This is a genomic window from Streptomyces sp. NBC_01446, assembly GCF_026340095.1.
Taxonomy (GTDB): Bacteria; Actinomycetota; Actinomycetes; order Streptomycetales; family Streptomycetaceae; genus Streptomyces; species Streptomyces aureus.
Genome location: NZ_JAPEPO010000001.1, coordinates 7,638,320 through 7,695,990, shown reverse-complemented (window position 1 = coordinate 7,695,990; position 57,671 = coordinate 7,638,320). Strand labels below are relative to the sequence as shown.

The 57,671-nt window shown below is 68.7% G+C and carries 49 protein-coding genes and 4 pseudogenes (2 of these 53 running past the window's edge); 21 read left to right on the top strand and 32 right to left on the bottom strand.

All coding sequences use genetic code 11. The features are described from left to right. Both OG456_RS34715 and OG456_RS34710 read right to left on the bottom strand, forming a co-directional pair. A protein-coding gene (locus OG456_RS34715) for an MBL fold metallo-hydrolase (RefSeq protein ID WP_266568018.1) crosses the window boundary here: on the bottom strand, positions 1-286 show its 5' portion. 602 nt of this gene lie to the left of the window's left edge; only the first 286 of its 888 coding nucleotides appear in the window; its start codon is at positions 284-286; its stop codon lies off the left edge, out of view. Further along, positions 283-786 (bottom strand): flavin reductase family protein, encoded by a 504-nt coding sequence (locus OG456_RS34710; RefSeq protein ID WP_266568017.1) that lies wholly within the window; start codon positions 784-786, stop codon positions 283-285. The genes OG456_RS34715 and OG456_RS34710 overlap by 4 nt, the downstream gene beginning before the upstream one ends. A 104-nt stretch (positions 787-890) precedes the next feature. On the opposite strand from OG456_RS34710, the gene OG456_RS34705 reads away from it, so the two are divergent. Beyond that, positions 891-1,484 carry a helix-turn-helix domain-containing protein gene (locus OG456_RS34705; RefSeq protein WP_266568016.1) on the top strand — a complete coding sequence of 198 codons (594 nt, stop codon included), beginning with the start codon at positions 891-893 and terminating at the stop codon, positions 1,482-1,484. 260 nt (positions 1,485-1,744) lie between these two features. On the opposite strand, the pseudogene OG456_RS34700 reads toward OG456_RS34705, so the two are convergent. Continuing rightward, a pseudogene (locus OG456_RS34700) lies at positions 1,745-1,882 on the bottom strand (pirin family protein); the annotation flags it as partial. Then, positions 1,846-1,965 carry a hypothetical protein gene (locus OG456_RS50870; protein ID WP_353963578.1) on the bottom strand — a complete coding sequence of 40 codons (120 nt, stop codon included), beginning with the start codon at positions 1,963-1,965 and terminating at the stop codon, positions 1,846-1,848. The gene OG456_RS50870 and the pseudogene OG456_RS34700, both read right to left, overlap by 37 nt. Between OG456_RS50870 and OG456_RS34695 the strand changes: the two genes are divergently transcribed. Continuing rightward, complete coding sequence (locus OG456_RS34695; protein WP_266568015.1) at positions 1,939-2,448, top strand: hypothetical protein; 510 nt, start codon at positions 1,939-1,941, stop codon at positions 2,446-2,448. The two genes, OG456_RS50870 and OG456_RS34695, sit on opposite strands and share 27 nt — an antisense overlap. A gap of 383 nt (positions 2,449-2,831) precedes the next feature. Here OG456_RS34695 and OG456_RS34690 read toward each other — a convergent pair whose 3' ends face one another. Both OG456_RS34690 and OG456_RS34685 read right to left on the bottom strand, forming a co-directional pair. Beyond that, positions 2,832-3,320 carry a hypothetical protein gene (locus tag OG456_RS34690; protein ID WP_266568014.1) on the bottom strand — a complete coding sequence of 163 codons (489 nt, stop codon included), beginning with the start codon at positions 3,318-3,320 and terminating at the stop codon, positions 2,832-2,834. A 44-nt stretch (positions 3,321-3,364) separates the two neighbouring features. Then, positions 3,365-3,733, bottom strand: coding sequence for a hypothetical protein (locus OG456_RS34685; RefSeq protein WP_266568012.1), 369 nt, complete (start codon positions 3,731-3,733; stop codon positions 3,365-3,367). A gap of 620 nt (positions 3,734-4,353) precedes the next feature. Between OG456_RS34685 and OG456_RS34680 the strand changes: the two genes are divergently transcribed. Together OG456_RS34680 and tnpB are read left to right on the top strand one after the other, a co-directional pair. Beyond that, a complete protein-coding gene (locus OG456_RS34680) occupies positions 4,354-4,929 on the top strand; it encodes an IS607 family transposase (RefSeq protein ID WP_266568010.1) in 576 nt (191 codons plus the stop codon). Further along, the gene (gene tnpB / locus OG456_RS34675; RefSeq protein ID WP_266568008.1) at positions 4,926-6,422 is read left to right on the top strand and encodes an IS607 family element RNA-guided endonuclease TnpB; all 1,497 of its coding nucleotides are present in this window, start codon (positions 4,926-4,928) and stop codon (positions 6,420-6,422) included. Before OG456_RS34680 ends, tnpB begins: the two co-directional genes overlap by 4 nt. Positions 6,423-6,590: 168 nt before the next feature. Here tnpB and OG456_RS34670 read toward each other — a convergent pair whose 3' ends face one another. The 4 genes from OG456_RS34670 to OG456_RS34655 form a co-directional block, all read right to left on the bottom strand. Next, positions 6,591-7,865 carry an IS701 family transposase gene (locus OG456_RS34670; protein ID WP_266568006.1) on the bottom strand — a complete coding sequence of 425 codons (1,275 nt, stop codon included), beginning with the start codon at positions 7,863-7,865 and terminating at the stop codon, positions 6,591-6,593. Between the two features lie 52 nt (positions 7,866-7,917). Continuing rightward, positions 7,918-8,523 (bottom strand): dihydrofolate reductase family protein, encoded by a 606-nt coding sequence (locus OG456_RS34665; RefSeq protein WP_266568004.1) that lies wholly within the window; start codon positions 8,521-8,523, stop codon positions 7,918-7,920. A gap of 108 nt (positions 8,524-8,631) precedes the next feature. After that, positions 8,632-8,958, bottom strand: a complete 327-nt coding sequence (locus OG456_RS34660; protein ID WP_266568002.1) for a hypothetical protein — start codon at positions 8,956-8,958, stop codon at positions 8,632-8,634. Positions 8,959-9,059: 101 nt separating this feature from the next. Beyond that, a complete protein-coding gene (locus OG456_RS34655) occupies positions 9,060-9,275 on the bottom strand; it encodes a hypothetical protein (RefSeq protein WP_266568000.1) in 216 nt (71 codons plus the stop codon). A gap of 462 nt (positions 9,276-9,737) precedes the next feature. Between OG456_RS34655 and OG456_RS34650 the strand changes: the two genes are divergently transcribed. Continuing rightward, positions 9,738-11,594, top strand: coding sequence for a transketolase (locus OG456_RS34650; RefSeq protein WP_266567998.1), 1,857 nt, complete (start codon positions 9,738-9,740; stop codon positions 11,592-11,594). A 630-nt stretch (positions 11,595-12,224) separates the two neighbouring features. Beyond that, positions 12,225-12,974 (top strand): maleylpyruvate isomerase family mycothiol-dependent enzyme, encoded by a 750-nt coding sequence (locus OG456_RS34645; RefSeq protein ID WP_266567996.1) that lies wholly within the window; start codon positions 12,225-12,227, stop codon positions 12,972-12,974. A gap of 6 nt (positions 12,975-12,980) precedes the next feature. Here the strand turns inward: OG456_RS34645 and OG456_RS34640 are convergent, their stop codons facing one another. Continuing rightward, the gene (locus tag OG456_RS34640) at positions 12,981-13,157 is read right to left on the bottom strand and encodes a hypothetical protein (RefSeq protein ID WP_266567994.1); all 177 of its coding nucleotides are present in this window, start codon (positions 13,155-13,157) and stop codon (positions 12,981-12,983) included. Between the two features lie 692 nt (positions 13,158-13,849). Between OG456_RS34640 and OG456_RS34635 the strand changes: the two genes are divergently transcribed. From OG456_RS34635 to OG456_RS34615, 5 genes are all read left to right on the top strand, one after another. Continuing rightward, positions 13,850-15,046, top strand: coding sequence for an IS110 family transposase (locus OG456_RS34635; RefSeq protein WP_266569527.1), 1,197 nt, complete (start codon positions 13,850-13,852; stop codon positions 15,044-15,046). 261 nt (positions 15,047-15,307) lie between these two features. Continuing rightward, positions 15,308-15,598 (top strand): transposase, encoded by a 291-nt coding sequence (locus tag OG456_RS34630; protein WP_266567992.1) that lies wholly within the window; start codon positions 15,308-15,310, stop codon positions 15,596-15,598. A 265-nt stretch (positions 15,599-15,863) separates the two neighbouring features. Beyond that, positions 15,864-17,252, top strand: a complete 1,389-nt coding sequence (locus tag OG456_RS34625; protein ID WP_266557422.1) for an IS1380 family transposase — start codon at positions 15,864-15,866, stop codon at positions 17,250-17,252. A 6-nt stretch (positions 17,253-17,258) separates the two neighbouring features. After that, positions 17,259-18,164 carry an IS3 family transposase gene (locus tag OG456_RS34620; RefSeq protein ID WP_323136417.1) on the top strand — a complete coding sequence of 302 codons (906 nt, stop codon included), beginning with the start codon at positions 17,259-17,261 and terminating at the stop codon, positions 18,162-18,164. Positions 18,165-18,686: 522 nt separating this feature from the next. Further along, positions 18,687-20,180 (top strand): transposase, encoded by a 1,494-nt coding sequence (locus tag OG456_RS34615; protein ID WP_266567990.1) that lies wholly within the window; start codon positions 18,687-18,689, stop codon positions 20,178-20,180. A gap of 34 nt (positions 20,181-20,214) precedes the next feature. Here the strand turns inward: OG456_RS34615 and OG456_RS34610 are convergent. Beyond that, positions 20,215-21,387 (bottom strand): annotated as a pseudogene (locus OG456_RS34610) (NF041680 family putative transposase); the annotation flags it as partial. Positions 21,388-22,388: 1,001 nt separating this feature from the next. Between OG456_RS34610 and OG456_RS34605 the strand changes: the two are divergent. Both OG456_RS34605 and OG456_RS34600 read left to right on the top strand, forming a co-directional pair. Beyond that, complete coding sequence (locus OG456_RS34605; protein WP_266567986.1) at positions 22,389-23,909, top strand: PQQ-binding-like beta-propeller repeat protein; 1,521 nt, start codon at positions 22,389-22,391, stop codon at positions 23,907-23,909. A gap of 385 nt (positions 23,910-24,294) precedes the next feature. Further along, entirely contained in the window at positions 24,295-25,695 is a 1,401-nt protein-coding gene (locus OG456_RS34600) for an IS1380 family transposase (RefSeq protein WP_266567984.1), read from the top strand. Positions 25,696-25,985: 290 nt separating this feature from the next. Here OG456_RS34600 and OG456_RS34595 read toward each other — a convergent pair. Beyond that, positions 25,986-26,078 (bottom strand): annotated as a pseudogene (locus OG456_RS34595) (VanZ family protein); the annotation flags it as partial. A gap of 334 nt (positions 26,079-26,412) precedes the next feature. On the opposite strand from OG456_RS34595, the gene OG456_RS34590 reads away from it, so the two are divergent. From OG456_RS34590 to OG456_RS34580, 3 genes are all read left to right on the top strand, one after another. Further along, positions 26,413-27,021, top strand: coding sequence for a hypothetical protein (locus OG456_RS34590; protein WP_266567982.1), 609 nt, complete (start codon positions 26,413-26,415; stop codon positions 27,019-27,021). A gap of 330 nt (positions 27,022-27,351) precedes the next feature. After that, a complete protein-coding gene (locus tag OG456_RS34585) occupies positions 27,352-28,377 on the top strand; it encodes an NADP-dependent oxidoreductase (protein ID WP_266567980.1) in 1,026 nt (341 codons plus the stop codon). 49 nt (positions 28,378-28,426) lie between these two features. Then, on the top strand, positions 28,427-28,807 hold the full coding sequence (locus tag OG456_RS34580; protein WP_266567978.1) for a MerR family transcriptional regulator: 381 nt from the start codon (positions 28,427-28,429) through the stop codon (positions 28,805-28,807). Positions 28,808-28,888: 81 nt separating this feature from the next. Here OG456_RS34580 and OG456_RS34575 read toward each other — a convergent pair whose 3' ends face one another. Next, positions 28,889-30,865, bottom strand: coding sequence for a zinc ribbon domain-containing protein (locus OG456_RS34575; RefSeq protein WP_266567976.1), 1,977 nt, complete (start codon positions 30,863-30,865; stop codon positions 28,889-28,891). Then, complete coding sequence (locus OG456_RS34570) at positions 30,862-31,479, bottom strand: IS607 family transposase (protein WP_266557006.1); 618 nt, start codon at positions 31,477-31,479, stop codon at positions 30,862-30,864. Before OG456_RS34570 ends, OG456_RS34575 begins: the two co-directional genes overlap by 4 nt. A 282-nt stretch (positions 31,480-31,761) precedes the next feature. Here OG456_RS34570 and OG456_RS34565 point away from each other — a divergent pair, with 282 nt between their 5' ends. After that, entirely contained in the window at positions 31,762-32,049 is a 288-nt protein-coding gene (locus OG456_RS34565) for a hypothetical protein (RefSeq protein WP_266567974.1), read from the top strand. Positions 32,050-32,223: 174 nt separating this feature from the next. Here OG456_RS34565 and OG456_RS34560 read toward each other — a convergent pair whose 3' ends face one another. From OG456_RS34560 to OG456_RS34495, 14 genes are all read right to left on the bottom strand, one after another. Beyond that, positions 32,224-32,520 carry a hypothetical protein gene (locus OG456_RS34560; protein ID WP_266567972.1) on the bottom strand — a complete coding sequence of 99 codons (297 nt, stop codon included), beginning with the start codon at positions 32,518-32,520 and terminating at the stop codon, positions 32,224-32,226. Between the two features lie 85 nt (positions 32,521-32,605). After that, the gene (locus OG456_RS34555) at positions 32,606-33,127 is read right to left on the bottom strand and encodes a flavin reductase family protein (RefSeq protein ID WP_266567970.1); all 522 of its coding nucleotides are present in this window, start codon (positions 33,125-33,127) and stop codon (positions 32,606-32,608) included. A gap of 32 nt (positions 33,128-33,159) precedes the next feature. Beyond that, complete coding sequence (locus OG456_RS34550; RefSeq protein ID WP_266567968.1) at positions 33,160-33,966, bottom strand: alpha/beta hydrolase; 807 nt, start codon at positions 33,964-33,966, stop codon at positions 33,160-33,162. Further along, complete coding sequence (locus OG456_RS34545) at positions 33,963-35,141, bottom strand: LLM class flavin-dependent oxidoreductase (RefSeq protein ID WP_266567966.1); 1,179 nt, start codon at positions 35,139-35,141, stop codon at positions 33,963-33,965. The genes OG456_RS34550 and OG456_RS34545 overlap by 4 nt, the downstream gene beginning before the upstream one ends. A gap of 3 nt (positions 35,142-35,144) precedes the next feature. Then, positions 35,145-36,404: an acyl-CoA dehydrogenase family protein gene (locus OG456_RS34540; RefSeq protein WP_266567964.1), complete on the bottom strand. Its 1,260-nt coding sequence runs from the start codon at positions 36,402-36,404 to the stop codon at positions 35,145-35,147. After that, positions 36,401-38,806 (bottom strand): molybdopterin-dependent oxidoreductase, encoded by a 2,406-nt coding sequence (locus tag OG456_RS34535; protein ID WP_266567962.1) that lies wholly within the window; start codon positions 38,804-38,806, stop codon positions 36,401-36,403. The genes OG456_RS34540 and OG456_RS34535 overlap by 4 nt, the downstream gene beginning before the upstream one ends. Beyond that, a complete protein-coding gene (locus OG456_RS34530) occupies positions 38,803-39,960 on the bottom strand; it encodes an LLM class flavin-dependent oxidoreductase (protein WP_266567960.1) in 1,158 nt (385 codons plus the stop codon). The genes OG456_RS34535 and OG456_RS34530 overlap by 4 nt, the downstream gene beginning before the upstream one ends. Before the next feature lie 43 nt (positions 39,961-40,003). Further along, positions 40,004-41,113, bottom strand: coding sequence for an ABC transporter ATP-binding protein (locus tag OG456_RS34525; protein WP_323136376.1), 1,110 nt, complete (start codon positions 41,111-41,113; stop codon positions 40,004-40,006). Beyond that, positions 41,110-42,153 carry an ABC transporter ATP-binding protein gene (locus OG456_RS34520; protein WP_266567958.1) on the bottom strand — a complete coding sequence of 348 codons (1,044 nt, stop codon included), beginning with the start codon at positions 42,151-42,153 and terminating at the stop codon, positions 41,110-41,112. Before OG456_RS34520 ends, OG456_RS34525 begins: the two co-directional genes overlap by 4 nt. Continuing rightward, entirely contained in the window at positions 42,137-43,072 is a 936-nt protein-coding gene (locus tag OG456_RS34515) for an ABC transporter permease (RefSeq protein WP_266567956.1), read from the bottom strand. The genes OG456_RS34520 and OG456_RS34515 overlap by 17 nt, the downstream gene beginning before the upstream one ends. Further along, positions 43,069-44,157, bottom strand: a complete 1,089-nt coding sequence (locus OG456_RS34510; protein ID WP_266567954.1) for an ABC transporter permease — start codon at positions 44,155-44,157, stop codon at positions 43,069-43,071. The genes OG456_RS34515 and OG456_RS34510 overlap by 4 nt, the downstream gene beginning before the upstream one ends. Further along, positions 44,154-45,725: an ABC transporter substrate-binding protein gene (locus OG456_RS34505; RefSeq protein ID WP_266567952.1), complete on the bottom strand. Its 1,572-nt coding sequence runs from the start codon at positions 45,723-45,725 to the stop codon at positions 44,154-44,156. The genes OG456_RS34510 and OG456_RS34505 overlap by 4 nt, the downstream gene beginning before the upstream one ends. 605 nt (positions 45,726-46,330) lie before the next feature. Then, positions 46,331-47,338 (bottom strand): DsbA family protein, encoded by a 1,008-nt coding sequence (locus OG456_RS34500; RefSeq protein WP_266567950.1) that lies wholly within the window; start codon positions 47,336-47,338, stop codon positions 46,331-46,333. Further along, positions 47,335-47,769: an Rrf2 family transcriptional regulator gene (locus OG456_RS34495; RefSeq protein WP_266569524.1), complete on the bottom strand. Its 435-nt coding sequence runs from the start codon at positions 47,767-47,769 to the stop codon at positions 47,335-47,337. Before OG456_RS34495 ends, OG456_RS34500 begins: the two co-directional genes overlap by 4 nt. 192 nt (positions 47,770-47,961) lie before the next feature. On the opposite strand from OG456_RS34495, the gene OG456_RS34490 reads away from it, so the two are divergent. Continuing rightward, on the top strand, positions 47,962-48,513 hold the full coding sequence (locus OG456_RS34490; RefSeq protein WP_266567948.1) for a cupin domain-containing protein: 552 nt from the start codon (positions 47,962-47,964) through the stop codon (positions 48,511-48,513). Positions 48,514-48,671: 158 nt separating this feature from the next. On the opposite strand, the gene OG456_RS34485 is transcribed toward OG456_RS34490, so the two are convergent. After that, a complete protein-coding gene (locus OG456_RS34485; RefSeq protein ID WP_266567946.1) occupies positions 48,672-48,947 on the bottom strand; it encodes a hypothetical protein in 276 nt (91 codons plus the stop codon). 229 nt (positions 48,948-49,176) lie between these two features. Between OG456_RS34485 and OG456_RS34480 the strand changes: the two are divergent. The 3 genes and pseudogenes from OG456_RS34480 to OG456_RS34470 all read left to right on the top strand — a co-directional run bounded on the left by OG456_RS34480 (position 49,177) and on the right by OG456_RS34470 (position 52,942). After that, a pseudogene (locus tag OG456_RS34480) lies at positions 49,177-50,070 on the top strand (IS982 family transposase). A 135-nt stretch (positions 50,071-50,205) separates the two neighbouring features. Further along, complete coding sequence (locus OG456_RS34475; protein WP_266567944.1) at positions 50,206-52,509, top strand: hypothetical protein; 2,304 nt, start codon at positions 50,206-50,208, stop codon at positions 52,507-52,509. A 286-nt stretch (positions 52,510-52,795) separates the two neighbouring features. After that, positions 52,796-52,942, top strand: coding sequence for a hypothetical protein (locus OG456_RS34470; protein ID WP_266567942.1), 147 nt, complete (start codon positions 52,796-52,798; stop codon positions 52,940-52,942). Between the two features lie 218 nt (positions 52,943-53,160). Here OG456_RS34470 and OG456_RS34465 read toward each other — a convergent pair whose 3' ends face one another. Both OG456_RS34465 and OG456_RS34460 read right to left on the bottom strand, forming a co-directional pair. After that, positions 53,161-55,386 (bottom strand): hypothetical protein, encoded by a 2,226-nt coding sequence (locus tag OG456_RS34465; protein WP_266567940.1) that lies wholly within the window; start codon positions 55,384-55,386, stop codon positions 53,161-53,163. Then, positions 55,383-57,671, bottom strand: the 3' portion of a protein-coding gene (locus OG456_RS34460; protein WP_266567938.1) for a glycoside hydrolase family 28 protein. The gene runs 195 nt beyond the window's last position; the window shows 2,289 of its 2,484 coding nt (coding positions 196-2,484); its start codon lies beyond the right edge, outside the window; its stop codon occupies positions 55,383-55,385. The genes OG456_RS34465 and OG456_RS34460 overlap by 4 nt, the downstream gene beginning before the upstream one ends.

Sequence of the window (57,671 nt, the reverse complement as noted above, 5' to 3'; positions counted from 1 at the left end):
CGTGCAGTGCGGCGCCCGCCTCGTGCACGGCGAAGTCCTTGGCGTCGCCGAGGAGAGAGGCGTTGCCGCCCCGATGGTCGTAGTGGTGGTGGGAGTTGACGACGAGCAGGGGCAGCGAAGTAAGTGCGCGCACCTCGCGTGCGATGTCGCCGATGCCCATCCCGGTGTCGTACAGCAGCGCCAGTTCATCGCCCACGATGAGGTAGCTGTTGACATGACCCGGCTCCGCGATGAGAAAGGCCCCGGGCGCAACCTCCCGTACCGAGAACCAGCCGCGTCCGCTCATGCGCCGACGCCGTGGTAGGTGCGGGCGTGATGGACAAGTGCGCTGTCCCCGCCCCGCCCGGGAACGATCTCCTCGATATCGGCTATCAACAGCAGATGATCCCCGGCCGTCACCTCTTGCCGCACCCGGCAGAGCACGGTGTACGTACTCTGCGCGAGCAGCAGCGGTATGCCGCCGTCGCCCGCGGTCCACTCAAGGTCCCCGAACCGGTCAGCGGTCGGATCGGCGAACCGCCGCGAGACGGATTCGCCGGCCGCGGCAAGGATGTTGAGGGCGAACCTGCCACCGCCCTGGAGCAGCGGCAGGGTCCGGCTCCCCTGCTTGACGCCTATCGCAAGCAGTTGCGGCGTGCGGCTGAGGCTCATCACAGCGGTGCTGGTGAACCCAGCAGGTGTGCCGTCGGCTCCGGCGGCGGTGACCACGCAGACGCCGCCCGCGAGGGCGGCCATCGCATCAAGGAACCCGGCCGTGGGGGGCCGGGCAGCAGTGGTCGCGGTCATTCGGGCTCCTCGCTAGAATGTTGGTCACATCAACATCGAGCGTAGGAGACACGTGTTTCGCATGGGTAAATCCTGCTCTGCAGCAATCACTTAGGATTCCCGCCATGGCAGACCGCCCCACCGAGACCCCCGTCGATCCGGACCAGCAGCTGGGCTCCGCGATCCGCCGGCTGCGCAAGAAGCGCGGCCTCACCCTTGTCCAGCTCGCGGGCAGCGCAGGACTTTCACACCCCTTCCTCAGCCAACTCGAGCGCGGACTGGCCCGCCCGAGCATGCCCTCGCTGCACCGGATCGCCCAGGCGCTCGGCACCACGCAGCAGGCCCTGATGGCACACTCGGCCACCACCGCTGCCGGCATCCATGTCGTACGGCAGGGAACCAGAATCCCTATCGACAACAGCGGCGGCTCGGCCAGGATGCTCGGGGCGCCCCAGTTCGCCCTCCACCCGGTCGAGTACACCGGCGGTCGCACCGACTTCGAGGACTACTACGACCACCCGGGTGACGAGTTCCTCTATGTGGTCCACGGTGCGATCGAGGTCGACCTGCTGGGCCCCGGCGGCCGCGAACTGCACCGCCTCTCTGCTGGCGACAGCCTTCTCTATCCAGGCGGAACCCCACACCGCTGGCGCGTCCTGGTGGAGGATCAGGACATCCCCGGGGTACGCCTCCTCGCCGTACAGAACGCACCTCGCTGACGTCCTGCGCCGGTAGTCCGTCGGTAGGGGGTCGGGCGTCGACCGGGTCTGTGCCGACAGGCACCTGAAGTGACGTCAGAAAAGTCAGCACTGGGTCAGCATCAGTCCGATGAGAGCTGCCCACGAGTGACGAACCCTGCGACGCGTGAACGCGGAGTCAAAGTCCCCGAGGAGCGTTTGCGATCGCCGTGAAGGAAAGCCGGGCAAGTCGGCTTCGCCGCCTGCCCGGCCCCGCGTAGTTCACGCCGCAAAGACGCAGTTCAACGCACTCGACCTCGCGGTTCCAGCGGCACGGGCGGCAACTCCGGCGCAGCCAGTGGCTCCCCGTCGAACCCCTTCACTTCCCCGAACCTCGACCCCCTCATCCAGTCCTCCCGGGCCTGGGTGATGTCGTCCTGCACCTCTCCGTTCCTGTCGTGCACCCTGCGTGCTGTGCCACCTTGCGCAGCGACGCGTGGGCATAACCCTCCTGCGCGATCACCGAAGCCGCCGCCTTCAGCAACTCGGCTTAACCCGGCTCTCGCCGCATAGTCACCGGCCGGACGGCCACGCCGCTCGACCACCGAATGCCGGCAACGGATTCACCGAGGCGCACGACTATGCTCCGCTCTCCCTGGCCGACGTCCCGACCCTGCGGGCGGCCGTGGGCTCGGTCCTCTACCTCGTCCTGATCGCCCTGATCGGCCTCGGCGTGGCGACGGCGGTACGGGACGCGGCGAGCGCCATCGGGATCGTGCTCGGGCTGCTCTACCTCTTCCCGGTCGTCACCCGGGTGGTCAACGACCCGGAGTGGCAGCGCCACCTCCAGCAGATCTCGCCCATGACCGCCGGGCTCGCGATCCAAGCCACCGTCCGTCTGCACGAGCTGCCCATCGGCCCATGGGCCGGCCTGGGAGTGCTCGCCACGTGGGCCGCGGCCGCGCTGCTGGTTGGCAGCCTGCTGCTGCACAGGCGCGACGCGTAGCCGAATCGAGCCGTCCGCGAGCACGGAGGCTTCGGGCCCCTCCCCGGCCCGGCGCCTCACCCGGTCACCGATCCAGCCGACCGGGAGCGACGCCGGGCGGGCGGGTCTTCAGGATGCCGCCCCGGACCCACCGTCCGCCGCCGATCGGGCGGCTTCCGCCTCGGGCACGGTGCGGGGGCCGGGCACCATGGACGCCGTGGCGGCTAGGGCGAGGTGTGAGTTCATGTCCAGCTCGAACCGTCCGTAGGGGTTCACGTGGGTCCAGAACCCCGCCTGGCGGCGGGCCTTCAGGCTATGAGTGCCACACGGCACGCCACGCTCACCGACACCCGAGCACGCTGGTCACCGTCCGACCCCTGGGAGGGGGCCGGACGGTGATCGCGTCAGAATCTCGTCACTTGCTCCGGTGGGGCAGGCTGCAGGCTGCCCCACCCCGCGCCTTCCGGCGCCTCGCCACGGCCAATCGTCATTGACCAGCGCACCGTGGACGGTGCTTGGACCGAGACCGTTCCCTTCTTCTCCACTCCGGTGACGCCAACCTGGTTGTAGGTGGTGGTGACTTCACCATCGACGCACTTCAGCGGGAAGCCGACCTTCACCGGATTCAGGGAGACCTTGATCTCCCCCTTGCCTTGGCATCGCACGGCAACGATGAGGTCTTTCCCCTTCTGGCCCCTTCGGTACTCGAGGGTCCGCCCTCCACGAGTCCCGCTTTGCCGGCCGGCGACAGTCTCGGTCCCGTCCAACTCGGGCGGGGTCTTCACCGACTCCCGTGTGGGCGTGGCGGGTTCGGACTTGCTGGGGGCAGCCGGTTTGGAGGCTTTACCGGAATCTGGATGGTCGGGCGAGCAGGCAACTACAAGCGGCAGCATGACTGCAGGCAGAAGGGCCAGCCTCGCGCGGAGCCGCCGGGACATTAGTGAGTCTCCCAGATGTACCAGCCGATTCGGGTGGGTGTGTACAGCGTCGCCGGGTGCTTAACGCCCTTGGTGCAGTTGGCATAGACCCACTGGCTGTAGCCATCGGTCTTCAGCCGATAGACCCCGTACTTGGCATTGGTGGTGTACTTGGAGGGAGTGTCAACCGTGATCTTGTTACCCATCTTCGCGGTGAGTTTCACGGAGAGCTGGACGCTGTACTCCTGTTCAATCTCGGCTACCGCGACGCCGGCCTTCGCCTTCAGCGTGCCGCTGACGGCGACGCCTACCTCACCCGTCACTTCGGAGGTGAACTCCGACTTGGCCGTACGCGAGGTGCCGTTGTAGTTGGACTGAGTGGGGCCCACGCCCTTGTGGTACTTCTTGTGCTTCGCCGTGGACTCCCAGATAGTGCGGCTCGCACGCCTCCCTCGGAGGAACCTGCGGGTCCTTCGGAGGGGCCTCCGTCGGCGGCGTCTCGACCTCACCGGCACCCCCTTCAACGAGGTCGCCCTCCTCGGTGGCCGCGGGAGGCGCCGTCTCCACTGCCTCGGTCGGGGCAGGAGTCGGGGCCTCCGCGAAGGCCGGGTTGGTCGTGCCCAGCACCGCTATCACCAGGGTCGGTCCAACCAGCAGTGACGCAGCTCGTGAAATGCGCATGCAGATCCCCCTTTAGTCGTGCGTGACGGGGGCTGTGTGCGGCAACCCCCCGATCACAGGCCCTGATCTTGCAGCGGAACGCACCAAGAGAACAACATCCTCATGAAGATCCTGAGGAGAACGTGAGCTTCCGGTTATCGACATGCGGGCTTCGCGCGACGCCAATATCTCTATTCATGGACACTTGGGACGCTCGTGATGCCGACTCAACGAAGTTCAATCCTGCACTTATCCCCTCGCGCACAACCTTCCGTGCGAACGCAGGGCCACCAACTGTTGCGTAATTCGTCAGTGAATCTCAGCCTTTCTCATGTGTTATCTTGATTGCGTGAAGCTTTCCGAGTGGGCGGCGCGCAATGGCGTGCACTACCAGACCGCGTGGACGTGGGCGAAAGAGGGCCGTATGCCGGTCCCGGTGCGCCAGACGCCGTCCGGCACGTGGCTGGTCGACGAGCCCGCTTTGGAGGTGCCTGGCCGCGTCGTGGCGTACTGCCGAGTGTCGTCGGCGGACCAAAGGACGGACCTTGACCGGCAGGTGGCCCGCGTGGTCCAGGGGGCCACTGGTCTTGGCCTGCCGGTTGCAGAGGTCGTGACCGAGGTCGGCTCGGGACTGAACGGTCGTCGGCGCAAACTGCACCGGGTTCTGTCAGACCCGCAGGCGGTGGTGATCGTGGTTGAGCATCGAGACCGGCTGGCCCGGTTCGGCGTCGAGCACCTCGAAGCCGTCTTGTCCGCGTCTGGGCGTCGCCTGGTTGTCCTCGACCCCACCGAGAGTGCTGATGACCTGGTGCGCGACGTCACCGAAGTGCTGACGTCGATGTGCGCGCGCCTGTACGGGCGGCGGGGGGCGAAGAACCGGGCCGCCCGCGCGGTGGCCGTGGCGACCGGTGAGGCCGCCGAGTGAAGAAGTTCCGGCCGCAGCCCGGGTTCGTGGTCAAGGCGTACCGGTTCGCCCTGGACCCGAACGCTGTCCAGGAGCGGGCACTGCACTCGCACTGCGGTGCGGCACGGGCCGCCTACAACTGGGCGGTTGCCTGGATCGAGGCGTCGTGGTGGCAGCGCAAGGCCGAATCCACCTACGGCATCCCGCAGGAGCAGTTGACCCAGTGGCGGCCGTGGTCGCTGCCCGCGCTGCGCAAGGCGTTCAACGCGGCCAAGCACACCGACCCGAGGTTCGCCGCCTGGTGGCAGGACAACTCCAAAGAGGCGTACAACACCGGCCTGGCGAACGCCGCCGCTGCGTTCGACAACTACGCCAGGTCCAGGCAGGGCCAACGCCGTGGCCGCGCGATGGGAATCCCGCGTTTCAAGTCGAAGCGGAAGGCGCGCCCCTCCTGCCGGTTCACCACCGGCACCACCCGTGCCGACGCCGACGGCCGGCACGTCACGCTGCCCCGGCTCGGCACACTGCGCACCCACGAGCCCACGGTGAAACTCCTCGCACGCATTCAGGCCGGGACGGCCCGGATCCTGTCGGCGACCGTCCGGCACGAGCGCGGGCGCTGGTTCGTGTCGTTGCAGACCGAGGTGAAGCGCGACCTGGTGCGCGTCGCCCGGCCCGGCGTGGCGATCGGCATCGACCTCGGTGTGAAGACCCTCGCGGCGATGGCCGACAGTGCCAAAGAGATCCGCGAAGTGGCCAATCCGAGGCACCTGGACACTGCGCTGAAGCAGTTGCGCCACGCCTCTCGCACGGTCTCCCGACGCCAGGGACCCGACCGGCGTATGGGGCACAAACCCTCGAAGCGGTGGGAGAAGGCCAACGCCGCCCGCAATCGGGTTCACCACCGGGTGGCGAACCTCCGCGCCGACGCCCTGCACAAGCTCACCACGAGCATTGCGGCCGAGTACGGCACCGTCGTCGTCGAAGACCTCAACGTCGCCGGCATGCTCCGCAACCGGCGCCTGGCCCGCCGGATCGCCGACGCCGGATTCGGCAAGATCCGCCACCAGCTCGACTACAAGACCCGCCAGCGCCACGCCACCCGCCTCGTGGTCGCCGACCGCTGGTACCCATCCTCCAAGACCTGTTCCGAGTGCGGCGCAGTGAAAGCCAAGCTGCCGCTGCACGTTCGAACCTACATATGCGACGCCTGCGGCCTGGTCATCGACCGGGACGAAAACGCCGCACTCAACCTCGCAGCCCTCGCGGCAGCCGCAGTAACTGGTACCGGAGTGGCCGGAGACCAGGACACCGCCCCGGCGGCGTCAAAGCCTCGTGGAGCCGACCGTAAGACCCGCGCCACCCGTCCCGGCCGCACGGCCAGGACGGGGCGGGCAGGTGGCGCAACCCTGCCGCACCAGTGGCAGACGGAAACGAGAGACCGTCCCCAAGCCGAAGCCTTCACGCTTTGGCGACGTGACGGACCTTCCGGGCCGCAATGCCCGGAATGCTGAGAGCTACTGACGCTCTGAGCAACGGTCGATAGTTCGACGGGAAACTTCTCTCGATAGCTGGAGTACTAGTAGGACTCCGTTAGGTCGCTCTGGTTCTTGGGTTCTGGCTGGTGGTGGGTGTTCTGGGTAGGGGGCGGTGGCAGGTGGTGCAGGTCCCGGTCCAGCAGTTCAGCAGGTCTTGGATGACGTCCAGGATCTGGTAGAGGGTGAGTCCGCTGTATCGGCTTTTGGGGCCAGGCGCTGTTCGGTGAGGAACGCGTGGGCGGCGGTGACCAGGGTGACGTGGTGGTGCCAGCCCATCCAGGAGCGTCCCTCGAAGTGGTCCAGGCCGAGGCCGTGTTTGAGTTCCCGGTAGTCATGCTCGATGCGCCAGCGGATCTTGGCGAGGCGGACCAGTTCGGCCAGCGGGGTATCGGCGGGCAGGTTGGACAGCCAGTAGCCGGTGGGTGCTTCGGCTCCAGCGGGCCATTCGACCAGCAGCGTCACCTCGGGCAGGACACCGTCCCAGCTGTCTGGGTCTGCGGCGGCGGCCTGGGCGAGGCGGCGAGATTTGGTCCCGGCTAGCCACACTCGCAGGGACAGGAAATGCGAGTGCATCGGTCCACGGGAGCCTGCCCGCCAGGTCACCTCGGTGAAGGCCTGCCGACCGTGGCCGGCCGCGAGCGCGGCCACCGAGGACGGCTTGTCGCGGTAGCGGGGTTGGGGCTTGCGGCCGTTGCCCGACCAGGGCGGGGCAGTGGGCACCGCATCATGCGGATGGACGGTCACATCCGAGCGGACCGCCACCACGTAGCCGATGCTCCGACGCTCCAGCCCGTCGCGGAAGTCGGCGTTCTGCCCGTACCCGGCGTCGGCCACCAGCACCGGCGGAACGAGGCCCCATCCGGCCAGCTCATCGAGGGTGTCCAACGCCAGGCGCCACTTCTCCCGGTGCCCGATCTCCTCAGGGACCCCCGTCTTGCGCCGACGGACGGCATCGTCCGCCCACTCCTGGGGCACGAACAACCGCCACTGCAACGGACAGGACGCGGTGTCGGAGACCGCATGCACACTCACCGCGACTTGGCAGTTGGCCTGCTTGCCCAAAGCCCCGCAGTACTGAGGCGCGACGGCCACCGACATCTTCCCGTCCTTGGGGAACGACACGTCATCGACCGCCCAGGCGTCCGGGCCGATCTGCGGCACCATCCGCTCCGCAATGCGCCGCCGCACCAGCACCGGATCCCAGGTCGACTGGTTCACAAACTGCTGCAGGTTCTGCTCGTTGCCGTCCGGCAGCCGCTCCGCCATAGCCTGGATCGACTTGCGGCGCCCGTCCAGCATCAGACCTCGCAGATAACAGTCGCCCTTGGCCCGCTGGTCCTTGCGCGGCACCGACGCGAACACGTCAGCCACGAATAACGCCAACTTGGCCCGAGCACGGTTCACTTCATGTGCGTCCACCCCTCCAACATGCTCCCGAACACGACCGAGAGGAAGACGTAACGGAGTCCTACTAGTAGCTGTCGTAGCTGGGCTTACCGTTCGGCCGGTAGACGCCGAGGACGGTGCCGCCCTTCGTCGTCGAGACGCTGACCGGCTCCAGCGCAGTGGGGATCGCTCCGTCGGCGAACAGCCGCCTGCCGGTGCCGATGATCACCGGGTGGGTGGTCAGCCGGTACTCGTCGACGAGGCCGTGGTGCATGAGGGTCTGGGCGAGGTTGCCGCTGCCAACGACGTTGATGTTGCCGCCGTGGGATGCCTTCAGCGTGCGCAGAGCATCGACGATGTCGCCCTCCAGCAGCGTGGAGTTCTGCCACTCGACGGACGTCAGGGTCCGAGACGCCACGTACTTGTGCGTGCTGTTCATCCGATCGGTGAACGGATTGTCAGGATCGGCGGTTTGCCAGTACGACGCGAAGATCTCGTAGGTCTTGCGGCCGAGCAGCATCGCGTCGGAGTGCTGGTACCAACCGGCGATGGCCGTGCCAACTTCATCGTCGGTCACCATTTTCTGCCAGCCGCCGTGCTTGAAGGCGCTCTCCGCGTCTTCGTCCGGACCGCCCGGGGCCTGCATGACGCCGTCGAGGGTCAGGAACGTGCAGACGATGATCTTGCGCATGGTGTGCTCCCTTAGTCGACGGGTAGACCACGCAACCGCCAGACACTCATCGAGGGAAGTTCCGTGGCACAGCACTCCGGTGTCTCATCGCGATGGCGGATTCGGCGTCTATCCGACATCGACCGTGAGATTCCGCCACGAAATTTGAGACCCTGCACAGATCAGGCTCAGGTCTCTGCCATGTCCACGAAAAGGGAGTTGGCGCCAGGCCCGCTCGATGAGCTGGGCCCGCATGTGAGCCTCCACGTTCGTGGAGTCCACGAACACTGTTCTGCCCACGGCCAGTTGCTGCTCCAACAGCGCGTGGTGCACGGTCAGCGCGCAGAGCAGGCAGGTGAGGGCATCGACCACGAACAGCCGTCGCAGGCCCCAGCGCCCCAGTCCGGCCGCCAGAAGGCCAGCGCCCATCCCGGCCACCGCCAGTGCCGCGTTCAACAGGAAAATGCTCGGGGGCCACTCCCCCGGCCCAGCCCGAGCCCCCAGCGGCCCCATTCCCCCCTGAGGCTGCGTCGCGTCGCGTCGCGTCCACGACCGGGTCAGCCCTCCGGGTGCTCCCCGAACCACGACGTCATCCGCTGCAACGGCTGACTCACGGCGAAGAAATTCCCCTTCGCACCCAGGTAGTCCCGCCCGTAGTGGTCCGCCTGCCGATCCGCCTTATCAACGGATCCGATCGGCACCGCATACAAGGCCGGGTCCTTCGCCTTCATCGCCGACGGGGCCTTCCCAGCGGCAGCCAACTTCGCCGTCATCAAGTCCTGACACTCCAGAGCCGTCTCACACCCAGGTGCGCCAGCCGCGACATAGTCCTCAAGCGCGTCCCGCGGCGCCACCGCTGGCTTCTTCGGAGCCGTACGCGACGGCGTGGCCGTTCCCCCGCCAGTACTGTCCCCATCGGCTCCGCAGGCCGCCGCGCTACCCGCGAGCAGCACAACAGCCGCCGCCAGCCCACAAACCCGCATCATCCTCATACGGCGCATGGTCACACCCCATCCCAGCGAGGAGAACAGAGAGCTCATAGTCGGCGATCATTCGAGCAGGCACGGGGCCTGACAACACCGGCGACACGGCCCAGACGCCACCCGTCGGACGCATTGGGCGGTTGGGCGCATGCCCGCCGCCGAACGGGGCAACCCGGCCCCCGGGAGCGCTCCGCACGCCCCTCCTAGGGAAGTGAACCCTCAGCCCGCCACCCCCACCAGGAAGGCCCCACGATGAGCAGCACGCTCGGCCCGGAAAGCGACCTGCCCCAGATCTTCGAACTCGCCCAGCAGCTGCGCGTGGACTCCGTACGCGCCAGCACCTCGGCCGGCTCCGGACACCCCACCTCCAGCCTGTCCGCCGCCGACCTCATGGCCGTGCTGATGACCCGCCACCTGCGCTATGACTGGGACACCCCCGACAACCGGGCAGCCGACCACCTGATCTTCTCCAAGGGCCACGCCTCGCCCCTGCTCTATGCGATGTTCAAGGCCGCCGGAGTCGTCACCGACGACGAGCTGATGACGACGTACCGCCGCTTCGGCCAGCGCCTGCAGGGCCATCCCACCCCCATCCTGCCCTGGGTCGATGTGGCCACCGGCTCGCTGGGCCAGGGCATCGCCTACGCCGTCGGTATCGCACTGGCAGGCCGTGACCTGGACAAGCTCGACTACCGGGTGTGGGTCCTGTGCGGCGACAGCGAGATGACGGAAGGCTCCGTCTGGGAAGCCCTGGACAAGGCCGGCCGCCACCAGCTCGGCAACTTCACGGCCATCATCGACGTCAACCGCCTCGGACAGAGCGGTCCCACCGAACTCGAATGGGACACCGACGCCTACGCCCGCCGCGTCGAAGCATTCGGCTGCCGCGCCCTGGTCATCGACGGCCACGACCTCGACGCCGTCGACAAGGCCCTGACCACCGCCGGTGACGGCACCGCGCCCACCGTCATCGTGGCCCGCACCGTCAAGGGCCAGGGTGTGAAAGAGGTCGCCGACAAGGACGGCTGGCACGGCAAGCCCCTGCCTAAGGACATGGCCGAACGCGCCGTCGCCGAACTCGGCGGCCTGCGCGACCTGCGCGTGCGCGGCCCCCAGCCGCCCGCGCCCCAGCCCGCGCCCGCACCGGCCGCCGTCAGCGTCGATCTGCCCCGCTTCACCGTCGGCGACAGCGTCGCCACCCGCGTCGCCTTCGGCAAGACCCTCGCCGCCCTCGGCGCCCGGCCCGACGTGGTCGCCCTGGACGCCGAGGTCGGCAACTCCACCCACGCCGAGGACTTCAAGAAGGCCCACCCCGAGCGGTACTTCCAGACCTACATCGCCGAACAGCAGATGGTCGCCAGCGCTGTCGGCATGGCCGTACGCGGCTACCGCCCCTACGCCACCACCTTCGCCGCCTTCCTCACCCGCGCCCACGACTTCATCCGTATGGCCGCCGTCTCCGAGATCACCATGGCGCTGTGCGGAACCCACACCGGCGTCGAGATCGGCGCCGACGGCCCCTCACAGATGGGCGTCGAAGACATCGCCATGATGCGCGCTGTCCTGGGCTCCACCGTCCTGTACCCGAGCGACGCCACGAGTACCGCCGCCCTCACCGCGACCATGGCCGACCTGCCAGGAATCTCCTACCTGCGCACCACCCGCGGCGCCTACCCCGTCCTCTACAGCCATGCCGAAGCCTTCCCCGTCGGAGGCTCCAAGACCCTGCGCCACAGCGACCACGACCAGGTCACCCTCATCGGCGCCGGCATCACCCTCCACGAATGCCTCGCCGCCGCCGACGAACTCGCCACCGAAGGGATCACCGCCCGCGTCATCGACCTCTACTCCATCAAGCCCGTCGACACCGACACCCTCACCCTCGCCGCACAAGACACCGGCCTGCTCGTCATCGCCGAGGACCACCACCCCGAAGGCGGCATCGGCGAAGCCGTCCTGTCCGCCCTCAACACCGCCAACGCCCACGCGACCGTCACCCACCTCGCCATCAACGAACTGCCCGGCTCCGGCGAAACCGACGAACTCCTCGACGCCGGCGGCATCTCCCGCAGCCACATCGCCCGCGCCGCTCGCACCCTGCTCCAGTAAAAGAAGTTTCGACATGCCGTGATCCGGCCCTCAGGTCCGCCTCCCCGGCTTCCCGTCTGTCGTCAAACGATCGTTTGACGACAGGCGGCCGACGCGTCCAATGACCCGCGCAATCCGGGAGGTCCCGGCGGCCAGGATCCAATCAGACCGATAGTGACTGCTGACAAGGTTTGACGACAGATAGGGTCCGATCCTCCGTACGGAAGGGGCCCCTCGGTGGCGAACCTGGTCTACAAGCGGGTCTCGACGGACCAGCAGTCGACGGCCCGGCAGAACCTCGTCCCGGACGAGGCCGGAATCGAGAATGATGGCGCTCGTTGAAATCGGTCACCCCGTACTCGGGGGTGGGACAGGCCTGCTCGCTTCGATTCCCCACCTACAGGGCGCTGACCTGCACGCCACAGCCGGAGGGGCTGCCCGATAGCCGGCTAGGTCCAGGGCCAGCGCCTTCGGCTATGGCGGCATGCTGCTGGGGCCCACCGTGATCGGTTTCCTGGTGGAGCGGACGTCGCTGCGGGTCGCGCTCATCACTATCGCGCGGCTCGCCGCCGTCTTTGCGACGCTCGCGTATACGACCAGGACCTCGGCAGCGCGTGACGCCACCAGGGCCAGCAGGACAGAATCCGCTGCATGCGCACGATCGAATACATCGACAACCTGCAGCGCGAGGGCGAACTGCTCGCGGACGCCGCCAAGCAGGCAGGCGAGCACGCCCCCGTCCCGACATGCCCTGGCTGGACGACGGGCGACCTGGTCCGGCACACGAGCACCTTCCACCGCTGGGCGGCCCGCATCGTCGCCGAGCAGCTGCTGCCCGGGCCCGTACCGGAGGACCCGATGCCTCAGGCGCCGACCGGCGCGGCGCTGCTGCCCTGGTTCTGGGACGGGCACGGCTCCCTGGTGCAGACGCTGCGGACGGCCGACCCCGAGCTGGACTGCTGGGCATTCTTGCCCGGCGCACCGCCGCCGCTGACATTCTGGGCACGGCGGCAGGCTCACGAAACGGCGGTGCACCGGGTGGACGCCGAGTCGGCGCGGGGCGGCGAACTCTCGCCACTGGACGCGGCCTTCGCGGCCGACGGCATCGACGAGCTGCTGACCGGCTTTCACGCCCGCCCGAAGAGCCGTGTGCGTACCGAGCACCGGCGCACCCTGCGGGTGCGCCCGTCCGACGCGGACGCGGTGTGGACCGTACGGCTCTCCCCTGACGCGCCGCCGCGCACCGAACGGTCCGCGGCCGGCCCGGCCGACTGCGAGCTGGCCGGCCCGGCGCAGGATCTCTACCTCCTGTTGTGGAACCGGCTGCCGCTCGACGCTGTGACCATCACCGGCGACGCCGCCCTTGCGGGGCTGTGGCGCGAGACCTCGGGAGTCGGCTGACGCCGTTCACCCGGTGCGCGGCATCCGCCCCAGCGTGGCGGGCTGGAGCGGCAGCACCTCGCGGTGCAGGGCGCGGGGTTCGTAGCGTCCCCAGAACTCGGCTGGATCAACATCAAGGGCGGTGAGGAGCGGGTCGACTACCTGGAAGCAGATGGCTCCGTCGAGGCTCTTGGCGCCGCTCATGGGCGCGAGTGTGGCAGCACCGTGACGCGGTCGCGACGGGTTTCGGGGCCAACTGGTAGGCCCGCATGCAATAACGGGTACCGGGGCCCGGAGGACGAGTTGGCGGATCGCGGAGGTCCTGCCGCGTTTGCGGTGGGACGCCGATCTTCCGCAGGTGGACTTGCAGGCTGACCGGATTCATCGGCTGTCCGGGCTGGCGGCCCGGGAAGAGCCACTGTGAGCTTCTGCTGCTGGCATAGGGCAGGTGCTGGCAGGACTGGACGTATGCCCGCACGAGGTCAGCGACGGGCTGCGGAAGCGGGGACGGCGGGTCTCCCAGCCGGACGGTGACGGTGGTCCCGTCGTCGATGACGGCGTCGACAGGTCGGACAGGACTCGGACCTCGCTGAGTGCCGTCCCCAAGCCCCCGCCCAGTGCTCAGCCTTCGACTCTGACCGACTTTCGCAACGGTCCTTGGCTCAGCTTGTCCTACCTTCCAAGCGTGGGTCTGAGCTGGTCCTTCGTAAGATCGGCGGGCCCGGGGGTTTCGGGTATGGCTGTGAGCTTGTCGCCGTTGGATGGCTCAAAGAACTTGGCCGCCCGGAGCCCCGCGACGACTCGACCGCTAATTGGGATACGCGACTCGATCGCTGTGTAGGACAACGTCGGCGAGGTCGTCTGCGGGATCGGTGTGTGACGACGAGCTGGCGGAGGTGGCCGTGACCCAGATCTGGGCCGGAGTGGACATCGGCAAGGAACACCACCACTGCGTGGTGGTCGACGAGCGGGGCGAACGCCTCCTTTCACGCCGAGTCTTCAACGACGAACCGGCCCTGCTGGAGCTGATCGCAGACGTACTCGCGCTCTCCGAAGACGTCCTGTGGGCGGTGGACATCAACCACGGTGGCGCCGCTTTGCTCATCGGCCTCCTGATCAGCCACGAGCAGCCGATGGTCTACATCACCGGCCTGGCCGTGCATCAGGCGTCCTTGGCCTACCGTGGCCAGGGCAAGACGGACGAGAAGGACGCGTTCGTCATCGCCGATCAGGCGCGCATGCGCCAGGATCTCGGTCTCCTGCGGCCCGGCGACGAGATAGCCGTCGATCTGCGGACCTTGACCGCCCGCCGCCTTGACCTGGTCAACGACCGCACTCGTCAGACCAACCGGTTGCGAGCTCAACTGCTGGAGTTCTTCCCGGCGTTGGAGCGAACGTTGAACCTGAGCAAGAAGGGTCCGGTCATGCTGCTGACCGGCTATCAGGCGCCGGCCGGGATCCGTCGCAGCGGGGCCGCGCGGATTGGAACGTGGCTGAAGAACCGCAAGGTGAAGAACGCCAGCACCCTGGCCGAGACAGCTGTCGAGGCGGCCAGGTCCCAGCACACCGCACTGCCTGGAGAGACCCTCGCGGCCGCCATGGTCGCCCGCATCGCCAAGGGTGTACAGGCACTCGACGAGGAGATTGCCGAACTCGACGCGCTCATCGATGCCCGGTTCAACGAGCACCGACACGCGACGGTGATCCGGAGTCTGCCTGGCATGGGCACCCTCCTCGGCGCCGAGTTCATCGCCGCCACCGGTGGCGACCTGGAGGCGTTCGGCACGGCCGACCGCCTGGCGTCCTTTGCCGGCCTCTCACCCGTGCCTCGGGACTCCGGCCGCGTCAGCGGCAACATGCGCCGCCCGCGCCGTTACCACCGCGGCCTGCTCCGGGCCTTCTACCTCTCCGCGATGGCCAGCCTGAGAACCTGCTCCGCCTCCCAGGCTTACTACGGGCGCAAGCGGAGCGAGGGGAAGGGGCACAAACAGGCTTTGCTCGCTCTGGCCCGTCGACGAGCCAACGTTTTGTGGGCCATGCTCCGCGACGGAGCGTGTTACGAAGCCCTACCAACCGTCACGACATCGGCTTGACATCGTCATTGGGAAGTTCTTTATGGCCTGAGACACCTGGACGGGTGCGGCAAGGCCGATCGGCAAGGCCGATTCAGCCCCTGAGTAGGGTTGTGGCCATGGCCAAGGGAATGGGGCGGCGGCCCAAGGTGGATCTGGACAGTGACGTCGAGGACGCGACGATGCTCATCCTGGAATGGCTCGGCGAGCAGGGTTGAGGGGCCACGAAGTTTCCGGACAGGCACCCAATAGGGTTGTCCTGAACAAGGAAACGAGGAAGAAGTGGCGCCACCCAGTAAGTACTCGCCGGAGTTCCGCGAGGAAGCCGTCCAGATCGCGTTGAGGTCAAGCAAGACGATCTCCGAAGTCGCCCGGGAGCTTGAGCTGAACTCGGAGACGCTACGCGGCTGGGTGAAGAAGTACCAGAGGCAGCAGGAACCGGCCCCCGATGCGGAACTGACCGTGAACGAGCGGGCGCGTCTGAAGGAACTCGAACGACGCAACCGCGAGCTGGAGATGGAAGTTACCTTCCTGAAAAAAGCCGCAGCGTACTTCGCGAAGGATCCCCGGTAGCAAGCAAGTACGAGTTCATCGACGAGATGCGACTCGACACCGAGAAGTACGCATACAGCGTCGAGTTCATGTGCGGCCGACTCGGCGTCTCCAGATCCGGCTACTACGACTGGCGATCCCGCCCGGAATCCGCGACAGCTCAGCCCGGATCCACCGGCTTGATGTCTGTGGGCAGTTTTTCGGGGAATGAAGAAGTGCCTTGTGACCTGCGATGATGGGGTTTCTCTAGGACCACATCAGGCACGATCAGCAAGGCACTTCCGAGATGCAATCTTCCCATGCCGCAGCGGCGGTCTCATCCGCGTTCGATGACCCGAACCTGATCGCGTACGGCGGGCTGGAGCCGGTGGTGCGGTTGGCCGAGCGGTGCGGTCTGCCCGCACTGGTCGGGGAGTACATCCGTCTGCCGGCCTCGAAGGACGGCACCGGTGCCTTCCCCACGGCGAAAGTGATGTCGCTGGTGGGCGGCATGATCGCGGGCGCCGACAGCATCGATGACATGCACCGGCTACGGCACGGCGCGATGGGCCGCCTGTTCTCCGGTGTGCGGGCCCCGTCCACGCTGGGGTCGTTTCTGCGTTCCTTCACGCACGGGCATGTGAAGCAACTGCACGCTGTGGCCCGCCGGTTCCTTCCTGAACTGGCCCGTCACGCCCCGCTGCTGCCCGGCGCGGACCAGGTCGCCTACGTGGACATCGATGACACCATCCGCCGCACCTACGGCTACGCCAAGCAGGGCGCCGGTTACGGATACAGCAAGGTCAAGGGCCTGAACGCGCTGCTCGGCATCGTCTCCACACCCCTGGCCGCCCCGGTGATCGCCGCCACCAGGCTGCGCAAGGGACCCTCGAACTCCGCGCGCGGGGCGGCAGCGTTCGTCGCCGAGACCATCCGCACCGCCCGCGCCTGCGGCGCCAGTGGCCTCATGGTGATGCGGGCGGACTCCGCGTTCTACGGCGCCGACGTCGTGAACTCCTGCCGGGCGCTCGACGCGCGTTTCTCTATCACCGTGCGGATGAACGCCTCCGTCAAGGCCGTCATCGCCCGCATCGACGAGGGCACCTGGACGCCGATCAAGTACCCCAAGGCGGTCTGGGACGAGGAGGGCCAGTGCTGGATCTCCGACGCCGAGATAGCCGAGACCGGCTACACCGCCTTCACTTCCAAGCCGAAGAAGCAACAGGTCACCGCCCGTCTGATCGTGCGCCGAGTCAAGCGCCTGGACTCTGGCGCCGTTCCCGCCGGGCAGGGCACGCTCTTCGACACCTGGCGCTACCACGCCGCGTTCACCGACTCCCCGCTCTCCCTGAAGGACGCCGAAGCCGATCACCGTCGGCACGCTGTCGTCGAGCAGGTGATCGCGGATGTCAAGAACAGCGCCTTCGCTCACGCGCCGTCCGGCCATTTCCAGGCCAATGCCGCATGGCTCGCTCTGGCAGCCCTGGCGCACAACCTGACCCGCGCCGCCGGCGCCCTGGCCGGAACGTTCCATGCCAGAGCGACCACCGCCACCATCCGTGACCACCTGATCAACGTGCCCGCCCGCCTGGCCCGCTCGGCCCGCCGCCTCACCCTGCACCTGCCCGAACGCTGGCCCTGGAGCACGGACTTCATTCAGCTCTTCAGCATCGTGCACGCGCCACCAGCCCTCTGACACTCCCTGACCGACCCGCCCGAAAGGGCCCGAGACCTGCGGAAAAGTGGAAAGGCTGGGCAGACCAGCGGGCACCCCACGCCCGAATCCGCAACTCAGCCCCGACACACCCTGCACGACCCCGAACCGATCACACCACAATCAAGGCGGTGGATCCGGGCTCAGCGGCGCGGAGATCTGAAATTGCTCATCGAGAAAGCCTTCGACATGTCCGACAGCACCTACGGGCACCGGCGCATCCAGGCCCAGCTGCACCGCTGGGGCGTCGCCGCGGGCGTGGAGTGGGTCCGCCGCCTCATGCGCGAACAGGGCCTGGTGCCCTGCCTGCCACGGCCGAAGAGGTTCAACCTCACTCAGGCTGCGGCCGGCCAGGTGCCGGACCTCGTCGGCCGCGACTTCACCGCGGATGCGCCCGGCGAGAAGCTCGTCGGTGACATTACCTATATCGCGACCGGGGAAGGCTGGCTGTACCTCGCAACGGTCATCGACTGCTGTACGAAGGAAGTCATCGGTTATGCGATGGACGACCACTACCAAACCCCACTGATATCCAGGGCGATCCGTAACGCGGCACGGAACAGGAACCTCTCGGCCGGCGCGATATTTCACTCGGATCGCGGAAGTAACTACATGTCAGCCGAGTTCGGGAGGACGCTGGACCGCTTCGCGCTCCGTAGATCTTCCGGCCGCACCGGGATCTGTTTCGACAACGCCATGGCCGAATCATTCTTCGGCGCCCTGAAGAACGAGCGCGTATCAAGGGTGACTTATCTGACCCGCGAGGCCGCCAGGCAGGACGTCACTCGCTACATCGAATTCTGGTACAATCACAAACGCCTCCACTCGGCGGTGGGTTACCGCCCTCCGCGCGAAGTTCACGCCGAGTACGAGAAGTTGCGAATCGTCGCGTGAAATAAAGGGTCAGAAGCCTGTCCGGAAAACGCGAGGCCCCTCAGGTGTAGGTGCCATGATCCGGGTCGACGCGGAGCGCATGCGTGACGGTCAGCCGGCGTGGACATTCGCAGCCTCTGGTGGGCCCCTGTATGGCGGGATGAGGGCCGACGGGGCCTCGGCCGCCGAGTGCATGGGCAGGGCATTGCTTGGATTGCGAGAAGCCGGGCTGGTCGTTCCCTTCTGAAGCCGTGTTCAGCGTCTGAGTTGGTCGCGTTCGGTGATGCTCTCGGGCCGTCTGGTGGTCTTGCCGACGTCGTAGCGGGTGGCGGGGAACCGGTTCTTCGAGCCGAGCGGCCTGCCGGGGCCGGGCCGGTTGGGTTTTGGCGCACGGGCTGTGGACAGGGCAGAGGCTGTCGCACGGATCCTGCCCGGTGAAGGTCAAGAGCGATTCGTTGTTCGGTTCCGAGGAACAGGGAAGCGTCGGAATCTTGGCTGGTGGGGCGGAACTTCTTGCCGTGCGACCGTGAACGTGATCTTGAGATGCCGGGGGATGTGCGGGAGTGGCTGCCGCCCGAGCACCTGTGCTGGAAGGTGCTCGACGTCGTCGGGCTACTTGACTTATCGGCGTTCGAGAACAGTCACCGTGACGACGGGCGGGGCGGGGTGGCCTACCCTCCCGCGAGCCTGATCGCGTTGCTCCTGTACTGCTACAGCAAGGGAGTGCGTTCCTCCCGTCGTATCGAGCAGGCCTGCTGGGACGACGTGGGATGCCGAATCATCACCGCGAACCGGCGAGTGGACCACTCCACCGTCGCGCGGTTCGTGCGACGTCACCGTGCCGCCTTGAACTCGCTGTTCGTGCAGGTGTTGTCGCTGTGCGGCCGACGTGGCCTGGTCGACCTTTCAGCGGTGGCCGTGGACGGCTCACCGATGGAGGCGAACGCCTCACGCGACGCCAACCAGCGGCTCCAGCGCCTGGAGGTGACCATCTCCCAGTGCGAGAAAGACATCGACGCGCTGATGGAGGATGTAGTCGACCACGCGCTGAGCGTCGAGGCCGATGGCCCGGCAGCACGGGGCGATGGCGAGGACGCGTGCGACAACTGGCCTCGCCTGTCCCGGCTGTGCGACCGGCTCACCCGGGCCCACCTGGCCAGGGACAGACTGCATGAACGGGCTATGCCCTCACCCACCGAGATCCAGATCAAGGTCGAAGCCGCCGAGCGGATGGTGGCCCGCGCGGAGAAGCGCCTGGCCGCCGAGACCGACGCTCACCAGGAGAAGCTGAAGAAGTACGAGCTCCGCGTCCGAGAGGACCGGGCGGCAGGACGTCGTGGAGCCAACGGACGGCCGCCGGTCTCGATGGAGCACAAGACCGTCCTCGTTCGCCAGCGAAAGCGACTGGTGAAGATGCGGGCCTGGCTGGAGCGGGCCCGCACACCCCGACCGGCCCCCTCCCCGGACTCCCGTGCCTGCCTGAGCGATCCCGACTCTCGTCTGATTCCCGGCAAGCGCGGCGGCTACCTGCAGGGATACAACATCCAGATCGTGTGCGCCCGCCGTCAATTCCTGCTGGCCATCGAAGCGCACGACAATCCCTCGGACAGGACGGCCCTCCTTCCGGTGGTGAAGAAGACCCAGCACAATCACCAGGCCGCACGACTGCCCGGCGACATCCAACTCTGGCTCGCCGACAGCGGATACGCCTCCGCCGCGTCCTTCGAGGCCCTCTCCGACCTCCCGCTACTGGTCTCGGTCACCAGCGATGCAGACCAGGCAGGCTTTCCCGCGAAACGCCAGCAGGCCCCTGCCGGCCAGCAGGACATGGCCGCCCGCCTCGCCACCCCCACAGGCCGGGCCCAGTACCGTCAACGCAGTGCCCTGGTCGAGCCGGGATTCGCCCAGATCTTCCAACGCTTCGGACGACACCTCAACTACCGAGGCCGCCAGGCGGTGGACGCCGAGATCAAGCTCCTCGGCACGGTGCACAACCTCAACAAGCTCATCAATCACACGCCCAAGCAGCCCTCTTGACCTTCACCGGGCAGGATCCGTGCGACAGCCTCGGCAGGTTCGGGCGGAGGTTCCTGAACCCCCGGCGGACCCGGGCCGGGGTGAGCCGGCCGAGCTCGGCCGGCCTCTCCCACGGACGACGAAGGTCGGCAACCAGGGGCCGGGCGAGGCGGAGTTGGGTGTGGGCGGCGATGATCAGCCAGGTCCACCGGTCCGCCGCGGCGGGCGTGCGGAGCTTCGGGCGGGTCCAGCCCAGCGTCTGCTTGATCATCCGGAAGGTGTGCTCCAGATCGAATCTACGCAGGAACGCCTGCCAGCGCAGATCGACGTCCTCACCCGACAAGCCGATCGCCGACGACCACAGCCAGACCGGCAGTGGATCGTGACCACCGGGCAGGCGGTCGACCTCCAGACGAATTAACGTGCCTTCAATCACCGGGAGTTCGCCGGTGTGGTCGATCCATGCCGAGCGCGTGGTCAGTCTCGGGCGAATGCGGTCCCAGGCCATCACGCGGGCGGTGCCGTAGCGGTCGGTGACCTGCATGGTCTCCGCGTCCGGATCTCCCCAGGAATCCGGCTTGGCGAAGCGGAACTCCTTGCCGTGCTTCGGCGGGCGTCCTCCCTGTGGCGGAGAGATCCACGGGACCGGAACGGGCTTGCGCATCACACGGTCCGTGCGCATCCGCCCCAGGACCTCCACCGGCAGTCCGGCCAGGAGATGGGCCATCCGCGGAGCGTCGTATCCGGCATCGAAGACAACCAGGATGTCGTGGTCATCCGGCTTCCAGCGGCCCATCTCGATGAGGTCGGTGACCACTCGGCGAACTTGGTCGGCAGTGACCTCGGCGACATCGTCGGCCGGCCCCAGCCGCAGCGCTTCCAGGATCTGACACCACGAGGTCCGGCCCGACTCCAGCGCGGCGACGAACGAGTAGGGCCAGCCGGGCACGAACTGGTCCGAGGAGCGTCCGCTGCGGCCGTAGACGTGACAGAACAAGCGGTCCGCGCTGGTCGGCGCGTCCGGCCGCAGCCAGTGGGTGACATCCACGGCCAGGACCAGGCGCCCGTCGGCAACCTCGGGTTGCGGCAGCCCGGCCAGCACCTGCCGCAACCGTGGTACATCGACGTTCCCGCCGTTCAAGGCTTCGTACATCGCTCCGTGCCCGCGCCGGTGTTCGGCGGTCAGCGTGAGGTCGACCGGCGTCTTCACCGGCCCGTCCGCACACAACTGGCCGCGTCCAGCGACGAACTGCGCGTCATCATCGACCTCGTGTCGGGCTGTGGCCACCGGAACGGAGAGGCCTACGCCGCCAATATGCATCGCATGGTGGCGGACGACGTCTACCGCATCACGGAACAGATCGACGGCGTAACGCGTGAGCGGGCTCGTCTCAAGCAAGCGAACGTCGAGTACTACTCCGAGATCTTGAGGGACCTTGCGGATGCGGGCGTGCGGATCAAGCAGATGGGATACGCCCCCGACGCAGGGGCATTGCGTGATGAGGATTGGTCCGGGTTCGCCGGTGCTGGCCTGGGCGATCGTGGTGTCCGGGCGATCGGCCGTGGACAGGTGGACGGCCTTGCCGTCGTACACGAGCCGGATCCCGTCCTGCGGTGGGTAGCCCAGGCCGAGGCTCAGACCTTCCCCCGCCCCACCTTTCGAGGGGACAGCTCATACACACGGGACAAGTGGCTGAGGCGTTTTCCATCCAGGCTATTTACCTGTTGAGCCGATCCAATGATGAAGCGGCGTGTCCCATTGTGCTTGCCGGTCGCTTGATCACAAATGCGTCAGGCTCCCTTTGGATTCGGACTGAGAGGAGCATGTACATGACGCCCGAGTTCAGGGCGTCCCAGCTGGGACCGCTGTCCAGGCGAATGGGTCGACTGGTTGAACAACCAGCGCCAATTCACGTCGTCCATACAGCCGCCCCGGGGCCTGCGGCGCGCCCGGCGACGATCTTGGCTTCTAGCTTCGGGCATGGCGATCAGCGGCGTGTACAGGACCCCCTGGCAGCGATGACAGTGCATTGACCGCCAAGTTCGATAAGAGGTGTCCGGGGTCGGCACAAGCGCCAACGCGGTCACTGCCACCGTCACGGTGGGTGACACGCCGCCTTATGTAGCGGTATCCCCGGACGGTTCCCGCATCTACGTCACCAATAAGGAGAACGAGAGTTGACAGCATTGCCAAGAAGGTTGAGGAAGCTGTGGACTGTAGTCGCGGGCATGTCGCTCGCCGCGGTGGCGAATACCTCGGCTTATGCCGGAATGGCCGAGGCGACGGCCCCGGTGCCGCTCACCGACTGGACATCAGCGGGCCAGAACGCTCACAACACCCGAGACGCCGCCGCTGAGCACATCCTGAACAGCAAGAATGTGAGGAACTTGAAGCCGCGTTGGACTTACACCGCGGCGGGCAACATCTCGGCGACGCCGACCGTGGTCCGCGGGGTGGCGTACGTGCCGGACTGGGGCGGGAAGCTGTCGGCGGTAAGCACCACCACAGGAAAGGCACTGTGGTCGAACCCGATCAGCATGTACAGCCGCGTCGCCGGGGACATCTCGCGCACCAGCCCCGCGTACACGCGCGGCAAATTGGTGTTCGGGGAAGGCGTGCTGACCTCCCCCAGCGCCGACGGCGCAAACGTGATGGCCGCCAACTCCGCGACCGGCGCACCGCTGTGGCGCACCAAGGTCGACGACCACCCGAACGCGCTCATCACCAGTTCTCCGGTGATCGACGAGGAACGCGGCATCGCGTATGTGGGCGTGTCCTCCAACTCCGAGCTCACGGACGGGCAGTACACATTCCGCGGCAGCGTCGTCGCCCTGAGCGTGGCCACCGGAAAAGTGCTCTGGAAGACACACACGGTGCCACCCGGATACACCGGTGGTGCGGTGTGGTCCAGCACCGCGGTGGTGGACCACCAGACCGGGCTGCTGTACGTGACCACGGGCAACAACTACTCCGTGCCGGACGGTGTCTGCACAAGGCCGGACCAGACCGGCTGCACCACGCCGTCGCCGGCCAACCACGTGGACTCGATCCTGGGTCTGGACCTGAAGACCGGCAAGGTCGTCTGGTCTCGCCACACCTTGAGTGCCGATTCCTGGACGATCCCTCACCCGGAGGGACCGGACTACGACTTCGGCGCGGGACCGAACCTCTACACCGCCGTTGTCCACGGCAAGCGCACCCGACTGCTCGGGGCGGGGCAGAAGAGCGGCGTGTACTGGGCGCTGGAGCCTGCCACGGGCAAGGTCGTGTGGCAGACGCAGGTCGGTCCGGGCAGCATCATCGGCGGCATGCAGTGGGGCACCGCGACGGACGGCAAGCGCGTCTACGCGCAGATCACCAACCTCGACCGTAAGCCCACCACCATCACCTCGGTCACCGGCAAGAAGTCGACCATCACGAGCGGATTCTTCGCGGCGCTCGACGCGGCCACCGGGAAGATCCTCTGGCAGACCGCGGACCCCAAGGACACCTTCGACTACGGTTTCGTCTCCAGCGCCAACGGCGTGGTCTACGCCGGCTCTGTGTCCGGCGACATGTACGCCCTGGACGGCGCCACCGGCACCATCAAGTGGAGCTTCGACAGTGGCGGGTCGGTAGTCGGCGGCGCTGCCATCGTGAACGGTTCGGTCTACTGGGGCTCGGGCTACTACTCTCCCTTTGTCCCCAACAACAAGCTCTACGCCTTCTCCCTCAAAAGGGCGTGTACGGATAAGCGATGTAACTCCTGATCAAGAAGACACGTCTGAGCAGACTGAAGGGTCACGTTCGTCTCAGTTTCCTTCTCATTCAGCCCCGTTCGGGGGCGTTCAGAACAGGCCCAGAGCCGCCCACGAACAAGCGGTCAGCCTCCATGAACGCAAGTGAACGGCCTCGGACTCAGCCCAACTCCCCACCGCCACAGTTGGAAAGCGTGTTGGGGGGGCAACCCCTCACGAGCTCGAATATCCGCCGCACCCGCCCAGCAGGGCAAACGAGGGTCCCGACCGCTCAGCCCGGATCCACCGGCTTGATGTCTGTGGATGACTCTCGGGGAAACGAGAAAGTGCCTTGTGACCTGCGATGATGGGGTTTCTCTAGGACCACATCAGGCACGATCGACAAGGCACTTCCGAGATGCAATCTTCCCATGCCGCCGCGAAGGTCTCCGCACGGTTCGATGATCCGAATCTGGTCGGGTACGGCGGACTGGAGCCGGTGGTGCGCCTGGCCGAGCGGTGCGGACTGCCCGCGCTGGCCAGCGAACACGTCCGGTTGCCGGTCTCGAAGGACGGCACGGGTGCCTTCCCCGCGGCGAAGCTGATGTCGCTGGTGGGCGGCATGGTCGCGGGCGCGGACAGCATCGATGACATGGACCGGCTGCGGCACGGCGCGCTGGGCCGCCTGTTCGCCGGGGTGCGGGCGCCATCCACGCTGGGCTCGTTCCTGCGTTCCTTCACTCACGGGCACGTGAAGCAACTGCACGCGGTGGCACGGAGGTTCCTGCCCGAACTGGCCGCGCACACCGGGCTGCTGTCCGGCGCCGAATCGGTCGCCCATGTGGACATCGATGACACGATCCGCCGCACCTACGGCTACGCCAAGCAGGGGGCGGGTTACGGATACAGCAAGGTCAAGGGCCTCAACGCGCTGCTCGGGATCGTCTCCACACCCCTGTCCGCCCCCGTGATCGCCGCCACCCGTCTGCGCAAGGGCCCGACCAACTCCGCACGCGGGGCCGCCGCCTTCGTCGCCGAGACCATCCGCACGGCCCGCGCCAGCGGCGCTACCGGACTGCTCATCGTGCGGGCCGACTCCGCGTTCTACGGCGCCGACGTCATCGGCGCCTGCCGGGCCCTGGATGCCCGCTTCTCCGTCACGGTGCGGATGAACGCCTCGATCAAGGCTGCGATTGCGGGCATCGACGAAGCCGCATGGAAAGCGGTCAAGTACCCGAAGGCGGTGTGGGACGAAGAGGGGCAGTGCTGGATCTCGGACGCGGAGATAGCCGAGGCCACCTACACCGCCTTCACCTCCAAGCCGAAGAATCAGCAGGTCACCGCCCGCCTGATCGTGCGCCGCGTCAAGCGCCTCAACCCCGGGGCGATCCCCGAGGGGCAGGGCACGCTTTTCGACACCTGGCGCTATCACGGCGCGTTCACCAACTCTCCGCTCTCCCTGGCCGCTGCCGAGCGTGATCACAGGCGTCACGCAGTCGTGGAACAGGTGATCGCGGATGTGAAGAACGGCCCGTTCGCGCACGCCCCCTCCGGGCACTTCCAGGCGAACGCGGCCTGGCTCGCCCTGTCCGCCCTCGCGCACAACCTGACCCGCGCCGCCGGCACCCTGGCATCCGCCTTCCACGCCAAGGCGACCACCGGCACAATCCGCGACCACCTGATCAACGTGCCTGCTCGGCTGGCACGTTCGGCCCGCCGCCTTACCCTCCACCTGCCCCAACGCTGGCCCTGGCGGGACGACTTCACCCAGCTCTTCGACCTCGCACACGCGCCACCACCCGCCGTCGACAAGCCTTGACCACCCCGCCCGCAAGGGCCTGAGACCTCCGAGCATGTGGAAAAGCTGGGCAGACCAGCGGGCACCCCATGCCCGAATCCGCAGCTCGGCCTCGGACCGCCCCCGAACCACCCGAAACGATCACTCCAAAATCAAGCCGGTGGATCCGGGCTCAGCGGTCGGGACCCTCGTCGTTGTGTGGTCTCCGATACGCCGCGCGGACGGCCGAGGACTTCCACGGACGGACATCTGCCGGCTGGCCTCCGCCGAGAGTCGGGCCGCGGGGTGACGAGACCCGAGCTCCTCCAGCGTACCGATGCCAGCGCCGCGAACCGCAGCGGGCCGAGGAAGCCCAGCGCCGCGAACACCAGCAGGTTGCCGACGATCTGGCCCGCGTCCATCGTGAATCGACGGCGCGGCGGCCGCCCGTCTGGAGACGCTCACCGAGCAGTATCTGAAGGGGAGTTGACGCGCCCCGGACGCCTTCCGCAGACCTGCCGCCAACTTGCCGAAGACCTTTCGAACCTTCCGAGGATCTTACGGAATCCTGAAACAGCGGCGCTTGGGACGCGACAGTCCGACCACGGAAACTTGATCCGTCGTGCACACCCCCACCCTCCGCCTCGCTCGCACTGAGGAGACAGATTCCCGCTGCCGCACCCGTCGCCGACCACTGCCGCTGCCGCCGCCCGGCCCGTCCTTGACAGCCCCGACAGCGCGGTTGCGCTCGTCACGACCGTGCCCGCCGCCGGACCCGACCGGCAGCGGGCCGTGGCGGAGGCGGTGGCCCGCCACGGGGAGGACGCCGATGCGTGGCCGCGGGGCCTGACCTCCCTGACGGTCTACCTCGACGGGCAGGAAGACACGGTCCTGATCTACACGCAATGGTCGTCGGAACAGGACCTGGACCTGGACCTGGCCGAGGCTCCGTGGCCGATCGGCATCGGACTCGGCGCCGACGAGGGAGCGGTCGGATCGGGAGAGGCGACGGCGACGCCCTTCCGCCACTACCGCACGGTGCGGGGCACCGCGCTCACCGAACCGGCCGCCGTACCCGAGTCGTTCCCCGTCGCGTTCTTCGACACCGCGGACGAGGACGCGGCCCGCACCTGGCTCGATGGTCTGCTCGCATCGGAGGAACGCTCGGAGGGCGAGGACCGCGCCTACCCGGGTGCGGTGGCCGCGCATCTGCACATCAGCCTGGACGGCACGAAGGTGCTGAGCTTCTCCGAGTGGCTCACGGAGGACCAGGCGGTCGCCCACATCGAGGCGGTGTGGGCGCCGGTGCTCAAGGAGTTCGGGGGCACGGGGAGGCTGTATCGACACTTCGGGACGTATGTACGGTGAGGTGGTGAGGGCGGCGGCTCGGCAATGCCACCGCTGAGCGCGCCCGCCATGGGCCGTCCCCGCCGCCCCCATGCCACGCGTGAGCGGACGTCTGCGTAATGGACTGCAATCGTCTCAAAGTACGTCATGTGCCCCGCGCGCAGCGGGGGGCCGCTTCTCGCAAGTCCGCCAGGATCCGGGAGCTTTCGAGCGCCGGGCTGAGAGTTCCGCCGCCCCGGAGCGCCGGCCAGGATCGGCTTGACCCTGACGTGCGGGTCAGGGGTTAGCGTCACCGCACCTCTGCGGCGGACACGTGCGAGCCGCTGCCGGAAACTGCCCAGGAGCCCGAACATGACCGCAACCCTGCCCCGCACCACCCGCGAAGTCCGGCTCGCCGCCATTCCTGATGGACTGCCCACGCAGGAACACTTCGCCGTCGTCGAGACGCCGTTGCCTGAGCCAGGGACAGGCCAAGTGCTCGTCAGGAACCGGTATTTCCTGGTCTTCCCCGGCCTGCGTACCTTGATCGGCGGGGAGGTCGACGGCTTGCCGCTGCCGCCGCTTCGCAGTGGTGACACCCTGTTCGGCCCCGCCGTCGGCGAGGTCGTTGCCGCGTCGGCCGACAGCCCGCTGCGCACGGGCGATGCCGTCGCACACATGCTCGGCTGGCGGGAATTCGCCCTGGTGTCCGCCGCCGAGTGCACGCCTTTGGATGATGCGTTGCCCGACCCGGTGGCGCACCTCGCCCAGGGATCGGCCGCCTATGGTGCCCTGACCCGCCTCGCCGATGTCCGTGTGGGTGACGTCGTCTTCGTCACCGGAGCGGCGGGAGCGGTGGGTTCCCTGGCGGGGCAGATCGCCCGACTGCTGGGCGCCAGGAGGGTGATCGGCAGCACCGGATCGCCGGAGAAGGCCGAGCGGCTGGTGTCCGAGCTGGGCTACGACGCGGTCGTGCTTCGAGGGGCCGGACCCTTCGCCGCGCAGGTCGCCGAGGCTGCGCCCGAGGGCATCGACGTCCTGGTGGACACCGTCGCCGGTGAGCAACTGGCCGCGGCGCTCGGCGCGGCCCGGCAGGGCGCGCGCTTCGCCCTGGTCGGAGCTTTGTCGGGACAACTGTCGGCGCAGCGGGCCGGCGGCAGCGCGCCGGTGGAGATCGATGCCTACCGTCTCGTGGTCAAGGGCGTCTCGCTGCATGGATACAGCGGCGCGGACCACCCTGACGTGGAGAAGGAGTGGACCAGCCGCTTCGGCGACTGGTTGCGCTCCGGCAAGATCAGTTTCCCCTACGCACGCATCGCGGGCATCGATCGCGCACCGCAGGCGTTGCAGGAATTGATCGAAGGTCGGCACTTCGGGGCTGTCGTCGTGGAGCTGTAGCTCGGTGGTGCAGTAGCGGCTCGGAAGCCGTGGGCGAGCGGAGACGGGAGTGGAAGAGGATGCGGATCGCGAAGCGGCAGCAGCGGCTGGCACCACGCCCAGGGCGCTGCGGTTCTACGAGCAGCGCGGGTTGCTGCCCCCGCCCGTCCGCACGGCCTCAGGTCAGCGGGAATACGGCCCCGGCGAGGTCGCACGAGTCCGCGTTATCCGGGACCTGCTGACCCTTGGACTCACCGTCGAGGATCTGCGCAGCTGCGCCGACCGCCTCCATCTGCTCGCCGAGGACCCGCCGCCACGTTGCGGCTCTGTCGAACCCGGCGCTGCCACTTCCGGGATCGTCGGCCGGAGGCTCGCCGCCCTCGATGTCGAGATCGACCGGCTGGCCAGACTCCGCGAGAGCCTCGCGCGCCGGGCCTCCGGAGACGACTGACGTCGACCATTCCCTCGCGTCGCCCGAGCAGGGCCCTTGGCGGGGGCGCCACGGCCGCTTGGTGACAACAAGCGTCTCTGATCAGCTAAGCGATCCTGAGTCGGATTGAGTTTCCGGGATCGCTTCCCATCGTGGTGGGGTGGCATGGGCGTGGAGATGGAATCCCGCGCCCAGTGCTGCCCCTCTCGGCCGGTGGCCAGTGGTGGGTGTGCTGGTCGTCGTCACGTCCTGGTGCCGGTGGGCCGCTCGGAGCAGCCGGGTCCGGTCCGTTGGTGCGTGTCCCTCCGGACGCTTGCCAGCAGGACCGCACGGGCGGGCTGCTGGGGAGGGTGCCCTGCGTCGCCTGGGCGCGGGGCGTGAGGTGTGGCGCCGGGTGGGTCCGGTCTTCGACCGGTCTTTCCGGCTGGACTCGGTGGTCGGGGTGACCACTGCTTTGGTTTCGAGCTTGTCGACTACCGTGCGGATCGCCATGGTTCCGCTGGATTTGTCGATGACAGTCTTGGACTGGTGGACCAGGCCGTGTGCTGCGATGCGGCGCCAGGCGCCCTGGTCGCGGTCTCCCTGCCAGCCACAGGACTGGCTGGGGCAGATGGCCCACTTCCAGCCCGCAGTGGTGGGCCGGTCGGGGGCTTTGCGGTGCCTGAGTGGGGTGAGGCACCGCGGGCAGTGTCTGGACGTGTTGCGGGCTGGGACAGTGACCACGGCGATGCCGGCCTCCGCGGCAAGGTGCCGCATGTGGTCGGCGATCTGCCCGCGGACGGCTTGGGAGAGGCGCGTGTTCATGGTGCGGCCCATGCCCTTGGCTTCCATCGAGCGCAGGTCCTCAACGTAGATCACGCTCGCCCCGGCAGCGGTGGCCTGGTCGACGGTCCACCGTGCGGCAGCCCACGCCAGGGCGTCGTTCAGGTTCGAGCGGCGTGCGGACACGAAGCGGATCTCGTCGCGCAGCGCCTGGTGCCTGTCGGCCAGCGGGTGCTGTTCGTTCTCGCCTATGAACCGCTGATAGTGGTCGGCCTTGGTGTGCAGGTGCTCGGACAGACGACGGAGCCGGTGCTGCTTGGCCAGCACTCCGGCGGTCCGGAACTGGGCGCCATGCCCGAGGGCGGTGATACGCCCATCGTCGTGGACACGGGCCGTACCAGCGGACAGGAGGGTGTTCAGGCCCCAGTCCACGCCGAGCGCGACCGTGTGCCCGGTGCGCCGAGCCTTGGGCACGGCGTGGGTGTAGGCCGCATCAGCACGTACCTTCCCGCCCGCGATGCGCAGGGTGGGAAGGTGCAACACCGCCCAGGCGGGCACCGTCGGGGGCAGCGACATGGTGCACTCCACCCACGTCCAGTCCGCATACGCCTGCGGATCGGGTCGGGTGGGCAGCTGCATCCGCAGCAGAGCCCGCTGCGGATCGCTCTCGCCGCGTGAGACGACGGCCTGCTGCCCATCGCACGCCGACAGCAACAGCATCCGCGCCGCCCCGGGCGCGCCTTCGGCCTCGAACACATCAACTGGTAAACGACCGTTGGCCTGCCAGTACTTGGTGATCTGCCGGGTACGGCCCTTGATGATGCTGGACGGCAAGTGCCGGCCGCCTGGCACGGCATCGCGTACGGCGTCCCACTCTGCTGGAGTGCGCTTTTGCGGGTCGTCCGGCCAGGTCGCGATCACCCCGGCGGTCAGGTCAGCGCGCCACTTCGCCGAGCGCAGAGTGCGCCCGGCCTGCTCCTGGGCCATGCGTACGATCCGGTCGTTGACCTTCACGCCCTCGGCCGGAGCGACGGTCCAGCCGAGACGTCGCGAAGCCATCCACGCGTTCGACGGCAGCTTCCGGCCCCCAGCGTCCTCACCAGAAGCGAGAACATCAACATCGGTGGCGTTCCAGTGCTCGCCGAGCAGCGTGGAGACCAGGCCCGCCGCCAAGTCGGCACACCAGCCGATGCGTTCGGCCAGCACGGACTGGGACAGCAGTTCGCCGGTCTTCTCGTCCACGCCTGCGCGCACAAGGGCGCGGGCACACGCGGTGCGGGAGGTCTCACCGTCGGCGAGCGGCACCTTCCGGCTCATTGGCTATCACCGGCTTTGCACTGGCCGGACTCGGCCAGCAGGCGACGCCGGTTCTCAGCCGACCGCATCCCGTACAGACGCCCGGCGAACGTGGTGACCAGCGACACGAAGTCTTCGAGGAGTTCATCCCGGCCGCCGAGCTTCTTCGGATGCAGCACATCGAGGGTGGCGCCATGCACACCGAGCAGATGCTTGAGCCATCCGACACCAAACCGTGCAAGCCGATCCTCATGAGTGACACGCACGACCGTCACCGATCCGTCAGCGACGGCTCGCAGCAACCGGTTGAGGCCGGGACGGTCCTCCCGCAGGCCCGAGGCCCTGTCACGGAAAACCTTCACGATCTGGCCAGCGGAAGTGGCCCGCAGCTCGCTCTCCTGGGCTTCCAACGAAGATTCTTGTCCACTGGAGCCGGAGACACGCACATACAGGCCCTCCAGGCGAACACGCTCTCCGCCGGTCGAGACCTTCATCGCCTCGACATCGGTCGAGGAGAACCTACGCTCACGGCCAACCCAAGTCACAGGAATCTTCCCCGAGTCAGCCCAAAGACGAAGCGTCACGGGGTGAACTCCAAGACGCTTAGCGGCCTTTGAGAGTCGAAGAAGCTCCATGAAAACCACTCTACGATCACTGAGGATTTTTAATCAAATTAGTGAGCCTGCCCCTGTGACAATTACCGTGCTTCGGCTCAGCCGAGCCCGCACGGACCACGTCGGGCTGACAAGTTCATTGGAGGTAGCCAGCTGCCGCGGGGCGGCCTGCGAAGCAACGCTGATATGCAGGCTTACCAAGACCAGAGTTTCGTCCTGCGAGGCACATTGCCCGCCACCTGGCCGAAGGGCGGCCGGGTGGCGTGGGCCAGGGGCGAATCACGCACGCGGCCGCTGACGGGGGTGGACGAGTCGTACAACCCCCTGGCTGGCGGCCGCAAAGGCGGAAAACCATACCTGACTGTGACGGAGGCGAAGCTGGGTGAGATGAGGGTGGACACCAGCTGCAGACCGGCAGTGGTGCCGGCCTGGCTGTTCACACTCGAGGGTTACGACTCCCCCTCAAGCAGGCTGCAACAGGTCACCGTGAAGCTGGACCGCCCCATAGGGGACCGCATCCTGCTCGACGCGATCACCGGCAAACCGGTTGCCTTCAAGCCGCTGCACGGACCCTCGCCAGGTTGGAGCTGATCCCGATCACATTGCGCAGCGCCACCCTAGGACCCCGCCCAGGCGACCTGCCGCAGTTGCAGGTCGTCCCAGCGGGTTCGGCGGGTGGGTCCTTGAGGGCGGCGATGATCGGCCGCCACGGTGAGCGCCATCATCCGCTCGGTCCAAGACCGGGCCCGGCGTCGTGAGCAGCCATCAGGGCGTGTCGCCGGAGTAGTAGAAGCGGCACATCACGCCGGGACCGGGTGCGCGCAGATCTTCCGGGCGCGGGTCGTACAGCGCGCGGCCGCCGGGCCACCGCCCGAGCTCGGTGGACAGGGCGACCCCGCCGTCGATCTCCTGCGGCCGCCAATCGGTGACGTCCAGGAGCAGCCCGTCCAACGGCCCGCCGATGAGTGTGGCGTAGGCCCGGTGCGGGAGCGGGCCCGGGTTGGGGTCGTCGTGGTCGTGGCCGTAGATCCGGCCGCGCAGTAGTTGCTCATCGCCGTTCATCCATCCAGCGTTCCAGACGCCACCGACAACGCGGGCTTGCCCAAGGTCTCCTTGGGTTGCCCCCTGCCCTGTAGTGCACAAGGTGTCAGGCCTCGTGCGGCGGTATGCGTACGGTCGTGCCGAACGCCCCGTCGTGGTGTACGAGGGCTGGTCCCCGACCGTGACCGCCACCGGCCTCGACCTCCCCGACGACAAGCAGGTGGTCGCCGACCCGCTGACGCAGTGTGACCCGTGCAGTGAGCCAGGCGGGTACGCCTCCCAGGAGTGGCAGACCGTCCTGCGACTGCCACGGGACGCCGTCGAAGCGGTCGATGCCGCTGCGGGCGAACTGTGTGCCGAGTTCCGCGTTCGCGGTGCCCAGGACATGGACTGCGAACCGTTCGGCGTCGCGTACCGCGGGGCAGGCGGATGCATGGACGCCGATACAGAAGGAGACCAGGGCCGGTTCGAGGGAGACCGACGTGAAGGAGGTCGCGGTGAATCCGGCCGGTCCCGGCACTGTGATCACGGTGACTCCCGCGGCGTGGCGTCGCAGCGTGTGGCGCAGGATGTCGGCGCCGGCCGGGGTGGGGGCGGAGGTAGTCGCGGTGGGTGTGGTGACGGTCATGCCGCTTCCCTTCGTGTACTGCGGATGCAAGGTCAGGCGCCCGCGGCGGAGTTCCCGTCCGCCTCGGCGACGGTGAGGATCGGGCGCAGGTCCCGTCGGTCCGCGCGCAGCCGTTCCAGCCACAGCACGACAGTGGCGGCGGTGGTGCGGTGCGAGGCGTCGTTGAGTACGTCGTGCACGCCGTCGTGCACAACACCCAGGGTGGTGCGGGGCAACCGGCCTGCTAGCCCGCGTGCCTGCTCCACAGCGGTCACTGGGTCGGCGGCGCCGTGCAGGATCAGGGCGGGGACCTCGGGATGGGCGTCTGCACGCAGGTGATGCGGTACGGGGTCGGTGAGCCGGCCCCGGGAGAAGGACGCGTCGTCGGTGAGCCGCTTGCGGTGGGCGGGGCAGGCCGTACGGGCGGCGAGCTCGTCGTCCCACGCCGACGCCGCGTCGTTCACTTCCACCGCGCGATCCGGATCGGTGGTCGGTGCGGCGCCTGCAACCACGACGCCGGCGACAGGCAGCGACGGATCGCTCAGTGCCGCGGCGTGCAGGGCTTGGAGGGCGCCGGTGTCACTGCCCACCAGGACCAGCGGCGCCACCGGCTCGGGGCCCGCGACCGCGGCTGCCTGGTCACGTACTGCGTCGGCGGGGTTCTCAGGGTGCGTACCGAGAACATGTACGAGGTATCCGTCTGCAGCGAGGCGTCGGCCGAACCGCTCGTACACCAGGGGGTGTTCGCCTCGTCCGGGGAGCACCAGGAGGGTGCCTCGTGTCGCGATGGTGACGGGCGGCTCCCATGTGGCGTGCGGGGTGCGGGTCGTGGTGGTGGGGGCGGTGAAGAGGTCGGTCATCGGACGCTTCCGGCGGGGGTGAGGTCGGACGTGGGTGCGGTGGCCTTGCGGTGGGCGAGTTCCTGGCGGACGAGTGGGAGGAGGTGACGGCCGTAGTCGATGGCATCGTCGAGCGGGTCGTAGCCGCGGATCAGGAGGGTCGTGGCGCCGATGTCGACGTAGTCGAGGAGTGCTTGTGCGACCGTCTCGGGGGTGCCGACGAGTGCGGTGGTGTTGCCGCCCGCTCCGGTGGCCGTGGCAGTGGGGGTCCACAGGGCACGGTCGTGGAGGTCGGCCTTGGCGGCCGCGGCGAGCAGCCGTTGTGAACCGGCGTTCTGGGGGCTTGTGTTGCCGTTGTGGTGGCGTGCCTGCTCGAAGAAGGGGCGTCCCGCGCCGGATGTGATGGTGTCGAGGATGCGGTGGGCGCGTTCCCAGGCCAGTTCTTCCGTCGGCGCGAGGATCGGGCGGAACGAGACGCTGATTCCGGGCGGTTCGCTGCGTCCGGCCGCGGTCGCCGCGGCGCGTACGGAGGCGATCTGCTCGGCGGTCTCGGCCAGCGGCTCGCCCCACAGCGCGAAGGTGTCCGCGTGCTTGCCCCCGACGCGGTAGGCGGCTTCGGAAGACCCGCCGAAGTAGATCGGGATGCCTGCTTCGCGGAAGGGCAGGACCTCGGATCCGTAGTCCTCGAAGCGGTAGTGACGGCCTTCATGGCTGAAGGGTTCTGAGGAGGCCCAGGCGCGGCGCAGGATGCCCAGGTACTCGTCGGTGCGGTCGTAACGCTCGTCCTTGTCGAGGTAGTCGCCGTCCCTGCGCTGTTCGGTGTCGTTGCCGCCGGTGATGGTGTGCACCGCGATCCGGCCGCGGGTGAACTGGTCGAGGGTGGCGAAGCTGCGGGCGGCCAGGGTGGGGGCGATGAAGCCGGGGCGGTGGGCAATGAGCAGGCCGAGGCGTTCGGTGCGGGCGGCGACATGAGCGGCGACCTGGGCGCCGTCGGGGCGGGTTGAGCTGTAACCGATGAGGATGCGGTCGAAGCCGGCGTCCTCGTGGGCCCGGGCGAAACGGGTGGTGTAATCGGCGTCGATCAGGGGGCCGGTGGGGGGCCGTGTCTCTGAGGAGTCGCTGGTGCCGATCATGCCGATGAATTCCACGGCTGTCGAGGTCGACGGGCTGACGGGCGTGGTGTTCGGGGTGGTCATGCTTCAGTTGCCTTTCGGTGCGAGGCCTCGGTCGAGCGCGCGGGCGAGCGCGGCACGGCCGGTGGCAGTGAGTACGGAGTCGTCCTGCGGCGTGTGCACACGGCTGCAGAGCACATCGCGGTAGTGGCGTTGGAGCGGGTTGGCCCGGGTCAGGCCGTGATTGCCGGTGAGAGCGACGGCCTGCTCCACGGCCCCGATGGCGGCGCGGGTCCCGAGCACCTTCGCGATCCCGGCCTGCTCGGCGGCTTCGATGTCGTACCCGTGGCCCGCTTCGCCGGCATCTATCCGGGCGGCGAGCGCCTCGACGAGTGTGGAGGCACCGGTGAGCGCGGTCTCGATCTCGCCGACGGCGGTCTGGAAGCGCGGCAGGGTCGCGAGCGGCGCGCCGAGTGCACTGGGGGTGCGTTCGTGCAGGAAGCCCAGGAGCCAGTCACGTGCCGCGCTCGCAACGCCGAGGTAGAGAGCGGTGAGGCCGAGCGCGTTCCAGGCGCCGGTCACCGGGTCGGGGCGGGCGCCGGGGGTGGGACCGGGCGCGCCGAGCCCGATCACGTCACCGACGGGGACGCGTACGGAGTCCAGGACGACGTCGTCGCTGCGGCTGGCGCGCAAGCCCACGTGGTCCCAGGTGGGTTCGATGCTCAGGCCGGGGCTGCCGGCCCTGACGATGAAGGTGCCGACGCGGACGGGGTCCTCGTCGGTGCGGGCGAAGACGAGCATCCGACTGAGTCCCACGGCGCCCGTGGAGTAGATCTTCCGGCCGGTCAGCAGCCAGTTCTCGCCGTCACGGCGGGCGGTGGTGGCTGGCAGGCCGCCGCGGACGGGGCTGCCGAGCTCGGGTTCGACGCGCAGCGCGTTCACGAGGGCCGGGCCGTCGGCGGAGGCGCGGAGGAGGTCGGTGTAGTGGGGAGCCGGCCAGCCGGGGGTGCGAGCCTCGGTGGCGTGCGTGAACAGGGTCATGGCGGTGATGAGGGCGACGGCGGGGTCGCCTGCGCCGAGGGCGCCCAGGATGTGGACGGTGTCGGCGAGCCCGGCTCCGGGGCCGCCGTGCCGGGTGGCGACGGTGGCGGTGAGTAGGCCGGCCTCGTGGGCGAGTGCGAAGCCCTTGGCCGGGAAGGTGGCGTCGCGGTCGTGCTCCTCGGCACGCGCGGCGAGCGCGCTGGTGACTACCGGGAGCCGGTCGAGGTCGAGCGGCGGCAGGGTGCCGGAGCGGTCGCGGGTGTGAGGCGGTTGTGGGCTTCTCGTGCTGGGGACGGTGCGGGTCACGGGGTCTCCGGCCGGTCGGTGTGCGCGGTGCGGGCAGTGCGTTCGAGCAGTGGTGGTGGGTTGCGCACCGTGACCGGCGGCGGCTCCCCCTCGTACCTCTCCATCTCGACCAGTGCGTGCTGCCCGGTGCATCCCTGGGTGAGGCGTGAGGTGGGGAGGTCGGCGGTCAGGGTGTTGGGGTTGCCGTGCACACACAGCGGCCGGCTGTCCGGGGTGTCGGGTGCGGGGTCGAACCACGCCCCGGTGGGCAGCCGCAGTACACCTCGGCGCAGGCCCTCGGTCCGTACGGCTCCGGCGAGTACCGCGCCACGATCGTTGAAGATCCGTACGAGATCGCCGTCGGCGATGCCCCGGGCGGCCGCGTCGGCGGGGTGCATCTCCACGGGTTCGCGGTCGGCGACCTTGGCACCGAGGCTGAGTGCGCCCATGTCGTACTGACTGTGCAGGCGGGTGGTGGGCTGGTTGGCGATCAGGAGCAGGGGGTGACGTTCCGACGTGGGTGAGCCCGGCCATTCATCGGGTTCGAGCCAGGTGGGGTGTCCGGGGCAGTCGTCCAGACGCAGTGCGTCGAGGGTGGCCGAGGCGATCTCGATGCGGCCGCTCGGTGTGTCCAGCGGGTGGCGTTGCGGGTCGCGACGGAAGTCCTCGAAGAGGGTGAAGTGGCTCGGCCCGGAGGGGAGTCGGAGTTGACCGGTCGTCCAGAACGCGTCGAAGGCGGGCACGGTCGCCCCGTCGGCGCGCAGGGTGTCGCGCCAGTTGTCGTAGAGGTGCTCCAGCCACTGGCGGAGGGTGCGGCCCTCGGTGAAGCGTTCGGCGAAGCCGAGGCGTGCGGCGAGCCCGGCGAGGATCGCGTGGTCGTCGCGGGCCTCCCCCACCGGGTCGATGGCCTGGTGCATGGCGATCAGGTGGGTGTCGCGACGGCCGCCGCCGATGTCCTCGCGTTCGAGCGTGGTCGTGACGGGCAACACGATGTCGGCATGCCGGGCCGTGGCTGTCCAGTGCGGTTCATGGACGACGACTGTGTCGGGGCGGCCGAAGGCGCGGCGCAGCCGGCCGAGGTCCTGGTGGTGGTGGAAAGGATTGCCGCCGGCCCAGTGGACGAGCCTGATGTCGGGGTAGGTGCGGCGTTCCCCGTCGTAGTCGTAGCTCGCACCGGGGTGCAGCAGCAGATCGGCGATCCGGGCGCAGGGTATGAACTCGGATACGGGGTTGGGGCCTTGGGGAAGATGGGGCAGCCGTACCTGCGGGCCGTGGTCGCCCACGTCGCCCATCGAACCGTAGCCGTGGCCGAAGCCGCCGCCGGGCAGTCCGATCTGGCCGAGCAGCGCGGCGAGCGCGAGTCCGGCCCACACCGTCTGCTCGCCGTGCTGGACCCGTTGCAGGGACCAGGTCACGGTGATCAGCGTGCGTGAGGCCGCCATCCGGTGGGCCAGGTCACGGATGGTCTCGGCGTCGATTCCGCAGATCGCGGCTGCCCAGTCGGCATCCTTCGTGATGCCGTCGTGGCGCCCTTCCAGGTAGTGGGTGAAGGTCTCGAAACCGGTGGTGCAGCGGTCGAGGAAGGCACGGTCGTGCAGGTTCTCGGAGAGCAGGGTGTGGGCGAGGCCGAGCATGAGTGCGGTGTCGGTGGCGGGCACGACCGGGTACCAGGTGGTGTCGGGTCCGGGTGGCAGGTCGGCTCGGAGCGGGCTGACGAGGGCGACGTGCGTGCCCGCGGCAGCCAGCGCGTCGAGATGCCCCGGGGTGGTGTGCCGCGTCACCCCGCCGGGTGTGACGTGCACGTTCTTGGCCGGTATGCCGCCGAACGCAACGATCAGCTCGGTGTGTTCGGCGATCGTCGGCCAGCTGGAAGCGGATCGCAGGACGGCGTCCGCGCCTGTCGCTCCGACCAGATGGGGCAGCAGAACGAGTGAGGCCCCGAGGCTGTAGGAATTGCGGGACGCGGTGTATCCGCCGTACTGGGAGAGGAAGCGGTGGAGTTGGCTCTGGGCGTGGTGGAACCGTCCGGCCGAGGCCCAGCCGTACGAGCCGCCGAAGACGGCCTGAGGTCCGTGTTCGTCCCGTACGCGGGCAAGTTCGGCGGCCACCAGGTCGAGGGCCTCGTCCCAGCCCACCTCGACGAACGGTTCGCGGCCACGCCGGTCCGTGGGACCGGGCCCGTGGTCGAGCCAGCCGCGCCGCACGGCGGGGCGACGTACCCGCGTGGGGTGGCGCAGTGCACCCTCGATGTTACGCAGCAGCGGGGACGGTGACGGGTCCTCGGGGTGCGGCAGGATCCCGAGCGAGCCGTCGTCGCCCGGGTGGACGCTGTAGGCGCCCCAGTGCGAGGTCGTCGGCCGGGCCGCTGCGGGAGTTCTGCGGGACTCCCCGGGTACGGTACGGGCCGAAGGGGCGGGGCTCATGCGGGGACCGCGGCTTCCGGGGTGTTGAGGGCCGCCGTCCGGTCCGCGCCGGCGCGCACCAGATCGATCAGGGTGCCGTAGTCACGGGCATCGGCGAGCGGTGAGAAGCCGCGGATCAGGAGTGTGCTCACACCGAGGGAGACATAGTCGAGCAGGGATTCGGCGACCTGCTCGTAACTTCCCACCAATGCAGTGGAGTTGCCCGCGGCGCCGGTGGTCTTGGCGATGGCGGTCCAGAGCCGCTTGTCGTGCACCTCTCCCTGGGCCGCGTACTCCAGGAGCCGCTGGGAACCGCGCTGTTCGGCGTGGTCGAGGTTGAACGCCTTGCGGGCCTCTTCTGCGCGCTCCTTGGTCAGTCGCAGGATCTCGCGGGCCCGGTCCCAGGCCTCGGCCTCGGTCGCGGCCGGGATCGGTCGGAGGCTGACGCTGAAGCGGGGGTCCCGGCCGTACGGCGCCGCCGCGGCCCGTACCTCGCGGATACGTTCGGCGATTCCTGCGAGGGGTTCGCCCCAGAAGGCGTAGACGTCGGCGTGTTTGCCGCCGACGCGAACGGCGTCCTCGGAGGCACCGCCGAAGTAGACGGGGATGGGCGAGGCCGGGCGCACGGCGGACAGACCGCCCGCGACCCGGTAGAAGTCGCCTTCGTGGTCGAAGGGTTCGGCGGCGGTCCACTCCTTGCGCACGACGTCCAGGAAGTCGTCGGTGCGGCGGTAGCGGGTCGGCTTGTCACTGAAGTCACCGTCGCGTGCCTGGTCGGCGTCGTCGCCACCGGTGATGACATGGAGCGCGACGCGGCCGGGATGGAATGCGTCGAGCGTGGCGAACTTCCGGGCCGCCAGGGTCGGGGCGACGAAGCCGGGGCGGTGTGCGAGAAGGACGCCGAGGCGGTCGGTGTGGCTGAGGATCTGGTCGGCGACGGTGAATCCGTCCGGGCTGGCGGAGGAGTGCGCGACCAGGACCCGGTCGAAGCCGGAGGCCTCGTGGGCCTGGGCGAGCGCCCGCAGGTAGGCGGGCTGGACGACGGGGCCGCGTGCGCTGCCCGCTTCGGTCTGGGCGGAGATGGCGTCACGCGTGGTGGCGGCGGGGGCCGGGGTGCTTGAGCCGCTCTCGCTGGTCTCCTGTGTCGCGGCGATGCCGATGAATTCGATGCTCATGGGTGGTTCTCCAAGAAGAAGTGGGAGGTGGCGGACGGGGCGGTCAGCCGAGCTGGTCGCGCCAGGTAGCGGTGTGGTGGCAGGCGACGGCATACGCGGCCGAGGCCGGTGTGTCCGTGACGGCGCCGGGCCGAGGCTCCGCACGGCAGGCGTCGTCGGCGAATCGGCAGTGCTGCGCGAAGACGCAACCCTCGTCGTCCGGCCACGACTGTGTGCCGCTGGACGCCGCGGGCGCGCGCAACTGGGACGGCAGCAGCCGGTGTTCGCGGCGGACGCTGGGGGCCGACGCGGTCAGCAGAGCGGTGTACGGGTGCAGGGGGTGGTCCAGCACCTCACCGATGGGGCCCTGTTCGACGAGACGCCCGCGATAGAGGACGGCCACCCGGTCGGCGATGCCGGCCAGCGAGCTGAGGTCGTGCGAGATGACGACGACCGCGAGTCCGAGTTCACGGCGGAGCCGGTCGAGGAGGCTCAGTACGAGGTTCCGGTTGGATGCGTCGAGGGCGCTCACCGGTTCGTCGCTGAGCAGCAGACGCGGCCGGGTGACGATGGCGCGGGCCAGCGAGACGCGCTGGCGCTGTCCGCCGGAGATCTGGCCTGGGGTGCGCCCGCCCAAGGCCTCGGCATCGAGCCCCACAAGGGTCAGCGCCTGGTCGGCCCGCTCGGCGCGCCCCTGCCGGGTGAGCGCACCGACCGCGGCGAGTGGCTCGGCAACGATCTGCCGCACGGTCAGTTCCGGGTCCTGAGAGCGCAGCGGGTCCTGAAACATGTACTGCACGCGTCCCGAGCGCCGGAACTCCCGCAGGCCTGACCGGTCGAGCTGCGTCAGATCCTGGCCGTCGAAGACGATCCGCCCGGCGTCGGGCCGTACGAGGCCGACGGTCGCCCGGGCCAGGGTCGTCTTGCCGGATCCGGTCTCGCCGATGATGCCGAGGATCTCTCCGGGCCCGATGGCGAGATCGATGCCGGCCAGAACTCGGGTCCGGCCGGCGCGGCGCAGGGAGGTGGCCCGGCGGCCGAAGGAGACGTTGAGACCCGCGAGTTCCAGGAGGGGTGCCGGTCCCTTTCTCTCGGGGGCGAGGCCCGGTGCCGCGGCGGGTGTTGTGTGAGTAGTGGCGCTCGGAGTCGTATGCGAAGCCGTAGGGGAACTCATGCGTGGGCCTCTTCCTTGACCTGCTCGTCGAGCAGTCCGGCGGGCCGCAGGCAGCGGGCCCGGCGGTGGTCGCCCAGGGCGTGCAGGGCGACGGGGCCCGCTGTGCACTGCTGGGCGGCGTACGCGCAGCGGTCGGCGAACCGGCAGCCGGGCAGTTCCGCACCGGTCTCGGGCGGGCGTCCGGGGATGATCTCCAGGTCGCGTCGTTCCCAGGCGCCGATCGACGCGACGCGCAGCAGCGCCTCGGTGTACGGGTGGGCGGGGGTGGCGAGGACTTCGGCTGTGGGCCCGTCCTCGACGATCTCCCCCGCGTACATCACGAGAATCCGGTCGCAGCTCTCGGCGACGACGGCGAGGTCATGGGTTACCAGGAGCAGGGCCAGGCCCTGTTCCGTCCTGAGGCGGTTGAGGAGTTCGAGGATCTCGGCCTGGATGACGACGTCGAGGGCAGTGGTGGCCTCGTCGGCGATGAGCAGTTCGGGTGCGCAGGACACGGCGATGGCGATGAGGACCCGTTGGAGCATTCCGCCGGACAGCTCGTAGGGGTACTGGTGGTAGACCTCGTCAGGGCGGTGGAGTCCGACGGCCGTGAACAGCTCGACCGCGCGGCTGCGCGCGTCGGAGCGGGGCAGTCCGCTCCCGACCCGGAGCTGCTCGGAGAGCTGCCTGCCGACGGTGAGGGAGGGGTTGAGAAACGAGGCGGGGTCCTGGAATACGGCGCCGACGCGCTTGCCCCGTACAGCGTCCCACTGGGTACGGGTGAACGTGGTGAGGTCGTCCTGCTCACCCGCGCTTCCGCCCAGGGTGATGCGGCCGGCCGGTATCTCGCATCCCGCGGCCAGCACGCCCAGTACGGAGCGGCAGGTCAGGCTCTTGCCGCTGCCCGACTCGCCCACCAGGCCGACGGCTTCGCCGCGCTCGAGGGTGAAAGACACCTCGCGGACGGCCCGGACTCCGGGGCCGACGGTGACGTCGAGCCCTTCCACGGTGAGGACCGCCGTGCGGGGTGCCGCCTTCGCGGATTCAGCCGGTTGTGACACGGTCCTCGACCTCCTTGGGGGCGACGACAGGAGCAAGTGCGCTGCCGACGGCGGCGGGCGGACTGAGCGCGGGGAGCGGTGCCTCGGCCGGAGAGGCTTGTTCCTGCCCGCCGGAGCTGTCACGGATCGCGTCCGCGAGGATGTTCAGCGCCCCGACGGTGATCATGATCGCGACGCCCGGGATCAGGGGGGCCCAGGGCTGCTGGGCGAGATAGCCGAGGTCGGAGGCGAGCATGCCGCCCCAGGTCGGCGCGGGTGGCTGCACCCCTAGCCCGAGGAAGGTGAGGGAGGCGACGACGAGGAGCGCCTGTCCCACCGCTTGGGCGGTGGTGACGGCCACGGTCGGCAAGACCTTGCTCCAGACGTGGGTGCGCAGGATCCACCGGCGCGATGCCCCCATGAGCTCGGCGGCCTCCACGTACTGCGCCTGCTTGAGACCGAGGGCAGCAGCCCGCGTGACCCGGAAGTACAAGGGTGCGAAGAGCACGCCGAGAGCGAGCATCGCCTGGTGCATTCCGTTGCCGAGCGCGCCTACGACGGCAATGGCGAACACCGTGAACGGCATGATCATCAAGGTGTCGGCGGCGCGCTGGGCAGTCCACTCGACGGTCCTGCCGAGCCAGACGGACGCGATGCCGGGCACGATCCCGAGCAGCATCGCTGAGCCGACGGCCTCGATCGCGCCCGCGACCGAGAGTCCGGTGCCGGCCAGCAGTCGGCTGAGGACGTCGCGCCCCAGGTAGTCGGTACCGAACGGATGTCGGCCACTGGGCCCTTGAAGCATGTCAGCCGGGTGCTGGGCGAGCGGGTCGTGCGGGGCGAGAGCGCCACCGGCGACGGCCAGCAGGGCGACCAGAGCGAGGACGGCGAGGGCGATGCGGGCCGATCGCAGCCGCCACGCGCGGCGCAGGGTCCTCATCGCGTGCCCCCCTCACCCGAGGACGCCGTGACGTCCCCGGCTCCGGTACGTGTTCCGGCCGGCCGTCGGGCCGCCGGATTCAGGGCGGCGAGTGCCGCGTTGACGGCGATGTTGGCCACGAGGACGACACAGATGGTCACGAGCAACGTGCCCTGGATGACCGGAATGTCGTGCTGCTCGGCTGATTGGAGGGAGAGCTGGGCGATCCCCGGCAGATTGAAGATCTTCTCGGTGACTACAGCGCCGCCGAGTATCAGAGGAACGCTCATGCCGAGGACGGAGAGCGCGGGGCCCGCGGCATTGCGCAGCACATGTCCGAACAGCACCCGCCGGGCCGAGAAACCGCGCATCTGCGCGCCGGTCACGTAGTTCTCGCGCAAGGCGCCGACGAGCGAGGTACGCAGCTGGCGGGCGAGGGAGGCAGCGGCGTCCAGGCTGAGAGCGAACGCGGGAAGAATCGCATAACGCAGCCACTGCCCCGGGTTCTCGCCGATCGGGATGTACCCCCCGGTGGGCAGTGCGCCGAGCTGGACGGCGAACACGACGATGAGCACGATGCCGATGAGGAACGGCGGCAGGGTGGCAAGGACCGAGCAGATCAGTGTGACCGTACGGTCGATGCGCCCGCCGTTGTTGAGTGCGGCGGCGATGCCCGCGCCACCGCCGATGAACACGGCGAGCAGCAGCGCGAGCCCGGCGATGGACAGATCGACGGGCAGGGCCTCGGCGACGCTGTCGGCGACTGGTACGCCGGTGAACCAGGACACTCCCAGATCACCGCCGATCGCATGGCTGAGCCAGCTCAGATACTGGGCGTACAGGGGGCGGTCCAGACCGAACTGTGCCTCCATGCGGGCGATGTCGGCCGGTGTAGCAAGGTCGCCGAGGACGGCGGCCGCCGGGTTGGCCTCGGACAGAGCTCCGAGCGCGAAGGTGAGGAGCGAGGCCAGGAGGAAGACCGTGACGGTAGTGGTGAGTACCCGGCCAAGGGGGCGGGGTGCGGCGCCCAGCCGTCGGGCCAGCGGGATGAGCCACGCCCCCTTGCGCGGTGGAGGCAGTACGGAGGTGGAGGCGGGGGCGGTCATGAGACCGTGACCCCATCGAACCGCTGGACGACGGTGTAGGCGGGGATCGCCGAGACCTTGGGGTTGCGCGCGAGGATGCGCGGCACGGTGTAAAGAAAGACGTTCGGCATGGTTCTGACTGCGATACCGGTGGCCTTCTGGAGTGCTGCCGGGTACTCGGGGGCGTCGAGGGGGGTGCGGCGCACCTCGTCGAGTGCCTTCTCCAGTTCGGGAGACGTGGTGCGTCCGGGGTTCATCAGCCCTTCCTTGCCGAACAGCACCTGGAAGGCCTGGGTCGCGGCGTCGCGGCCCGCGAACTGGTCGACGTACAGCGCCTTGCTGCGCTGGATGTAGACGATCTGGGTGGCCTGGGCGGCGGGAATGGACTCGATCTTCGCGGTGATCCCGACCTTCCTCAGCTGGGCCTGGATCAGTTCCGGTACGCCTTCGGCCTTCTGGGTGGCCAGGGTGATCTCCAGGCCGTTCGCGTGACCAGCCTTGGCGAGGAGTTCCTTCGCCTTCTCGGGGTCGTACGGGAAGAGTTTGTCGAGCGCGTCGTCATGGCCCGCGTATCCCTTGGGGAAGGGTTGGCGGGTGACTTCGCCGTGCCCGAACGCGGCGGTCTTGAGGAGTTCCTCGCGGTCGATGGCGTATTTGAGGGCGAGCGCGACATCGGGATCCGTGAAGGGCTCCTTGCCGATGTGCACATCGAGGACAGCCACCACCATCGATGGGATGACCTGCACTTCCAGGCCCGCGGCACGCGCCGCCTCGACCTGGCTACCGGGTATCTGCGCCACGTTGTACTGCCCGGACTTGAGCGAGGCGACGACCGTGGACGGCTCGGGCAGCGGATAGAGCTCGAAGTGCTCGACCTTGATCCGGTCCGCGTCCCAGTAGTTCGGGTTACGGCGCAGGACGGCCTTGGAGTTCTGGACGTAACTGACGAGCGTGTATGGCCCCGAGCCCGCGGGTTTCGTGGCGATGCTCGCGGCGTCATTTTCGAAGACCTTGGGGTTGACGACCATGCCGGTCTTCCCCGCGAGGAGGGCGGGTATCTGGAAGTCCGGTTCCGCGAGCCGTAGTTCAACGGTCTGTGGATCGACGGCGGTGACCTGCCGCACGCCGATGAGCTGGGAGGCGATGAGCGACTTCGGGTCGTCGCGGCCGCGCTCGATGCTCTTCTTCACGGCGGTGGCGTCGATCGATGTGCCGTCGCTGAACGTCGCTCCCTTGCGCAGGGTGAAGGTGACGAGCGTGCCTTCGGTGTTGTAGCGCCACGCAGTGGCGAGTGCGGGGACCGCGTCGCCCTTCTCGTCGAGTTTGGTCAGTCCGGCGTAGACGAGCGAGAGCGAGTGCACGTCCCAGCCGGCGGACGAGGTGAGCGGGTCCCAGGACGTGGGCAGTGCCCAGCCCCACTTGAGGGTGGAGGTGGCACCACCGGCCGCGGACGAGGAGCCGCCGCCGCACGCGGAGAGGGTGAGCGCTGCGCCCGCACCGAGCGACAGTCCGAGGAAGGACCGCCGGTTCAGTGCGGTGCGAAGGGGTACGGTCCGGCGTTCGGCGTCAGGGGTACGAAGGTTCGACATGGGTGTACGCCACCTTTCTCGGCCGTGCCGGACCTCGGCGGGTACGCGGACGGGGCGGCCGTAAGCGCCAGGTCGAGGCAGGACGACCGGGCGAACGTGGTGTGGAAGGAAGAAAGTTGAGCAACCAAGGGAAAGCCCGGCTGGTCGGGCGACCGCTGGGCGGGCCATGGCGGCGTGCGGCGCTGCACGGGAAGCCGAGGCGCCGCGGGACACGGCGGAGGACGAGGTGCCATACGCCCGGTGCAGCCGTCAGGACGTCGCAAAGACTGCCCGGCACTGCGAAGGGATCGGCGTATCAGCGGCTCAGACTCAGTGGCTGGTCCGCCACCGGACCAGGCCTGACTGGGCACCCTGAGCCCGGCGGCATTTCACCGTGATGACGACGCCGAAGTCACCTGCCGAGCCGGAGCGCCGCGGGCCACGAGAGGCCGCGTCGGCGGTCGGGTCAGCGACAGAGTGCGCTGGAGGTGCGTCGATAGTCCACGTAACGGCAGACCACGCCGGGGTGCATCAGATGCATGCCCGTCATCTTCTTGCCCCCGCCTCTCCCTGTCAATGGACACCTCAAGGTGTCTCATTCGTCGAGACCCTGCCGACCTGCACTTTCACTCAGGCTGACGGCTCAACTCGGCGATGGCCGGGTACGAGTTGGCCTCATCGGGGTGCAACCACAGCGGTCCGTTGCCTGTGTCGAGCCGGGCGGCTCCGGCCGGTGGCTGCGACGCCCCGGTGAGCACGGCGAGTTCGGGTCCGGTCAGGGTCCGCCACTGTTCAAGTGCGTCTCGGGCGGACAGCCGGGCCGGACCCGGTAGCGGCGCAGCCGCCACCGTACGGGCCCCTTCGAAGTAGGACTCCACCGGCTGCCAGCCCGGGACGCAAACCTGGCCGCCCGGGCCGTCGAACAGGACCGTCGGCAGGGCGTAACGCCGCCCGTCGCCCAGCTCCTTGGCCCGTCCCGGGTGTGGACCGGCCCCTTCAAGTTCCAGCACCTGCGCGATCGGCCGGCGCGTCCGTGCCCGGTCGGCGCGTACCGCGTCCCAGGTGCTGGCAGCCGCCATGCCGTCGAGGAGCCGGTCGAGGTCGAGGCCGGGGACCCCGCGTACGACATCGCGCACACCTGCGTACGAGTCGGCGGGCGTCCCGAGGACGAAGGTGCTTTCGCGCAGCCGACGCAGGACATGCTCCGCCAGGTCAGCACCCTGTTCGGCCGAGGCTTTCGCAGCGAGCGAGGCGGGCCAGCTGGTACGGGTCAGCCGGTGCAGCCGCCGGGCGTACGGGGCACGGGTGTGCACCGCGACGTCGGCGATGAACCGCTCGTACCAGCGGGCCTCGGCGTCAGGATCGGGAGCCGGGTCGTCGTCCTCGTCGAAAAGGATCCCGAACACCCTGCGCCAGCGCACACGCAGGCCGAGGGAGTGCCGCAGGAGGCGGAAGGCCGGCTCGGATCCCCAGGCCCAGGGGCAGGCAGGATCGGTGAATTCGGTGACGGTGAGATGGGCGGCGGGATCGGTGGCCTCCTCGACGCCGACATGGGCGCCGACTTCGGCGGTGTCCTGGCCGTCGGCATGGACCACGCAGCCATCGGGGCGGAACGGTCCCGTTGCGCCCGTCATGCCGAGACCGCCGAAGCGGGCGCCGACGTCTGGGCCGCCTCGGCCAGTTCGGCAATGGTCATCCGCCCGAGCACCGCCTGCGCCGCGGCCTCCAACGACCGCCACAGCTCCGGCACCAGGCGCGCGGAGCCAGGGTAGTCGAGCGAGTCGGGACGCTCTCCCCGCAGCGTCAGGAACTCGCCGTCGACGGCGGTCATGACTTGTGCGACCGTGATCGTCGTCGCGTCGCGGCCTATCCAGTAGCCGCCCTCGCAGCCACGCTGACTGCGCACAAGGCCGGCCTGACGCATGTCCCGGAACACCGATTTGAGGAAGCGGAAGGGGATGTCCTGCGCGGACGCAATGCCTTCACAAGTGAGCGGCCTACCGCTGTCCGCGGCCAGTTCGACGAGCGCCCGCACCGCGTAGTCCGCCTTCGCCGAGATCTGCATCTGCACCGTCTCCCCGAGGGTTGCATCCAGCGTCATGGGCCCCCGACAGCCGTAAACGGGCTGCTCGGCGGCAATGGACACATCTTGACATCCATTCGCCGGGCTCTCTACGGTCGGCGCCAGAACCTGGTGCCCGCCACCGTTGCGATCCTCCGGCGGAACCCGGCCTCCGCATCGACGAGCAGGATTCCCATGGCCCCGCACACCACGCCCCAGCCCGACGACGCTCCGGACGCCGAGCGCGACGCATTCCACCCCGATCTCCCTGATCACGACCATGGTGCCGGTGACGCGGACAGCAAACTCCCCCTGCACGCCCGGCTCCACCACATCCGGGCCGATGCGCTCGACGGTGACACGGCGCAGACGGGCGGGATGCGGCGCTTCGCCGCGATCAGCGGATCGGGCGTCGGATCCCAGCGGATCTGGATGGGACAGACCCATGTCGCGGCGCAGACCGCCTCGTCCAATCATCACCACGGGGAGTCCGAGACCGCGATCCATGTGGTGAAGGGCCACCCGGAATTCGTGTTCCTGGACGACTCGAGCGGTACGCCGCAGGAGATCCGCATCCGCACGTCCCCGGGCGACTACATCTTCGTACCGCCGTTCGTCCCCCACCGCGAGGAAAACCCGAGCCCCGGCGAGGAGGCGGTCGTCGTGATCGCACGCTCCACCCAAGAGGCGATCGTGGTCAATCTGCCAGAGCTGTACGTACTCAGCGACGAGCCCGGCGAGGAATGACCGGACCGGCACGCTGCCAACCGCCGCCCGACGAGCTGGTCCGGGACTTCCAGCCCGTCCACCTCTGGGTCCGTGCGCCGCGGCATCACGGCGTTCCAAGTGGCCCACCCCACCCGCCCCCTAGTGCTGCCCCGCGCAAGTTCGTGGAGGGGTGTTGATCAGGGTGTCGGGTCGCCGAGGTAAAAGCCGCAGGCGCAGTCCAGGGCGTCTTCGGGTGAGCCGAAGGGCAGTCCGGTGGGCAGGAAGTTGTCCTCGTACTTGCCTCGGCTGGCGAGGTAGAGGGCGAAGCCCCAGGTGTGCAGGACGCCGGTGAAGCGCAGGCGGCACAGCGGCAGCGGTTCCTCCTCGCCCGGCAGTTCGACCTGGGGCCGAGCGCGTCGTCGTTCGCCTTCGGGCCCGCGGTCGTCGATGTCTGCGCGGCGTCGGTGCCCCAACCGCCGGACCGATTCATGAAGGCGCCGAGCCGCTGGTACTCCTCCGCAGTGACGAGGCCGGTGACATCGCCCCTGGTGGGCGTCTTGGCACCGCCGTGTTCCCGTATTCCAGGCCGAGAAGCGATGCTGGGCTCGCGTGTCAAGTGCGGTACCGGTGGAGTCCCCACCTGGCCTAGACGAGTCTTTCCGAATGCCTGCGGGCATGAGGAGAGGGTGTCCATGATCGTTTGTGACGACGAACCTGGACACCCTCGTGACCGCACTCTACGTAAAGATCGATGACGAGTGGGCCGGTATCGCCCGGTTGCCCGGGCGGCCGGCAAAGCTCAGTCACTCGGAGTTGCTGTGTCTGGCGGTCATGCAGGCGATGCTCGGCTTCCACTGCGAGGCCCGCTGGCTGCGCCACGCGCGCAAGCATTACCGGCACCTGTTCCCGTTCATCCCGCAGGATCCCGGCTACAACAAGCGGCTGCGAGCCGGGTGGCCGCAGATCAAGCGAGTGATCCGGCTGCTCGCGAAGGACACGGACTTCTGGCACGACACCGTGTGGATCACCGACTCGACGCCGGTGCCGTGCGGGATGTCCCGCCCGACGGTGAAGCGGTCCGAGCTGGCGGGTTGGGCCAACTACGGTTAATGCGCGTCGCATTCGCGGTTCTTTTGGGGGCTGCGACTGTACCTGGTGTGCACCCCGGCCGGCATGCCAGTCCTGTGGGCGCTGGCCGATCCGAAGCTCGGCGAGCGAGAGGTACTGGCCGCGATGCTGGAGGTCGACGCCGAACTCGTCCGCGCGAGGCCAGGTCTGCTGCTGATCAGCGACAAGGGGTTCGCGTCCAAGACCTTCGAACGGTCACTGTCCGAACAGGGCATCACACTGTTGCGGCCCTCCCGGAAACGGGAGGTTCTGCGGCAGGGCGAGCCGATGCTGAAGAAGGTCCGCCAGCTGATCGAGTCGGTCAACGACACCCTCAAGGGCCAGCTCGACCTGGAACAACATGGCGGACGCACCGTCGAGGGCGTCGGGGTCCGCGTCGCGCAGCGCATGCTGGCTCTTGCCGCTGCGATCTGGCACAACTTCCAGACCGGGCAGACGGTCAGCCGCTCACTGACCGCCTACCACTGAACGTGTTCGGAAAGACTCGTCTAGTGTCGGGTCGGCAGCTGCACCGCTCTGACGACGCCCGGATCGGACTGTCCGGCAGGGGGAGCGGTGCGAACGCCCAGAAGCAACGGCGATGGTGAAAGCGATGGATCAGACGTGAGGTTGCTGTTCGACCCTGAATCCGAGGTCACCGACGAAGAGGGAACCACGGCAGTGGGCGTCGCTGACCAGCCGCCGCACCAGGAGGAGGAAGGCGACGCCTTCGACGCGACACGTGACACCCTGATCCGCCTGGTCGCCGAGTACTGGCACGAGCAGCAGGAGAGCGCGGCGTCAGATCAACTCACCGACACAATCGATGAGTTCACCCTCATTCACATCTTGGAGTACCGTCACCACGGCACGGTGGATGGCCGGCTCGCCCTGTGGCGGCAGGAACACGTGCGGGCCGTCCTCCTGGAGTGGCTGCCTCGACACGTCACCGTCCTCCCGGACGAGGCGGCCGAGCACGACGCACCCGCTGCCGTCGCCGCTCTGGTCGACTTCCTGGCCGCGGCCGGCGTACTCGACCCGCGCTCCGACGACCCCGGCCGACTGCGCACGCTGGCCAAGGAACTGCGGTCCGCCCACGAGGAGGCCATGCAGGATCCGCGTTTCATGGGCCCGGCCAAGTTCTGGATGCTGACCGCCGCCCGCAACGGCATCGACGTCCGTAACGAGCGCGCCCTGGACCGCTTCCTCGCCGACGCCCGTGCGGGGCGCGTCCCGTACGACGAGGAACAGCTCGCCCAGGTCATGGAGAACCAGTTCACCGGGTTCTTCGGTAGGGCACTGGACACCGGGGCCGGGCCCGTCGGCCGCAGCCTGCTCCAGGAGCGGGCACTGCCCTTGCCGGTCGTCGTGCTCGGTGACGAGGAGGAGCTGCGTCGGACTGCCGCAGGCTCGGGCCTGCTGGGGCAGCTCGACGAGGTGGCGCGGTGGCTCGGCACGGAAGGGCGGCCGGTGACGAAGACCGGCCGACTGAAGGTGGCCGATGCCCTCGCCCTGGCCCGCCATCTCGGCACCGACCGCGGCCGGGGAGAGGCGGCCGGCCCCCTGATCCATCTCGCGGGGGACACCTGGGAGAACATCCGCCGGGCCGATCAACTCCCCATGCTCCGACTCCTGGTGGACTGGGCACGCCAGGCACGCCTCATCCGGGTGTACCGCGGCCGGTTGGTGGCGGTCGCTGGCGCCCGGGCCGTGCGCGAGGACCCCCTCGCCCTGGCCGTCCGAGCCCTCACCGCCTTCCCCGAGCTGCGCGACCCGCTCCTGATGGGCCCGGCGTGGGATGTACCGTCCGACCTCTATCCACGCTTCGATCTCCTGCTCACCGACGTCCTGGCCACGCTGTACGGGATGCCCGCCGCCATGCCGTGGCCCCTGCTGTGGCAGTCGGTGCGCGACAGCTATCTCGGGGACGACGGCTGGTTCGCCACACCCGAGGCGCGGCAGGGGTCGCATCGCCGCTCCGCCGCCGAACTGTACGCAGTCATAGACCTGTTGGCGGAGGTGGGGATGGTGACCTTCGAGCGCGGCACGCCCGCCGCGTTGTTCCACGAGAGCCTGCGCGACCTGAACGAGCCGGAACATCCAGAACCGGCCGATGCCTCAGTCCTCTCGGACGGCTCAGACGGCTCAGAGGACCTCGCGGTCCGCGACGACGTAGAACTCGTCCGGCTCACCGAGCTCGGCACCTATGCCGTACGCGCCCTGCTAACCTCCCTCGACCGCAGCGCCCCGGCCGTCGGCGACCTCCGGGACGCCGACGCCCCGACGCTTTGTGCCGCACTCCTAGACGAGTACGACCCGGCGAGCGCCCGCGCAGAACTCGCCGAGTGGATCGCGGCACGGGGCGGATGGAACTCCGCACGGCCAGCCTTCACCGAGGCGCTGCGCCGCACACGACTGCACTCCCGACGCCACGCACTGCTGCGGCTGCTGGCCGAAGAACTGCCCGACGGACACGGCCCCGAATTCCTGCGCACCCTGCGCTACGAGGAGGAACTGCGCCCCAGCGCACTGTTCATGGCACAGGCACAGGCGGCCGCCGCGGCACTCTCCGCGCAGGGTTCCGCCGGGCGGGATGCCGCCGACGCCGCGGCCCGGGCCGACGAGGATCTGGACGACCGCGAGATCGCCCTGACCGTCGCCGAGAGCCTACTGCTGATGAGAGAGACCGGCGGCGAAGAGGCACTGCTGGAGCAGGTGGGCCACAGCAGTGGCGACGCCGCGGCGTTCGCCACCATGCTCGACGTGGCGCTCGCCTCCGGCCACCCGGACCAGGCGGGCCTGGAGCGGCTCAGCCGGATCGACGTGGCCGCTCTCCGCCGCAGGGCCGCCCGGCTGGGGCGCCTACGCGCGGACGCCGCCCGCCGGCACAAGAGCGGCGGCACCAGGAAGCGCAAGAAGCGCCGCTGAGAGCGGTGCCCACCGTCTCTCTGAAGGTTGAGTGGCTACGGAGGGTGGGGCGAGCCGGTGGCCCACGCCGTTCAGGGCTCTGTGCGCGTCCTCTCCAGTGGAGCAAGGTCTACAGCGCCACAAGGCGACTCGCGTTCTTGAGCCCCACACGACAGTGCGCGGGGCGTCCTCGCCGCCAGGGTGCGCACGTCGTGGCATGACGGTGCTTTAGGAAACCGCGGTGCCAGCACACAATGGTGTCCGGGCACACCAGCAGGTGCAACTCTCGCAATCTGACCATCGACAGGTGGTGGAGCAGGCCGGCGAGCAAGAACCGGTCACCCCGCATGAACGGCAACTTGTCGACTTGGCGTTGCAGGACCGTGAGCTGGTGCCGCGGTACCAGGATCTCGACCTCGGTGATCCTGACATCCGATGCCCCGCATGCATCTGATGTTCCGCCGGCGGTGACTGCGCCGTCGCACCGCTCCAGAACATCATTGCGGCAAGGTGACTGAGCATCATGCAGACACCTCGGTGGCAACCGCCGCCGAGGTGTCGTCGGGGTCGGCCGCCCAGGCGTGGAGCTCGTCTCGGCGGCGAAGGCACCGCAGGCGACGCGTGCGGCCTGTCGCCGCAACGGACGTGGGCGACGGCCGGTTCTGGCGCCGGTCACAAAGCGGGCGTGAGGCCCTCCCAACAGACCGTCCAACCCTGGTCCGGGAATCCCGGGGCCACGCCCCGCGGGCCGGGACGCCCCCGCTCGCCCGCTGGGCCGCCAGGAGAGTCGCGCCAGCCGGCGCACATCATGGCGACGGCGTAGAGCAGGCCTCCCGCGGCCGGGAAGTACGGGGACGGCACCCCGCTCTTCCCGCTGGCGGGCAGGCCGGTGCCGGTGAACCCGAACCGCTCATGGAGCAAGTACTCCACGGCCGAGTCCGGGTCGCCGAGGCGGGCGGCGTTCATCGCCAGGAGCGGGAAGTCCCAGCTGTACAGGTCGGCGACCGGCCAGGTCTCGCGGACCTTTTGGGTCGTCGCCCGCATGGTCTCCACGTCGACGCCGTCACCGGGGAGCATCCCGAACGGCGCGACGGGATCGGGGTGGTTGGTGTTGTACTCGGTCCACATGTCGGTCGCGCCCTCGTACAGCACATACACGCCGTCCTCGACGGGCAGCGGCGCCAGGCCGTCGAGGACCTCGTCCCAGTACGGCTCACGCGCCATGCCGAGGCGCTCGCGCCACTCCTGGGCGATGCGCAGACCGAAGCGCCAGTAGGACAGTTCGAAGGCCGGGTTCAGGGTCTGGGCGGGTGGGTTGCGTTCGTTGCAGCACATGAGCGGCGGGCCGATGACATAGCGGCCGCTCTCCTCGCGGTGGGCGAACGAGGCGATGAACTCAGCACTCTCGTGGACGACTTCGCGCCACTTGAGCAGGGTGCTGCGTCCCGGGTGGGCCTGATGGTCGAGTTCCGCGAGGAAGAGAGGGTGGGGCTGCTGCCAGATCAGCAGACAGGTCGGGGTGCCGGGCGACTCGCGGCCGATCGCGTCGCCGTATGTCGTCGTCATCTTCGGCCAGCGGGCGCCGCGGAAGCCCTGGGATGTGGCGAGGCGTCGCGCCGTAGGCAGGAACCGTTCGTAGATGTCGGTGCCGCGGTCCAGGAGCGGCCAGCGGTTCCAGAGCGCGTACTGGAAGGCGTGCCACCAGTACATCTCCATGTGGAACTTGCCGTACCAGCCGTTGTTGACGAGTCCTGACTCCTGGGCGGGGTCGTTGCCGGCGTCGTTCACGGCCAGGTGGTACTGGCTCAGGACGATGCGGCGCTCCAGCTCGCGCCAGCGTGGGTCCTCGCTCGCCGAGAGGTCGACCGCCCCGCCGGTCCGCCAGAACCGCGGCCACCAGGTCTCGCTCTGGCGCACCACCTCGCCGGCCCTCGGCACGGCGCCTCGCACCTCGGGCGCGAAGAGGGCGGCTACGTCCAACTGGTCGCCTTCGCCCATGACTTCGTAGCGGTGCCGACCCGGATCACTGCGGCTGACGCGGGCGCCCGGAGACAGCGCCAGGCCGACTTCGTAGCGGGTGGCGTCCATGGTGTGGGTGACGACCGGTGTGCGGCCGCGGCGGCGCAGCACAGTGGTGTGCAGCTCGGGGCGGTCCCAGAGGCCGACGTACGGCGCCTCGAACTTGTTGCGTCCGGCCGCGGTGGCGTACGGGAAGTCCAGGAAGACCGAGAGGCGCCCGAGCCGGACGAGTGCGGACTCGATGCGTACGCCCATGACGTCCTGGCCGGGGTGGCAGGCGGTCTCGACAGTGACCCGGTGTCCTTCGAGGCGGAACGCGCTGCGCAGGACGCCCGTCCACGGGTCGAGTTCCTGCACGGTGTCCGTGAGGTCGGACTCGGCTGCCTCGGTCCCGTCCGCCTTGAGCAGCCGCATGCCGATGCGGCCGAGGTTCGCCCGGTGGGGGTTCTCGCGCAGCCAGTTATGGAGTTCGGGCTCGTTGTCGTCGTCCGTCCAGTAGGAGACGTCGCGGCCGTACGTGTCCCAGACGGTGCCCCGGTAGTCCGCGATCTCCTTGCCCGCCGGCAGGGCGTCCGCGTGCCAGCCCCAGTCGGAGAGGGTGTTGAACGGTACGAAGGTCTGCAGTCCGGTCACGTCGGCGCCGAAGGCGAACCGGCCGTTGCCGACCTGGACGGGCAGATCGAGGTCGCTGCTGTGCCGGACGACGCGGTGCCGGGACACCAGCGCGTGCCGGTCGATGCGGGTTCCGGTGCCGTCCGTGCCGGGTTCGGCGGCCGCCGCCGACTCCGCTTGCAGGACGCGGGACATCAGCGTCGCGGAGGTCAGGGCGGCGACTCCCCCGACGAAGGCTCTGCGGGAGACGTGCGGCTGGTCGGTCATGAACGGTTCCTTCCTCGCTGGGTGGACACGGCCACCTGGTAGACGCTCGTGTTGATGTCGATGCCGTTGTCCGCCCAGAAGTTCACGGACACGTAGTGCCGGTCGCGGTACCAGCTCTGGTCGTCGTCCAGGGTGACGGGTTCGCTGAGGAAGGTGCCGTCGGCCCGGACCTGTACCGGGACGGGTGTGTCGTCGCGGTCGACGAGGATGCGCAGTGTGCCGGTGCGCGGGAAGTCGGGTGCCGTGGAGAGGTCCACCGCGCCGGCGATCCGGAACGTGCGCCCGGGAACCGGTGTGACGGTGTCGGGGCGGCCGGCGTCGGCCGCGGTCAGGCCGGTCGCGTCACCTGTGTCCGGGACCGCCCGCGTCGCGTCGAGGAGGCGCAGCGGTGTGGTGTCGTAGCGGGTGGTGGCGCCGGTCTGCGGGTTGATGTAGGTGACGTTGTCGACGACGAGGTCCTTGATGTTCTTGTTGTCCGCGAATCCCGCCGCGAGGGTGCTGGTCGAGTGGTAGACGGAGTCGCGGTAGCGGACGTTCTCCACCGGGGAGCGGGACGCGGCGCTGCGGAAGGAGAAGCTGGTCGTGGCGGGCGGCATGTCGGGGCCTGTGTCGACACGGTCCACATAGATGTTGCGGACCTGGGGGTCGAAGTCGTCGGCGTTCGGGAACGGCACGGTCTCGTTGTAGTTGCTGTCGAGTTCGACCAGGGACCGGACGGCGTACTGCAGCAGGCTGTCGCGCAGATAGATGCTCTCCACAGCGCCGCCGCGGGTGGAGTTCGTCTTGATCTTCAGGGCCATGGCCATGCCGTGGCCGCCGAAGACGTTGTCGTGGATGAAGACGTCGCGGATTCCGCCCGACATCTCACTTCCCATGGAGATGGCGGCGGAGTTCCCGGCCTCGTTGCGATAGTCGGAGTCGCGGATGATGATGCGTTCGCTCGGCGTCCGGTGCTCGCGCCCGTTGACGTTGCGGCCGGCCTTGACTGCGGCGCCGTCGTCGCTCACGGTGACGTGGTTGTGCTCCGTGACTACGTCATGGCTCGACTCTGGGTCGATGCCGTCGTCGTTGTTCCAGCCCTTGGCCTCGAAGTCCTTCGTCTTGTCGCTGTAGATGTCGAGGCCGCGGACGAGAACGTTGGCCGAGCTGAGGGGATGGACGATCCAGAACGGCGTATTGCGAATCTTCACGTCTTCGATCAGTACGTTCGTCGATTCGTTGGGCTGGATGAAGGAAGGGCGGAACGTCGATTTCATGGCCTTGGCCCCGGCAGGCGGTGTGACCTGGCGGACCTTGCCGTCCTCGACGACGGGAATCGTCTTCGGCAGGTGGCCGTCGTCGCTGAAGAGGCGCTGTTCGACCGGGGTGTCCTCGAAGTTCATGCGGTTGAGAACACCGTTCTGCCCGTAGGAGCCGTCCGGGTCCTTGTCCTCCACCGAGGGCTCGCCCCAGTAACCCTTCTTCCAGGGGCGCCAGTTCCACATGTCCTCCTGGCCGTCGAGCGTCCCTCCGCCGCTCACCGCGATGTCGTGCTGGTGCAGGGCGTAGATGAGCGGCGAGTAGCTGTAGAGGTCGGTTCCTTCGTAGCTGGTGCGCACGACCGGGTAGAACTCGTTGGTCCTGTCCCGCATGAACTTCACGACGGCGCCGATCTCGACGCGCAGGTTGACGCCGCTGAGCAGGTTGATAGCGCCGGAGTAGTAGGCCCCGTTCTCGTTCAGGGAGCCTCGCGGCGGGACGACGACGGTGCCGCCGCCCGCGTCATGGCAGTCCTTGATCGCTGCGTTGAGGGCGTTGCCGTAGAACCACACCCGCTGGGAGTCGTACACAAGGGGCGAGGTCTTGGCCGCGGGGTCACCGGCCTCGTTCCCGACGGCGTACCGCTCCGTGACCCGGCGGACCTGGGACCGGTAGGCGGGGTCGGTGATGTTGCAGCGGCGGTCGGGGAAGACCGGGACGTGGGCGTTGACGGTGGAGTCGATCCGGTCGTAGAGCGGCTGGTTCCAGTAGGCGCCGTCGCGCCCCGCGGCCCCCGGGTCGTACACGGCCAGCGCGTAACTCCCCTCGGTGCGGCCGTCCTCGGCATGGACAGTGAGCCGGTCGCCCGCCACGACCGGACCGTCGCGCCGGACGGCACCGGACGCGTCGACGATCGTGCGGCTCTGGCGGGAGCGGTCGGATGCGGTCAGGCGGCCGAGTGTCTGCCGCACGGTCGCGCCGGGGCGCACGGTGACGGTGGATGTGCCGACGTTGTGGATCACGCGCGTGGATCCGGGCTTCGCCAC

Bases quoted from the DNA above. Each gene is read 5' to 3' on its own strand.
- OG456_RS34585 (WP_266567980.1), top strand. From the start codon at position 27,352: ATGACCGCAACCCTGCCCCGCACCACCCGCGAAGTCCGGCTCGCCGCC.
- OG456_RS34550 (WP_266567968.1), bottom strand. From the start codon at position 33,966: ATGACCGACCTCTTCACCGCCCCCACCACCACGACCCGCACCCCGCAC.
- OG456_RS34505 (WP_266567952.1), bottom strand. From the start codon at position 45,725: ATGTCGAACCTTCGTACCCCTGACGCCGAACGCCGGACCGTACCCCTT.
- OG456_RS34495 (WP_266569524.1), bottom strand. From the start codon at position 47,769: ATGCAGATCTCGGCGAAGGCGGACTACGCGGTGCGGGCGCTCGTCGAA.
- OG456_RS34710 (WP_266568017.1), bottom strand. From the start codon at position 786: ATGACCGCGACCACTGCTGCCCGGCCCCCCACGGCCGGGTTCCTTGAT.
- OG456_RS34465 (WP_266567940.1), bottom strand. From the start codon at position 55,386: ATGACCGACCAGCCGCACGTCTCCCGCAGAGCCTTCGTCGGGGGAGTC.
- OG456_RS34655 (WP_266568000.1), bottom strand. From the start codon at position 9,275: ATGACGGCGAAGTTGGCTGCCGCTGGGAAGGCCCCGTCGGCGATGAAG.
- OG456_RS34575 (WP_266567976.1), bottom strand. From the start codon at position 30,865: ATGAGCCGGAAGGTGCCGCTCGCCGACGGTGAGACCTCCCGCACCGCG.
- OG456_RS34600 (WP_266567984.1), top strand. From the start codon at position 24,295: ATGCAATCTTCCCATGCCGCCGCGAAGGTCTCCGCACGGTTCGATGAT.
- OG456_RS34545 (WP_266567966.1), bottom strand. From the start codon at position 35,141: ATGACCACCCCGAACACCACGCCCGTCAGCCCGTCGACCTCGACAGCC.
- OG456_RS34515 (WP_266567956.1), bottom strand. From the start codon at position 43,072: ATGAGGACCCTGCGCCGCGCGTGGCGGCTGCGATCGGCCCGCATCGCC.
- OG456_RS34560 (WP_266567972.1), bottom strand. From the start codon at position 32,520: ATGAACGGCGATGAGCAACTACTGCGCGGCCGGATCTACGGCCACGAC.
- OG456_RS34525 (WP_323136376.1), bottom strand. From the start codon at position 41,113: ATGAGTTCCCCTACGGCTTCGCATACGACTCCGAGCGCCACTACTCAC.
- OG456_RS34555 (WP_266567970.1), bottom strand. From the start codon at position 33,127: ATGACCGTCACCACACCCACCGCGACTACCTCCGCCCCCACCCCGGCC.
- OG456_RS34570 (WP_266557006.1), bottom strand. From the start codon at position 31,479: ATGGAGCTTCTTCGACTCTCAAAGGCCGCTAAGCGTCTTGGAGTTCAC.
- OG456_RS34690 (WP_266568014.1), bottom strand. From the start codon at position 3,320: ATGCTGCCGCTTGTAGTTGCCTGCTCGCCCGACCATCCAGATTCCGGT.
- OG456_RS34645 (WP_266567996.1), top strand. From the start codon at position 12,225: ATGCGCACGATCGAATACATCGACAACCTGCAGCGCGAGGGCGAACTG.
- OG456_RS34510 (WP_266567954.1), bottom strand. From the start codon at position 44,157: ATGACCGCCCCCGCCTCCACCTCCGTACTGCCTCCACCGCGCAAGGGG.
- OG456_RS34625 (WP_266557422.1), top strand. From the start codon at position 15,864: ATGCAATCTTCCCATGCCGCAGCGGCGGTCTCATCCGCGTTCGATGAC.
- OG456_RS34615 (WP_266567990.1), top strand. From the start codon at position 18,687: ATGCCGGGGGATGTGCGGGAGTGGCTGCCGCCCGAGCACCTGTGCTGG.
- OG456_RS34535 (WP_266567962.1), bottom strand. From the start codon at position 38,806: ATGAGCCCCGCCCCTTCGGCCCGTACCGTACCCGGGGAGTCCCGCAGA.
- OG456_RS34705 (WP_266568016.1), top strand. From the start codon at position 891: ATGGCAGACCGCCCCACCGAGACCCCCGTCGATCCGGACCAGCAGCTG.
- OG456_RS34605 (WP_266567986.1), top strand. From the start codon at position 22,389: ATGTCGCTCGCCGCGGTGGCGAATACCTCGGCTTATGCCGGAATGGCC.
- OG456_RS34640 (WP_266567994.1), bottom strand. From the start codon at position 13,157: ATGAGCGGCGCCAAGAGCCTCGACGGAGCCATCTGCTTCCAGGTAGTC.
- OG456_RS34665 (WP_266568004.1), bottom strand. From the start codon at position 8,523: ATGCGCAAGATCATCGTCTGCACGTTCCTGACCCTCGACGGCGTCATG.
- OG456_RS34650 (WP_266567998.1), top strand. From the start codon at position 9,738: ATGAGCAGCACGCTCGGCCCGGAAAGCGACCTGCCCCAGATCTTCGAA.
- OG456_RS34530 (WP_266567960.1), bottom strand. From the start codon at position 39,960: ATGAGCATCGAATTCATCGGCATCGCCGCGACACAGGAGACCAGCGAG.
- OG456_RS34490 (WP_266567948.1), top strand. From the start codon at position 47,962: ATGGCCCCGCACACCACGCCCCAGCCCGACGACGCTCCGGACGCCGAG.
- OG456_RS34500 (WP_266567950.1), bottom strand. From the start codon at position 47,338: ATGACGGGCGCAACGGGACCGTTCCGCCCCGATGGCTGCGTGGTCCAT.